Origin of the sequence: Streptomyces sp. E11-3 (assembly GCF_046540415.1) — a bacterium.
In the GTDB taxonomy this organism is placed as follows: Bacteria; Actinomycetota; Actinomycetes; order Streptomycetales; family Streptomycetaceae; genus Streptomyces.
Window position 1 is genome coordinate 56,432 of record NZ_JAZGRL010000002.1, and the last position, 55,158, is coordinate 111,589.

The following is a 55,158-nucleotide window of genomic DNA, read 5'->3' on the forward strand; positions in this document are numbered from 1 at the left end:
CCTCGCTCATGCCTTCATGCTCCCAGCAAGCACTCCAGCTCAGAGGCGGATTCCACGAAGACGAGAGTCCGCACCCATGCTCGTGCCGAGGCTCTGGCCAACAGGTTGCTCCCGATGTGCTCGTGCGTGGATGCTCTGATGACTGTGCGGGCTGCGGTCGTCTTGATGCTGGGCACGCAGATCCCCATGGCCGGACCCCATGATCGACGCGGTGGTCTGCGACGGCGACATCGTGACCGTGCAACGCCAGGAGGACAGCGCCGAACACAGCGGGCCCCGTCGCCGCGCTCCTGGACCACGAGGCCACCGCCAAGGCCGCGTTGGCAAGAGCCGGTGTGGCTCACGCAACCTGTCCGACGAGCCTACGCTGGGGGCGAGGTGTGCCGTGGCCATGCGGACGCGGACGGCGAACCGATAGCCTGGCCCCCGGCAGTCGGGGATGAGCGGGAAGGGAGACCGTGGGTGGTGGGGCGCTCGTGGCAGGAGGCCATCGAACGACTCACGCATCAGCTCGACCAAGCCCAGGCGGCCGACCGGTGCGTGGACGAGGCGAAGAGGTCTGGCGGACCCACGAGGCCAACCAGTGAGGATCTCGAGCCCGCCGCGTACCAGCGTCAGCTCCGCGCGTACGTGCAGACAGCCGAGTACGAGGCTGCGGGCCGCGAACTCCGGGTCGCTGTGGTCCTGAGCAAGGCGCACGATGCCGCCGTGCTGCGCGTGGCCCGCAAATTGCTTGCCCGGCGCGCGGGCGGGAAGCGGGCGCCCCTTCGCTTGCCGCAGCCGCGCATCCTGCCCATCGGCCACGTGCCCCAGTGGTGGGATGAACACCATCAACACCACGTATGCCGGCATCTGGCGGGTGATCCCGTCGCCCGGGCCCGAGCTCCGGCTCGGTAGCCCGGAAGACCCGCTGGTGCAGGAAGTCGCCAAGCAGGCGCGGCTCCTCCAGGCCAGCCGGGTGGGATGCCGCAGACGTGGCAGCCTGTATGAGGCGTACATTCCCGACGGCACGCTCTTCGGAGGTCGGTCGCTTCCCCCGATCCGAGGCTTGAGCCCGGAGGCGAGCCGCCGTGCCAACCTTCTGCTCGGCAGCGGCAGTGGCATCCGTGTCCAGCCCGGCCGGGATGAGGAGTTCGACCAGCTACAGACCGATTACTTCGCCGCCTGGGACCGAGCCCGCGCGTACACGGCCGCCGTTCTCGCCCTGCCGCGGGCCCGCGTGTAGCCCCCTGGACGAACGAAAACGAACTCGCGGCGTCCTTCGAGGACCGAGCGCGCCGAGGACGGGTACGGCACCGTGGATTCAGGTCGGGCCCGGGTGGTGGCGGGCCCGACGTTTTGCGCGCGTTGTCCGGCTCCGCCTCCGAAGGGCCCTCGCCGCACCGCTCGGCAGAAGTAGCGAGCCCAACGTCGAGACCTGCGACGACCGCTGGACCGGTGCGGCGCGTCTAACCAGAGTCGATCACCTCCGGATGGTGCGAGCGACGACACCGGCGATGGCGGCGAGCGCGCTCATGACGGCGGCTCCTACACCCAGAGGTTGCGCGAGGGTCGGATGCACCCGGGCCACGTAGATGGCCGCCATGGTGATCAGCAGCCCCACCAGGAGGGTGAGAAGGAGGAGCACCAGGCGCAGTTCCCGGTGGTCGCGGTCCTGAGGGCGGGGTGCGTCCGTGTCTGTGGTCATCAGCGTGAGTTCCTTTGCGGTTCGGGCGTGCAGCAGCGGTGCCCGGGAGCGGGCCCTGCTTCTGCAGCAGTTCAGGCGATTCCCAACGTGGCTGGCAGGCGACGGCAGGGAGTACGCCCAACCGACGCCGCTTCCCCGCCATTTCAGACGCCGGTAGCAGAACTGACCGGACGAAGGTGGGGGGTCTGTAAATCCGGTCTGTAGCCGGTGCGGGTGCCGCTACCTTCGCGTCATGCCTCCCAGCGACGGCCCCAGCGCGGCCGACCAACAGCTCATCGACCACGCGGCGCGTCACGGCCTCACAGTCACGGCGAAGCAGCTCGCAGGCTGGCGGCGTGCCGGACTGCTGCCGGGCAACATCCCCGGCGGAGGCCTCGGCCGCGGCAGGGGCAGCACTTCCACCCCGCCACCCGAGAGCCTCGACCTGGTGCTCGCTCTCGCCCGCCGCGCCGGCCGGGGCAAACGGCCCACAGACCTGGCGCTGCTCCTGTTCGCCGACGGACACCCGGTACCGGAGGCGACGGTGCGGGCCGCCTTCCGCGCCGCAGTGGACTCCGCCAACCTGCCCGGTGAGGACGACAGCCCGGGCAACGCTCGGGAGCTGGAAGAGCATGTGGACCATGTCATGGACCGCCTTACCGAGGCCGGACAGGCCTTCACCCTCGTTCCGGCCCGGGCGCGGCGTATCGACGAGCGCATCGCCCGCATCCTGGGCGAACTTCCCGCGGAACTGGCTGAGCTGGACAAGAACACCGAGCCGACGCCGATGACTCCGCAAGACGCCTCGCTGGCCGCCGTAACGGCCACCCTCGGCGGCACCATGTCCGTGCAGGAGATCGGGGACTTGCTGCGCGGGATGAACCCGGGCATGGCGGCTCATCCGGTCGCCTCCCTCGTCGAGACCACCCAGCAGGACGTCCCGGAGGCCGCGGACCTGGTGATGGCCGACGACGGCTCGCTCACCTTCCTCCCCGAAGGCGACGCCCGCGACCAGCTGCGGGTCCTGGCCGACACGGCAACGCTGGAAGACCTCACCGTCGGCTGGCGCACGGCCCAGCAGGTGCGTGCGTGGGCCCCTGGCCTCTGCGAGCGGGTCGAGGCAGAGCTGGATGCCGGACAGCCCGGGGAAGCCGTCACCGAGTGGTTGCACGGGAGGGGCCTGCCGTTCGGCGTGGCTGTCCTGGAGACCCTTCGCGATCGCCGATGGCCGCCCTCCAGCGGCGCCCTCTCGGCACTGTTGTTGCTGTTCCAGCGCCAGATGTACGCACGGCTCGATGGGCTGGTGCCTGGCTGCCAGTGGCGCGTCCTGGAGATGCCGGGTGTGCTGCCGCCGCCCGTCCGCGACCTGATCCTGACAGCCGTCGGGCCGGAGACGTCCCCGGCCGACGAGGCCGCCGACTGAGCCGAACCGGCACCGCGCTGACGACGAGGGCCACCAGCAAGGCCGGGCGTGCTCCGGATCCCACGGCAGAGGTCAGGCGTCGAAGAGGGGCGGTCGGCCGACGGTGAGATCTTCGCGTACTCGCAGGAACCGCACGGGCGGCGGTAGCGGCCGCCGTCAACCGCAGTGTCCGTGAGGAACTCCACCACGACCTCGGGGTGTACGGGGTGGAACTCCAGCTCGCCACGGGTGCCCCAGCCTGCGCTGAAGTGGCGTCCGTGCCAAGGATGGCCCGGACCGGGGGGCGCAGCTGGGTTCCCAGATCGCGCCGGACGGCGGTGGGGAGCAGGGTGGTGCGGGCGACCAGCCGGAGTCTCCCGGAAGCGTCGGCCCGGGCCAGCAGCAGCGTGGCCCCAGGCGGGGTCAAGCCAGTCCAGGGCGGTTGCCCGGTCGGCGGTGGCGGGGCACGTGAACGGACCGGTGAGCACGCTGCGGGCGAAGAGAGCCTTGAGACTCGCGCGGCGCTCGCGGTACGGCCGTGCCATGAGTTCGGTGCCGGCGGCTCCCAGAACGTCGAAAACGATCAGACAGGCGGGGCGTTCGGCGGCAGCCCGGACGGCATTCTGGCCGCGTTGGCGTGCGCGACGCTGCAGCTCGCCGAAATGCCGCCTCCCTTCGTCTGGCACGACGAGCTCGCAGTCCAGAACAGGTCTTCGCCAACCTGTGCGGCGGCCTGGGCGATCTCCGGGACCGCGGGTGTCAGGTCCGAACCCTGTCGGGACTGCACCCGGACCCAGTTGGTGCGTGCGAAGACGATGACCCTGAACTCATCCGGTTTCTGTTCGTACTGGAGCGAGACGGGCACCGCGCCGTCGGGCGGCAGCGCTCGCCGGGCTTCGGCAAGCATCGGATCGATCGGAGGTGTCGGGACCACACGGTCACATCCACGCCGCACCGGCTTGGCCCGCGCGCTGAGCAGATCCGACCAGGCGCACGGGCCTGGGATCGGTGTCGGCTTTGGGTGTAGCTCTTCTGAGGACCGCTTGACTCGGGACGGCGTGGGGCGAGGACGGGTTCGTTGATCAAGGAGTTGGAACAGTGAGGAGTCGGTGCCCGTCTGGGTGGAGGAGTTTTGTTGCTCAAGTCTGGAGCCATGCCACGGCGGGGGCGAGAGCGTCCCGTGCCTGCACGATTTCGTCCGGCCGGATGGGAGCGTTGCCGTACTCGCGCCCCAACCGGTCGGCCTCCCGGACGGCGGTGAGCACGAGCATCGCACCGTCGCTCAGTTCAATCGCGGCGTTGCCGGTCGCCAGCCCGGCGGTCGGCTCTCCGAAGGTCCGTACGTTCTTCCCTCCCAGGAAGGCGATGAGCGTGGCCTCCGCGGCGCTCATCGTTTTGCCGTCGATGAGCACCGCGACGCGTGCCTGCGGGACGGCGAGTTGGTAGGGATTAGGCACCGGCGACATTGCTTCCTCGTCGAGGTGGATGATGCCGTCGCGCAGGTTCCACCGGCCCGTGGTCTGCCCGTCCCCATCCACGAAGGAGCCGAGTGGCCCGTCGCCGAGCAGTGGTGCGAGCACGGTCATCATGGGGTACATGTTGCCGCCGGTGTTACCGCGCAGGTCGACGATCCAGCCACCTGGCCGGTGCGCGTCCAGTTCTCGTATGAGCGCGGCGCCCGTGTCGACGTAGCGCCGGTCGGCCTCTTCAACCCCCGTGGCCTCCGGGACGACGACAAGCGGGTGCCCGTCGACCAGCCGCCCGCTGGGCAGGGGTGCCGCGGTCGTCGCTTCCTCGCCGAAGGCTGCGGCCACGTCATCCGGCGTGAGGAAGAGCGTGTGGGGGTCGGCCAGCGCGGCGATCGCCTTGCGGATCTGACCGTAGGTGTCTGGCGGGGATGTCGCGCCCGCGATGGCCTCGTACGCTTCCCGCCGAAGCCCTTCCCAATCCACCTTCCGACGGTTGAGGGCGTTCTCCTGGATCAGGTTGAAAACCCCGGACAAATAGTCGTGTGCGGTCTCTGGCATCGTCTCGTTTCTGGTCGGAGGCTGAGTAGAGGCGTTGGTGCTCGCGAGCGAGGTGATAGCGCCAGTAGGCGTCGAAGTCGCCGTTGCTGGACACCGCGCGGAGTTTGAGGACGGCCTCAGCGCCGTCCAGGCCCCAGCGGGCCCCGGAGATGTCCAGCCGGTCGGCGATGATTATCTGAACCAGCGAGATGCCCGCTCAGGCACCCCGCCGTCAGTAGCGGCCTCGACTCTCCGGTGGTGTCGGCGAAGCAGCCGTGGCACCACCACCGGCCTCGCTGAGAGCGGGGCCCGAGGCAGTCGTCCTTCGATCCCGGGACTGACGAGCGTCAGCGAACGGGCAGGGTCGTCTTGTGCCGGCAGCGGATCTTTAGTCAGGCGTCCCTTCGCGCTCGCTTCCTCGGGCGAGGCTCCGGGCCTGCCCTTCGTGAATGGCGCTCGCCCACTCCCAGCCGGGCTTGGGCGATTCGACCCGTGGGTCGCTGGAAAACCGGGCGTCCCGCAGGTCCTCCACGTACGCGCGATCCAGTTTGATCCTTGCGCGTACCTCATCAGCCCTGGCGACGGACCCGTGTCCGGGGATGAGGACATCGACGTCGTCCGCTACGCCCTCGAGCAGCCCCAGCCCGACGAGGTAGTCCTCCATCGGGTCATCGGTGTCGTCGAACATCGGAACGAAGACATCGGAGAGCATGTCGCCGGCGACGAGAACTCGGCGTTCTTCGATCAACAGCGCCGCATGGCCCGGGGCATGCGCCGCATGCTCAATGATCCGCACCTTGGGGCCGTCCCAAGGAAGCTGCGCGGTTTCAGCAGGCTGGTGCGGGTGTTGACGCCTTCGGTCCGCCCATTGTGGTGCGGGAGGGTGAGGTCAGCGTTGACGGCTGCACGGTCGAGTTCGAGACCGTTCGCAAAGGCGTGGAGGTAGGGCAGCTGGGCCGCGCGGACGCCGACGATCCACGCGGCGAGTTTCTTGTCATTGCCTGCGGCCGGCGTGAGGAGCTGTGTGAACTCACGGATAAATGAGGCTAGTTGGGTCATCTCTGGGCAGGACGCGGTGAGCTCGGCGAGGAGAGTTGTGTCCTTGTCCCGGAGGTGGTCGGGATGGGTGAGTAGGAGGCGGGCCAGCCATCGCGGGGTGGTCACGGGCCGGTCGCCTTCGGCCCGGCCCTGGGTGATGTAGCGGTAGAGGAGGTTGAAGCTGCCCGTGTAGCCCTGCTCCTGGATCTCCCGGAACAGCTGTTTGACGGGGACAGCGGGGTCGGCTGCACGGCGTTCGCGCAGGTGGTCGCGGTAGGGGTCGACCAGCGTGGGCCGGTAACGCGGCGCCCGACGTAGGGCTTCAGGTTCGCGGGTGCGCACGTAGCGCTTGACGGTGTTGAGGGACAGGTTCAGGCGGCGGGCGCATTCGAGCGGGCCGACGCCCTTGCCGAGGAAGTCGTGGATCTGGTGCCAGCGCTCGCGGGTGGTCTGCTCGTGGACACCGGCCGGGCGGGGCGTGTTCGCGGTGGCCCAGCAGGCACTGTGGGAGCGGACCTCGGCCAGGGTCTTCTCGCACAGGTTCTTCCACAGGTGCCAGCGGTCGCTGACCTGCACCGCAGCCGGCAGGGCCCGGCGCACGGCCTCCCCGTATGCGCCGGAGCCATCGCGGCAGACGACCTCGACGCCGGGGTGCTCGCGCAGCCACCGCTCCAGGGCGTCGGCGCCGCGGCCCGGGAGTACGTCGATGCGTTCGCCGGTTTCGGCATCGATCAGGACAGTCGCGTTAGCGGTGGCGGCGCTTGAGCGCGAGGTCATCGACGCCGAGGACGCGCGGCACCTGCACCATGGGCAAGGGAAGGCGGGCCAGAAGCCTGAGCGCTGTCGAGCGGGATATCGCCGCAGCCAGGACACGGGAGAGGCGGGCGCCCGCCCGGCCCGCTAACTCCTTCACCACAGAGCCGAGCTGGCGGGCGAGCCGGCATGTGCGCCGCTGATAGCGTTCGATCAAGCCCGGGACCTGTTCACGGAACGTCTGCCGAGGGCAGCCCAGGGCTGGGCAGACCAGGCGCCGGACCTGCACCGATACCACGACCCGCCTGCCGTCCGCCGGCACATCCGCGATCGTACGTCGGTGGATGCCGTGCACCCGCCCTGTCGGCTGCCCGCACACCGGGCACTGCACCGGATCGTTCCGCGTCCGGGCCCGCACCCGGATGAACTCGCCCTCGTCCGCCACATCCTCAACGATGAGCGATGCAAGTCCCGAAAACACCATTGACACAAGGGTGTTGACATCTTCCATGCATCGTCAACGACGACCGTCACCCCTCGTTACCACCGATTACGGGACAGAGCCGTTCACTACACAGACCCTTCCTGCGCACCTACAACCACCACCGCAGCCACACAGCACTCGGCGGCCAGCCACCCATCACCCGCGTCAACAACCCTGCAGGTCAATACGTCTAGGGTCTGTCGTGTGGATCTTGCTGGACCAGGGAGCGGGTCTGGTGCGTGCGGCTGCGAGGCGGAGGAGGGAGTCCCCGCGGAGCAGCGGCGACTGACGACAACGCCGCAGATACGCGTGTCAGACACCGCGAGCCCAGCGAAGATCCGAACGGCAGACCCTAGTAGTGCTTCGTTAGGTTCTGGCTCGTGTTAGGGGTTTGCCGCAGGTGGTGCAGGTTCCGGTCCAGCAGCGGAGTAGGTTCTGGAGGGCGTCGAGGGTCTGGTAGAGGGTCAGGCCGGTGTGCGGGCTTTTGGGTCGAGCCGCCTCAGGGTGAGGAAGGCCTGGGCGGCGGTGACGAGGGTGACGTGGTGGTGCCAGCCGCGCCAGGTGCGGCCTTCGAAGTGATCGAGACCCAGGCCGTGTTTGAGTTCGCGGTAGTCGTGTTCGATCCGCCAGCGCATTTTGGCGAGCCTCACCAGGTGCGCGATCGGGGTGGTGGCGGGCAGGTTGGAGATCCAGTAATTGGTCGGTTCCTGGCCCGGGTCGGCCCGTTCGACCAGCAGGGTTCGCAGCGGGAGTACTCCGTCCCACCGGTTGCGGCCGCCGCCTTGTTCCTGGGCGGTGCGGGAGGCTTCCTTGCCGGAGGGCCTGACCTCAAGGACGGCAAAGTACGAGGCCATCTCCCCTTTGCTGCCCTTACGCCATGCGACCTCCTCGAACAAAGTGTCCGCAGCAATGAGGTCGGGCCGCGGCCGGGCCGCTGCCCGATAGCGGGGCAGGGTGGGCGGTCCCAGCCCGCCGTAGGCCGCCAGACACGGCTCAGCATCGGCCGGTCGGGCGATCTCCTTGGGCTGGACAGCCATCACATAAGTCCAAGCGCGGGCTTCCAGGGCCAGCCGGAAGCTGACGCTGCGGCCATAGCCGGAATCGGCGACGATCACCGGGACATCCAGCCACCAGGACGCCAGCCGGTCCAACAGGCCCAGAGCCAGACGGGACTTGGGGACGTGGCCGACCTCGTCGGGAATCTGGGCGGACCTGCGCCGAGGATCGTCCGCGGCCCATTCCTCGGGCAGGAACAACTCCCACTCCAGCGGGCAGGACGCCATATCGGTGGCCGCATGCACACTGACCGCGACCTGACAGTTGGCCCGCTTGCCAACCGCCCCGCAGTACTGCCGGGCCACCCCCGCCGACGCCTTCCCGCACTTGGGAAACGACACGTCATCGATGACCCACACCTCAGGCCGCACCACCTCGACGAGCCGTTCGGCGATCCGTCGGCGCACCGGGGACCAGTCCCACGGCGACTGGTTCACGAACTGCTGCAGGGCCTGCATATTGCCGTCTGGCAACCGATCTGCCATCGGCTGGATCGACTTACGCCGACCGTCCAGCATCAGACCACGCAGATAACACTCGCCCCACCGGCGCTGATCCCGCCGCGGCAGCGAACCGAACACCTCGGCAACGAACTCCGCCAACTCACCCCGGAGCCGTTCCACCTCCCCGAGCCTCATACCCCGCAGCATGCCCCCGACCAGCCAAGATCGGCACTCCTAACGAAGCACTACTAGTGAGATGGTCCGGAGACTCTCGAGCAGTAGCGGCAGATGCGGTCGAAGATCTGGTCGGCGGTTTTGGTTCGGTGCAAGGGCCGGGCATCGCTGTTCCAGGTCTCGATCCAGGTTTCGAGTGCGGTCTTGAGTTCGTCGAGGGAGCAGAAGGTGCCACGTGCGAGGCAGCGTTGTTCCAGTTCGGCGAACCACCGCTCGACCGGTCTGGCTGTCGATCTCGTCCAGGAAGTCGCGGAAGTCCACCGCGCGGTGCGTCGCCGACCGCCTGCCGATCACCTTCGATACAGTCCGACCACGTCCCGGATCTTGTCGATCAGCAGCGGATCGGTGGAGATCTTGAAGTCCTCCACCCGCCACGGCTGAAGTCCCAACGCCCGCCAGATGCGGTGCACACTGGTCGGCGAGATCCTCACCCGCTTGGCCAGTCCCGCTTCGACCAGTGGGCCTCCGCCAACTTGAAGTCACAGGTCAAACGGCTGGTGTGGCCGGTGCTCATGCTGGTCATGGGCGGCTGTCCGCGCAGTAGATCGTCCGTCAGCGGTTGATCGCCGGTGTTTCGGTGCTCGAATCGGTGGCGGACGTGCGCTTCCCGACCAGTGACAGGCGTGACTCCGACGCCGTGGTGTTCGGCCACAGAGCCTCCGCAAAAACCCGTTGGCGGAACCACGGCAGCCACTGCTACGTTCCCGGAGGCCGTGCGAGAGAGCGAGGAGGTGGTACCCGTGAACGTATCGACATGGGTGCTCTCCTCCGGGGTCACGGTCGGGCGATAGGTCGTCCGGGAGCGCCGTTCAATGGCACTCCCGAAAGGCACGACCATGCAATTCACTTCTGAACAGCGTCTCGACGACGCTGTCCTCGAGCGCGAATTCACCCTTGGCGAGATCCCCGGCATCCTGTGGACGCCCGGATCCGCATCCGCATCGTCGCCGGCGCCGCTGATCCTGCTCAGCCCCCCTCCTCTCGGGCTGCGCAAGACGTACCCCCGACTGATGGTCCGAGCCCGGCACTCCGCGGCGGACGGCTTCGCCACGGCCACCATCGAGCTCCCCGGAAGCGGCGACCGGCCCCGTTGGCCCGCCGCCGAGCAGGCTCTCGCCGACCTGCGCCGGGCTATGGAGGCCGGCGAGCCGGTCAGTGACGAGATCATCGACGCCCTCATCCTCCCCCTGGTCGACAAGGCGGTCCCGGAATGGCAGGCCGCCCTGGACGCCCTCCTGTCGCTGTCCGAGATCGGCGGCCCGGTCGGGTACTCGGGGGGAGTGATTTCCATTGGGACCCGGCTGGCGGTGGTCGAGCCGCGCATCTCGGCCGCCGTTCTGTTCGCCGGGAGTTTCGTGCCGCGCGTCATGTTCGAGGAGGCCCGCCAGGTCACCATTCCTCTGCACGTCCTGCTGCAGTGGGACGACGAAGGGAACGACCGGCAGGCGGCCCTGGACCTGTTCGACGCCTTCGGCTCCAAGGAGAAGACGCTGCACGCCAATATGGGCGGGCACACCGGCGTCCCGCAGTTCGCGGGGGACGCCGCGGCCCAGTTCTTCACCCGACACCTGAAGTGACGCCGGGCCGTCAGTCCACCAGCAGACGGTAGCCGTGTTGGCCAGGATGCTGCTCATCTAGGGACAGGTCCCGGCCCTCCTCGGCTCTCGGCAGCACGGGCCCCTGCCAGACTCTTGGCAGGGGCCTGTGCTGCCCGAAGCCATGAATCGCTCGACGTCTGCAGAGCTTCGAGTGCTGCCCAAACTGGTGCTGTCGGCTCGTGAACCAAGCCACTCGATCACACCCTTTTCCGGAAAACCCCATCAACAGGCTTATGCTGTGCATGCTGGATCCCGAGCTGCTGGAACGGATCACCGCGCGGCGCGCGGAACTGGACGAACTCGAAGAGCAACTGGCCAAGCAGTTGACGGAGATACGGGTCGAGCGGGATGAACTCGCCGTCGCTGAGCGAGTCCTTGAGCGGGTGAGCGAGCAGCTCGCCCAGGAGCGTGCTGAGACCGCGCCGGTGCCGGGGCATGTGGGTGGGCAGGCGGTGATGATGCTCCCGCACCGCGCGGCGGGTGTGGAGGAGACTGCGCTCCCACCGGACTATCAGCGGATCCTCGCGGCCGTGCGGCAGGCCGCCGGGCCGGTCATGGCCCGGCAGGTCGGCGAGACGGTGGGGGTGGATGTCAGCGTGCGGGCCAAGCTGGAGCCGCTGCGCGGAAGGCTGATCAGGATGGTCGACCGCGGCTGGCTGCGGAAACTGCCCGACGGTCGGTTCACCACCCGCCTGTGACCGGGGGCGCCACCGCGGCGGTGGGGCGGGGCCTAACCGGGGCGTCCCCGGCGGCTGTTGGGCACTGTGTGAAGAGAGCCAAAGAACACACCGAGGACACCTGCCAGCTTGTCTACCAGTGCCGCCTGTCGCTGTCCACGCGCACCGTCAACCACCTCGCCGATCTATTGCGCCGCCATCTGAAGGCGATTCGGTCCCGGTGGCGGATCCTGCCGCCGGGGAAGATCGCGGTGATCGTCCTGGCCGTACTGCGTCACGACCAGCGCTTGGCCGACATGGCCGGCGGCAACGCCGTGTCCGAGTCCACGGTCCGCCGCTGGCGCGACGAGCTGATCGGACTGCTCGCCGCCCGGGCGCCACGCCTGGACCGCGCCCTGATGAAGGTCGCCAAGCAGGGCGGGGAGGTCGTCCTGATCGACGGCACCCTCATCCGCACCCAGCGTCGTAGCGGGAGAGCCGACCGACGGAACTATTCCGGCAAGCACCGCAGCCATGGCCTGCACTTCCTCGCCCTGACCGACGAGAAGGGCCGCCTGATCTGGATATCCGCCGCCCGGCCCGGCCGCACCCACGACATCACCGCCGCCCGCCGCGACCGTATCCTGGCCCACCTGCGTGCTGCTGGCCTCGGCGCCCTGGCCGACCTGGGCTTCCTCGGCCTGGACGACGACGGGGACGATCCGGTGGTCGTCACCGGCTTCAAGGCCACCCGCGCCCGCAGGCTCGCATCCGCCGAGAAGGAGGCCAACCGGGTCCTGGCCGCCGGACGCGTCCCCGTCGAACTCGGCTTTGCCCACCTGAAGAACTGGCATGCCCCCGGAACAGCGTCACCGGGCCGGGATCGGCTGAGTGAGGTTCACCGGATTGCCGTCGGGGTCCTGGATGTGGGCGACGCGCTGTCCCCACGGCATGTCGTTGGGGCCGCTGCGGACCGAGCCGCCCAGCGCCTCCACCCGGCCGAGGGTCTCGTCGACGTCGTCGACACCGATGCTGAGCAGGATCCGCGGCGCTGCCCCAGTCCCCGGGTTCGCCTTGGCCACCAGCCCGAGGTCGGTGTCGCCGATGCGCAAGCCGAGGTAGAAGGCGGGGCCTTCCGCCGGTACCCGGAAGATCTCCTCAGCGCCGAACAATTTCGTATAGAAGCCGAGCAGAACGTCCTGGTCGGCAGTCACGATCACTGGCTGGATTGTGGACATGGCACTCCTGTCGAGAACGGTCGTGTCGCTGGGTAGACCGTTCGAGGACGGTGAACTCATCGGCAAAACCACCCCGCCGGACGATCTACAACGCAGACTGCCGCCCACGACCAGCACGAGCACCCCGAAACGACGTCACGCCACCCCGCTGACCAGCCACTTCAAGATGGCGGAGCTTCAGTGCGTGGCCCCCTCGGGCACCTCTTCCAGGGTGCGCACCACCACCTCCTCCACCTGGGCGTCGGTGATGGTGCGCGGCACCGCGGGACGCGGCTCGTCGGCCAGGCCGTCCAGCCAGCCGGCCAGGAACCTAGCCCGCCACATGTTCACTGTGGAGCGGGCCACCCCCAACTTCCGCGCCACGGCACTGTTGGACTGCCCCGTGGCACACTCCAGGACGATCCGCGCCCGCTTGGCCAAGCCCTGAGCGGTCTTACGGCGGTTCGCCCATCCCTCCAGCACCCTCCGCTCGCCCTCGGACAACACGAGCGGGTCTCACCGCGGTCCAGGCACACACCCATCAGACCGCAGAACTCAAGACCAGGACACTAGAGTGGCGGGGTGCTCCCGCCTGCTGACCGGCCCACCCTGGACCTGCTCGACGTCCACCTGGAAGCCCTGTGGGACGGAGTGGACCTGCTACTCCCCCAGGATCCAGTCGGCCTTGCCGCGGACGGGCCGGGCGAACTCGTCCACTGGGCCCTCGACCGGCTGCGGCGGCTCCCGCGCGACCCCGAGGACGCCTTCAGGCGCGATGTCGGCAGCCTGCTGGTGGAGTTCCGCAGCCGCCGCTGCCCTTGGAACGCGGCGGCACTGCGGCTGCTCGAGGACGTATACACCTTCGCGGCTAGCGGACCCCGCCTCCACGAGGACTGGGCGTACGACGTCCTCGCCATTCTGCACCGGACCGTTCGTGACCCCCGCGGCTGGGTCCGGCTCGACTGGGATCGCCGGAACACCTCGCGCACCGCGGTGCCTGCGTACCCCTTCGCCCCACCGGCTGCATCACGGTTCCTCGACAGCCTGTACCCCGTGGAGCCCCAGGCGGCGGTCGCCGCGCTCGCCATCATGACTGAGGAGTGGCAGTCGGAACCAGCGCCCGTCCGCTCCCGCCCGGACCAGGACGCGGTCCTGGCGGACGCGCGAACCCTGCTCGACCGGTACGGCCCCACCGCGCGCTACTGGACCAACGCGACAGCCGCCGCCTCGAATCCGGCCCCGGACTTTGTTGCGGCGGGCCTCCAGGGCACCCGCTCCCATGGCTTCCTTACCTCCGAGTACCTGAACGGCCTCGACCTCTTCGACGACTTGGGCCTCATCGCGGTCAACGACGACGAGGTCGGAGTCTTCTGGTCGTTCGGGGCGTACTGACGAACGTTCTGCCATGACACACGCCTTGGGATGCCCCGTGAGCGGCAGATGTCCAGGCTTCCTCCACCTGGTCATGGTGACTGAACAACGTGGGGAGTGCTCCATTTGGCCACCTGAGCATGGCAGTTGGCCGCGCACCCGGTGGTGCCGATGCCCTGGCTAGTGCCCCGTACAGGCCAGGGCATGCGCGTACCTGTTCACCGCTGCCTGGCTTCAGGCGGTGGGCAATTCGGTCTGGCTGAAGGAGTCACAGCCTTCCAGTACGTCGGCGGCAGCCGAAGCGTCGCAGCTGGGGCACCTTCACCGGGCACTCCAGCGGGCGGGTCCCTCCCCCGCTGGCAACGCGTCGTGCAACTGGTCTCGACCCGCCTGCTCACTTTGAGGCGACCGCTCTGGCGACGGGACCGCGCCAGGCGCCGCGGGCGACTCCGAGCGCGGCCTGTCAGCGATACCGGCGGGTGTTGAGCCGGGCGGCCTGGCGCGTCAGGTGGTCGCGCTCGGCGAGGTTGGGTGCCTTCTGGGCCGCCTCGGCGTACAGCTGTGCCGCCGTCGCCAGGTCGCCGTCGCGCTCGTGGAGGTACGCCGCCACCGCGGTGTGGCGGGGCAGTGAGGCATCCAGCACCGCGAGCGCCGCCAGACCGGCGCGCGGTCCGTCGGCCTCACCTACGGCCACCGCGCGGTTGAGCCGGACGACCGGGCTGTCGGTGAGGCGGACGAGTTCGTCGTACCACTCGACGATCTGTACCCAGTCGGTCTCCTCGGCGGTGGGCGCGTCAGCGTGGAGTGCCGCGATGGCGGCCTGGGCCTGGAACTCGCCCAGCCGGTCGCGGGCGAGGGCCGCCTGCAGGATCTTGACGCCCTCGGCGATCGAGTCGGTGTCCCACCGGCCGCGGTCCTGCTCGGCGAGCGGCACCAGGCTGCCGTCGGGGTCGGTCCGGGCGGCGCGCCGGGCGTGGTGGAGCAGCATGAGGGCGAGCAGCCCCGCCACCTCGGGGTGGTCGATCGCGGCCGCGAGCTGCCGGGTGAGCCGGATGGCCTCGGCGGCGAGGTCGACGTCACCGGAGTACCCCTCGTTGAAGACCAGGTAGAGGACGCGCAGCACGGTGGCGACGTCGCCGGGCTGGTCGAAGCGCACGCCGGAGACGGTGCGCTTGGCGCGGCTGATGCGCTGCGCCATGGTCGCCTCGGGCACCAGGTACGCCTGGGCGATCTGCCTCGTGGTCAGCCCGCCGACGGCGCGCAGGGTGAGCGCGACGGCCGACGAAGGCGTCAGCGACGGGTGGGCGCACAGGAAGTAGGGCTGGAGGGTGTCGTCCACCGAGGGCGCGGGTCCGGGCGCCGGCTCCTCGTCGACGAGGTCCTCACGCCGGCGGCGGGCGGTGTCCGCGCGGGCCTGGTCGAGGAACCGGCGCCAGGCCACCGTGACCAGCCAGCCCTTCGGGTCACGCGGTGGGTCGGCCGGCCAGACGCGGACCGCCTCGACCAGCGCGTCCTGGACGGCGTCCTCGGCCGCCGCGAAGTCGGCTCCGCGGCGGACGAGGATCCCGAGCACGCTCGGTGTGAGGCTCCGGAGCAGTACCTCGTTCACGCCAGGGTCACTCCGTGATGGTGGGCGGCTCGGTGAGGAAGGGGCGCAGCTCGAGCCACTCGTGGATCGGCTTCCCGCCCGCCCCAGGGGCGGCGGACAGCTCCCCGGCCAGCTCGACGGCGCGCTCGTAGCTGTCGACGTCGATCACCATCCACCCGGCGATGACGTCCTTGGTCTCGGCGAACGGGCCGTCGGTGACCGGCGGGCGCCCCTCACCGTCGTACCGTACGAACGTGCCCTCGGGCGCGAGTGCCTGGCTGTCGACGAACTCGCCGGTCTTCTCCAGCCGGTCCGCGAAGTCGCGCATGTACTGGACATGGGCGGCGATCTCCTCGGGCGTCCACCGGTCCATCGGCACGTCGTTGACCGAAGCCGGAGCGCCGCGGTAGTGCTTGAGCAGCAAGTACTTGGCCATCGTGTCTCTCCCGGTACGGGTGCGGCCCATTCTGGCCGCGTTCACTACGGGGACGGAGCCAGCCACGGATTCTTGACATCGCCGCACGATTTTCTTGGCTCTCGTGGATGAGCCCGGGTGAGCCGTCTCGCGGTGCCCGGGGCCACGTCGCGGCGCCAGGCGAGACGCAGCGAGGCCTTCCAAGATCAGCAGTGACCAAGCAGCCGAATCAAGGCTGTCCTCGCGTGTGTCACTGTACGTGCGGTCCTGGCGCGTCGCGGTGTGCTCGGACCGATGAGTTGTTCAGCGTGGCGGGCTTGTACGTCGTCGACATCACCCGCGATCCCAACACTGGCGGTGGACAGGGTCTGGTGGTGCTGGCGGATCTGGCACTACCCCGAACCGGTGACGGCTGAGAGCGCGTCGGGGCGACCGTCCCGTAGCCCGTGAACGGTCACATCGGCGACGTCAGGACGATGTCAGGCAGAAGGGGTGGCCAGCCGGATCCAGGAGCACCCGCCAACGTCCGTCGCCGGGCTGATGGTCAGGCTTTGCCGCGCCAAGCGCCAGTGCCAGCTTCTCCAGCGCATCAAGGTCGTCGACGCGGAAGTCCAGGTGGAACTGCTGTGGCACGTCCTGACCCGGCCACTGCGGGGCCCGGTATCCGTCGACCCGCTGAAATCCCAGATCACAGCCGGAGCCGTCCGTCAGAGCGACGAACTCATCCGAGCTGAAGAGCTCGCGCATACCCGTCAGCTTCCCGTAGAAGCCCGCCAACGTCTTCGGGTCGGCACAGTCCAGGGTCACCCCGCGCAGTACGGCACCCGGCACCTTCGCTCCCTCGTCTTCGCACGTCTGTGTCCGCACGTCTGTCTCCGCACGTCTGTCTCCGCAGGCGCCGCTGTGCGCGGTCGCCGGTCCACAGTCACACCGTACGCGTCACGCCGACCGCGGAAGTAGCGGTTTTCCCTCGGCCACCACCGTCGAAATTTCGACCCGGCGGACTGATGGAAGGACGTCACGTGGTCGAGTGCGGCATCGACTGCCTCAGATGGGACGGCGCCGCGGCCACCAGGTACGAGTGTTTGCCGTCCGCCACGAGGCGACTCGGCTGTCCTTCCATGGGCCATCAACGACGCATTCCTCGCGCCACTGCTCGGCCCGCGCCTCCAGCACCACACGGCGCTCCGCCACCCACACCAGCACATCCGCCACCCCGAACTTCCCTTTCCTGGCGTGATGTTCAACCTCCCTTCCGGAGCGAAGCTGATGGGTTTGGGAAGTGCTGGGTCTATTGCCAAGTCAGCATCATCGACACCGGCATCGGCTCCCAGCGCCGGGCGCGGGCGACATGGCCCACCCTGATCGGGTGAGCTTTGCCGCCTGAAGGTCCAAAGTTCCAGCAGGTCAGCGGAGAGTGGACGGGACGTCAGGCATCGCAACGGGGCGGAGCACCGTTAGAGACTCTTCCTGGCGAGCCAACATCGCAAAGGAGAACCTGTCGATTTCCAAGCAGAGATCGACATCGTCTGGGTGGTATCCGCTCCGCAGCCCACCGGCGAGGTCTGCCGCGGCACGAGAAGTCCTCGCGCGGCGGAGATACGGGGCCGCCTCGACATCGCCTCCGGCCATACATTGACCAATGTATTCAGCGCAGGCCAGGTCCTCGTCGGCCTGGCCTCCCTCGCCGGTGACGACGAACGTCACCGGACCGGAATCCTGGCTCTGCAGAAACCGCGCGGTCGGGCCGGCCACCACGAAGCTCGCGCACAAGACCAGCGGCGCGTCCGCGACGGCCAGTGCGCCCACGGTTCCTGCCGTCGTCTTCTGCACCAGCGTGCGACCAGCGAAATCGCATGACCTGAGCAAGCCAGGTGAGTTCACCGCGTCGAAGCCCGCTGCTGGAGCGCCGTCCTTCAATGCCAGCCAACCCGAGCGGCTCTCTTTCAAGGCAAGTGCCTCACTCTCCGTTGAGGCTAGGACGATCCTCTCGACGCCACGCGAGAAGGCCCAGGCAGCCACGGTGAAGGCACGCATGACGTCGACGACGACTGCGACACGGGGAACGCTGGTCAACTCTGGGATGCCAACGAAGTGATGGTCCATCGCGCCATTCTGGCGCCCCTGGATCATCCGCAGGGCACGATTGATACGGCTGCCGTCGGCATGACGGTTAGAGAACCAGTCAGGCCTTGTTCAGCCACGCCTGGTGGGCCGAAGGCCATGATCGAAGGGATGAACAGCAGGGTCTGCGGGCCCGCGCCCATGCGGTCAGGACGTCGGGAGAAGCAGGTCATCCACAGACCTGAGAGCGCCGCGGCGAGCCCGCACGCGACCGGGAACCGTCCGGCCGCTCGATGCAGGCCGGGGCGCCGACGGCGGATGGAGGGGACGAACTGGAAGGCGGGCGTTCTCTGGTGTGACGTCCGTGTCTCCGGTCAGTTCGGCGAGGCGGAAGGCACCGGCGAGCGAGGGGACGACGGCGAGGACGAGCAGTCCGGCGAGCGCGAGCCGCTGGGGCGTGGGGGAGGTCACGGGGCCTTCCCAGGGGCGAGGCTTGAGCGACGTACCGGGAAGCGTGTGGCTCACCGCTCCCGGCGGTAGAGCCGCATGGTCAAGGGGCCGAACACGGCCACGAGGACGGCGCAGATCATCAGCACCCAGCCGATCTCGACAGCGGCCGCATCCCCGTGCATCAGGCCGCGTACGGCCGTGACCAGGTGGGTGAGGGGATTGATGTCGACGAACGCCTCCAGCCAGCCGGGCAGCGTGGCGGGGTCGACGAAGACGTTGCTGACGAAGCTCAACGGGAACGTCACCAGGATGCCGAGGAACATCACCGACTCGGGGCTGCGGGCCAGCAGTCCGAGAGTCGTCCAGACCCACGACAGGCTCCAGGCGAACACCAGCACCAGGCCGACTCCGGCCAGCACACCGGGCAGGCCCGCATCGGGGCGGAAGCCCAGCACCGTACCGAGGCCCACGATCATCGTGGCCGTGATCGCGTAGCGGCCCAGGTCGGCCAGCAGCGCCCCGACCAACGGGGCCGGCCGCCAGATCGGCAGCGACCGGAACCGGTCGAACACCCCCTTGGCGATATCGGTGTTGAGCGCGACAGCGGTGGACTGCGTGGTCATCGTGACCGTCATGACCAGGATGCCGGGCAGGACTTCCTGCAGGTACTCGCCGGTGGAACCGGCCAGCGCTCCGCCGAACAGATAGGCGAACAGCACCAGCATCATCACCGGGAACACGGTCACATCGAACAGTTGGTCCGGGAGATGCCTGATGCGGACGACCGCTCGCCAGCTGAAGGCGAGTGCGGCCGCCGGTGCGCCAGGGCGGGCCGGAGGGGTCCGGGCCGACAGTGCCGAGTGGAGCGGATCGGCCACGGCGACGGCGTCGCTGGCGGTGGCGGCGTGGGTGGCCGGTGAGGCCGGGACGGTGCTCATGCGGCGGTCTCCTCCAGGGGTTCGGGGGTGGCGTTGTGGCCGGTGAGGGCCAGGAAGACCTCGTCGAGGCTGATCTGGCCGACACCGAAGTCGCTGACCTCGATACCGGCGTGGGTGAGTTGGCTCAGCGCCGCACCGGCCCTGCCGGGATCGTCCAGGCTGGCCGACAGGGCCGCCGGGTCCGTCTCGCGGTGGACCGGCACGGTCAGCGCCTGGGTCAGGATCCGCGCCGCCTCCGCTCGCCGGGCCGGGTCCCGGAGCCGTACACGTACCGCCCCGGCGCCGACGGATTCCTTGAGTTCGGCGGTCGTGCCCTCGGCGATGACCCGGCCGCGGTCGATGACCGCCAGCCGACTGGCCAGCCGGTCGGCCTCCTCCAGGTACTGGGTGGTGAGCAGGACCGTGGTGCCGCCGGCGGTCAGTTCCCGCACAACGTGCCACACCTGCGCGGGGCTTCGCGGGTCGAGCCCGGTGGTCGGTTCGTCGAGGAACAGCAGCGGGGGCGTCACCACGAGGCTCGCGGCGATGTCCAGGCGGCGGCGCATACCGCCGGAGTAGCCCTTGACCCGCCGGTCCGCTGCGGGTTCGAGCTCGAATGCGGCCAGGAGCTCACGGGCCCGCTCGGCGGCGGCGCGGCGACGGTGGCCGAGGAGCCGCCCCATCAGCACCAGGTTCTCCATCCCGGTGAGGTCCTCGTCGATCGAGGCGTACTGGCCGGTCAGGCTGACGCGAGCGCGTACCGCTTCAGCCTCGGCGACGATGTCGTGGCCAAAGACCCGCGCCTGTCCGGCAGTTGGCCTGATCAGGGTCGCCAGCATCCGGATGGTGGTGGTCTTGCCGGCCCCGTTGGGCCCGAGAAAGCCGAAGACGCTGCCTTCCGGGACTGCCAGGTCGACACCGTCGACGGCGACGGTGTCGCCGAACTGCTTGTGCAGCCCCTCGGCGTGGATCGCGTACCGGGCCATGGCTCGCTCCTTATAGGTATTTACGTTGTAAACTGAGGGGTGTAATGCGCCCTGTGCGGTGGCGTGGTGGGGCTCCGGGCGTCGTGGTGCTCAGAGTGCGGCGGCGCTCAGGGTGCGGCGGCGCTCAGGGCGCGATGGTCACCACGGTCTTGCCTCGCGCATGGCCCTCGCCCTGCCCAGAGAGGGCTGCCGCGATCTCCGTGAACCCGTAGGTGCGCCCGATGACGGGCCGCAGCTCGTCGGACTCGATCAGCTTCGCGAGCGCGGTGAGGTCGTCGGGGTTCGACTTCGCCAGGAACGGCTTCATCGTCGGGCGGCCGCGCGGGGAGGAGAGCGCGACCCGCAGGAGGTAGGGCAGGGGCCCGAGCATGTTGCCGCCCGGCATGCCGCTGGCGGCGACGTAGACCCCGTCGCGGCCGAGCACTCTCCGGTAGGCCGACGGGGCGTGGTTCCCGACGAGGTCGAAGATGACGTCGTAGCGCACGTCGCCCCGCGTGAAGTCCTCTTTGGTGTAGTCGACGACCTCGTCGGCGCCGATCGAGCGCACCAGATCGAGGGCGCCGGTGCCGCACACGCCGGTCACGTGCGCACCGAGCGACTTCGCGATCTGCACCGCGAACGTGCCCACGCCCCCGGAGGCTCCGCAGACCAGTACGCGGTGGCCGACCCGCACGCCGCCGGCGTCGCGGAGTCCCTGGAGCGCCGTGATCCCTGCGAGCGGCACGGCCGCCGCCTCCGGGTACCCCAGGTTGGCCGGTTTGGATGCCAGGGCGGCATCCTCGGCGACTACGGCGTATTCGGCATAGGCGCCGTCGGGCAGCTCGCCGAACACCTCGGCTCCGGGACTCCACCGCGTGACCTTGGAGCCGACAGCCTCGACGGTCCCCGCCACATCCTTGCCCCTGACCCGCCGCTTCGGCCGCGCCAGGCCGAGCCCGAGCCGGAGCACGTAAGGACGGCCGACCAGCTGGAACCAGTCCGCCGGGTTCACCGACGAGGCGCGCACGCGCACCAGGACCTCGTGGGCGCCGGGCTCCGGCCGGGTGACGTCCCGCAGTTCCAGCACCTCACCCGGATCGCCGTAGCCGCGCTGCACGATCGCTCGCATGTCGCCCATCCCACTGTCACCCATCCCGACGTCGCTCATCCCGATGCCACTCATCCCGCATATTTACGCTGTAAATTTACGTCGTAAGTTACGCTTCGGGTCGCAGACCGTCAAGGGGACGGGGTACGAGGACGAGGAGTGTCACCTGTGCCGACGCGGAACGGCCCGTCGACCGGGCCCCGTACGCCGTTGAACCGCGACCGGGTGCTCGACGCCGGTATCGCCCTGGCCGACGCCGAGGGCATCCGCGCCGTGACGATGCGCCGACTCGGGCGGGAGCTCGGCGTAGAGGGCATGGCGCTGTACAACCACGTCGACAACAAGGAGGACCTGCTCGACGGCATGCTCGACCGTGTCGCCACCGAGATCGAGCTGCCGGACAGCGGCGCGGACTGGCGGGACCACGCGCGGCGGCGCGCGATCTCGGCGCACGCCGCGTTCCTTCGCCATCCCTGGTCGGCCGCGCTGTGGACGGCCAGCATCAACCTGGGACCGGCGCGCATGAGCTACCTGGACAGTGCGCTGCGCGGCCTGCGCGAGGCGGGATTCCCGCCGGACCTGCTCGACCGCGCCTTCCACACGATCGAGAACCACATCGTCGGCCACGCGCTGCAGACGCTGGGCTTCTCTCTCGACCAGGGCGAAATGGAGGAGATGGGCGCGGACCTGCTGCGGTCGTTTCCGGTCGAGCGGTACCCCGATCTGGCGGCGCACATCCGCCACCACCTCGACCACCAGGGCGCCGGCGACGCGTTCGAGTTCGGACTCGCCCTGATCCTCGGCGGCCTGGAACAGATGCGCACCCCGGCCTGACAGCAAACCGGACACCGGTGCCACGAGGTGTCGGGAGCAGCGTCATCAGCCGGGCGTCGGCTTCGCGCCAGGGGTGCGTCGTTCGCGAGTGCGTCGGCGAGGCCGGAGGTGGAACTGCCGAGCATGCCCCGAGACTTCGAGGACGCGACGGGCCGGAGAGCCTGCCGACCACGGCGAGCTGACACAGGAGCGCGTGCCGGTCTCGGCCGCGGTGCCCACGGCGGGCCGGGGCGCCCCGGCGAGGACAGCGGCAGAGGCAGAGGCAGCCCGCGTACGGCCAGTTGCGATGTCACTCTGCGTTCGACAGAGGAACTGCGCTCGTGGCGCCCCCGACGTGGGGTGCCGGGTCAGTCTGCGACCGGAGCGTCGGCGAGGCCCACCCTGGCGCCGACGTCATCGTGGTGGGCGGCGCTGAGCACGGCGTCCAGCAGTCCGGGGAACCTGGCGTCCAGGTCGTTGCGGCGCAGTTTGACGAAACAGCGGGTGCCTTCTTGGCGGGTTCGGGTGACGCCGGCATCGCGCAGCACGCGCAGATGGTGACTGAGTGTCGATTTCGCCACGGGGGCACGCAGCTCCCCCCATCCTCGCTCTCGACCGTCGGCAAGTACGCGCGCCAGCCCGACACGGACCGGGTCGCTGAGGGCTGCCATCACCTCGATGAGGGTCATCTCGCCCGGCTCGGGGTGGCGTGCTTGTTTCATGACGTCCATGCTAGCTTATTCGATGTTTCACGAACATCGAACGAAGGAGAGATGTGGTGCCCACTCAGCCGTACGAGGACTTCACCGGCAAGGTCGTCGTGGTCACGGGCGCCGGATCGGGAATCGGCCGCGCCACCGCCCACGCCTTCGCCCGCGCCGGAGCCCACGTGCTCGGCGTCGGTCGGCGCAAGGACGCCCTGGCCGAGACCGCCGCCGAGCATGCCGGGATCGTCGCCCACGCGGCCGACCTGTGCGCTTCGGACGCACCCCAGGAGGTGATCGAGGCCGCGGTATGCCGGTGGGGGCGCCTGGACGTGGTGGTCAACAACGCCGGTGCCACCAAGCTGATGCCGCTGGCCGAGACCACCGCCGACGGCATCGCCGCCCTGTTCGGCCTCAACGTCACCGCACCCAGCCTGCTCGCTCACGCCGCCCTGCCGCACCTGCGCCAGGCCAAGGGCTCGATCGTGAACGTCTCCAGCACCTACGGCCACCGGCCGATGCCCGGCGCCGCGCACTACGCCGCCTCCAAAGCAGCCCTGGAACAACTCACCCGCAGCTGGGCAGTGGAACTGGCCGCCGATGGTATCCGCGTCAACGCTCTGGCCCCTGGCCCCACCGAAAGCCAGGCACTCACCGCTGCCGGACTGCCCGAGGCGACGGTCGAACACATCAAGCAACAGGAGGCCACCCGCATCCCCCTCGGCCGCCGCGGCGAGCCCGACGAGGTCGCCACCTGGATCCTGCGCCTCGCCGATCCGGCCACAACCTGGCTGACCGGACAAGTCCTCACTCTCGACGGCGGCTTGGAACTCACCTGACCAAGCCCGACCACAACAAGACGGGTCTGACACACCTCACAAGCCGTTCGTCGCCGGTACGTCGCACGGGCCTCCGGAGATAGCGCACCGGCAGGGGCATGGCCAGCTCACACAGCTCCACGAGCTGATGCCACTCGGGTCCGTTGCAAGCCAGCCGGGACATCTCCACCCCCAGGACCAGGCCCACGTGGTCCAGGCCGACCTCGGGGTCCAGTCGCCGAGATTCTGGCCTTCCGACCAGGCCGGACGCCGACTGCCCGAGGTCCTCGTCGATCACCAGCACCTGTGACGGCGCCCAGCCCAGATCGACGGCCCGCCGCGTGAGTCCGCCCGGACCGTTCTACGGCGCCGACACCGTCACCGGCTGAGGGCGACCGCGAACAGGGCGAAGGCGAGCACGATCACGCCCACGCGGACGTAGTGGTAGCGGTCCCAGCGACCCGCCTGTTCCTTCCAGTCGGCGGGCCTGCTCTCCGCGGTCCAGGTCGTGGCCCGGTTGTTGATCGGCACCAGCAGCAGCAACGACATCACCACGCTCACCGCCAGCAGCGCGGTGGCCGCCGTGGCCAGCGAGGCGCCCGCGCCTCCCCAGGCCACAGCGGCCCAGACCGCGCCGAGCGCCATCGCGCCGATGTACCAGACCGGCATGACCCGACCGAGCACCCGGCCCCCGTCGCTGCGGGCGGCGATGCAGCTGCCGTCGGGGAGCCGGTTCAGGATCGGGTTGACGAACACCGCCACCGCGAACTCCACGCCCACCATCATTCCGACCACGACGACCGTGACGACTGCCAATGCGTTCTGCATGACCCCTCCCCAGGGCTGGTTCTAGCAGCGCTAGATTCTGATGCAATGCTAGGCATGTCGTTGCTCGATTGTCTAGCGGCGCTAGAATCGGAGCATGTCCACACAGGAACGCAAGGAACGAGAGCGGGCCAACCGCCATCAGCTGATCGTCTCCACGGCCCGGGAACTCGCCGAGGCCCAGGGTTGGGACGCGGTCACCACGCGCAAGCTCGCCGAGCGGATCGAGTACAGCCAGCCCGTCCTCTACAGCCATTTCCGGGGCAAGCGCGAGATCCTCGGGGCGGTCGCGTTGGAGGGCATGGCCGAGCTGACCGCTGCCCTGCGCGCGGCGGTGGCCGAGCAGCCCGCCGGACGGCCGGCTGCGGCCGCACTGGCCCGCGCCTACACCGACTTCGCCACCGGCAGCCCGGCGCTGTACGACGCGATGTTCAGCCTCGACAACGGCCTCCCCTTCGCCTCCGAGGCCACCCCCGCACCCCTGCGCGAGGCCTTCCAGGCCCTGCTGGACCCGCTGGAGGCGCACGCGGGCCCGGACGAGGAGCCCGGCGTCTACGTCGAGACCTTCTGGGCCGCGCTGCACGGCCTGATCACCCTCACCCGCGCCGGCCGGCTTCCCGCCGACCAGATCCCCAGCCGTCTCACACTCCTGGTCAACCGCTTCGTCGGCACCGAGGAGTAGCCCCCCGTGCAGTAGTCCCTGGGGGTTCGCCGTGCGGTGGTGGGGACCGTACCTCCGTACGACCGAAGCTCATCCCTCCGGTCGTGCTGGGTCTACGGCTCGGCCCATGTGACCGGCACCTTCGCCGACACCGGGGTGACGGTCGAACGCCTCTCGCCTCAGGACCAGATGGGCTGAGCGCGACGCGGCCGAGCGCCTCGTCCCCCGTCGACCGGCTCGTAGGGCGCGGAGCCGGGCCGCTTGAACAGCGGCTCAGTCAGCCGTCGTTCACTGGTCGCGGGCCGGCACCACCATCACCTCGGTGCCCGCCGCGCGTATCGCCCGGACCTGCTCCGCCGCCAGGCCGTCGTCCACGATCAGCAGATCGAAGTCGGTCAGCGGCGCCAGCGCGTAGAGCCCGCCGTGTGCGAACTTGGTGTGGTCCGCGACCAGCACCCGCCGCGCCGCGCACTCCATCATCGCCCGCTTGACCTGCACCGTCTCCGGCGAGGTGTGATAGCAGCGGCCGTTGGTGACGGCCGTCGTGGACATGAACAGCACATCGGCGCGAAAGGCACGGACCGCGTCCGCGGTGTGCAGTCCCATGAACGCGTCGTATGCCGGGAAGTACGCGCCGCCGAGCGTGATCAGCGAGATGCCGGGTTCCTTCGCGAGCGTGGTGATGGCCGGCAGTGAGTTGGTGATCACGGTCAGCGGGGTGTGCTCGGTGGCCTGGTGCGCCAGGAGCAGGCAGGTCGTGCTGTCGTCGAGCAGCATGGTCTGGCCGGGCACCAGCAGCGTCGCGGCGGCCCGCGCCAGCAGCTGCTTGGTCTGCGACATGGTGCCCATGCGCTCCGCGACGCTGCCGTGGAACTGCGCCGACGGCAGCCCTGTCGCGCCACCTCGTACCTTGCGCAGCCAGCCCTGTGCCTGCAGGGCGTCCAGATCGCGGTGCGCGGTCATCAGGCTGATGCCGAACTCCTCGGCGAGGTCCGCGGTGCGTACGAAGCCGCGGCCGATGACGGCCTCGCGTACCTGGCGCCGCCGCTCTTCCTGAGCCTCGATCCGGTCCATCGCCGCGCTCCCTCTGGTGTCCGTGACCTGTCGCGCCATGTCCTGTGCGTGGCTCGCGTGTGAATTCGCCGCGTTATGTTCGCACGGATTTAACGTACCGCTCCCGAGGAGTGCGGTGTCCGCGTGCGGCTCCGGTCCGACGCAACACGGCAGGCCGCTGCGCCAATGGGAAGATTCCGGCCGCCATTGACGCCCCTTTCCGGCCAGCTGTTCCATCAGCTCGTCCGTCCCTCCTGCCCCCGCCGCAGAAAGGGGAGAGTCGATGACGACCCCTCCGCCGCGTTCACTGATCACACGCCTGGGCATTCCGCCGACCCTCGCCTGGGGCTACCTCGGGCTGCTCCTCTTCATGATCGGAGACGGGGTCGAGTCCGGCTATCTCTCGCCGTACCTGATCGACCAGGGCATCTCGGAGCCCCGGGTCGCGCTGCTGTTCACCGTCTACGGGGTCGCCGCGGCCATCGCCGCCTGGCTCTCCGGAGTGCTGTCCGACCTGTGGGGCCCGCGCCGTGTCATGTGGGCCGGTCTGGGCATCTGGGGCGTCTTCCAGCTCCTCTTCCTCGTCGCGGCCATCCCCATGACCAGCTATCCGCTGATGATGCTCGGGTACGGTCTGCGCGGCCTGGGCTACCCGCTGTTCGCCTACGGGTTCCTGGTCTGGATCGCCTCGGTGGCGCCGCGCGTCCGGCTCGGCACGGCCATGGGCTGGTTCTGGTTCGCCTTCACCGGCGGTCTGCCCACCCTCGGCTCGCTGGTCGCCAGCGGACTCATCCCGCAGATCGGCCCGTACGCCACGCTGTGGTCCGCGTTGGTGCTGGTGGCCGCGGGCGGGCTGGTCGCCCTGCTGCTGGTCCGTGACGACCGGGGCGGCAAGCGGCCGCGGGGTGAGGGCGAGGGTCCGCTCGCCACGCTCCTCGGCAGCGTCACGGTCCTGTGGCGCAATCCCCGGGTCGGCGCCGGGTCGGCCGTACGGGTCATCAACACGGCCTCGCAGTTCGGCTTCTTCGTGATCATGCCGATCCACTTCACCAAGACGGTCGGCTTCAGCCTCACCGAGTGGCTGCATCTGCTCAGCGCGATGTTCGCGACCAACATCTTCGCCAACCTGCTGTTCGGCGTGGTCGGCGACCGGTTCGGCTGGCGTCGGACCATCGCCTGGTTCGGCGGCGCCGGCTGCACCGTCAGCACCCTGCTGCTCTTCTACGTCCCCGACGCGGCGGGCGCCAACTTCCCGCTCGCGCTGGCCGCCGCCGCGCTTTACGGCGCTACGCTGGCGGGATATGTACCGCTTTCGGCGCTGGTGCCCTCGCTGGAGCCGCGGCACAAGGGACAGGCGCTGGCCGCGCTCAACCTGGGCGCGGGAGCCAGCACCTTCGTCGGCCCCGCGGTCGTCGCGATCTTCGTCGGGCCGCTCGGTGTCGAAGGGGTGGTCTGGATCTTCGCGGGGATGTACGCGGTGAGCACCGTACTCGCGCTCTTCCTGAAGCTGCCGGACGACGCGGGTGCGGCGGACGTGGACAGTGCGACGGAGGTGGACAGTGCGGCGGGCGTGGACAGTGCCACGCCAAGCTCCGCGACCGCCGCCTCCGCCCCGGCGTGAAAGGACCCACTGATGTCCGTACTGACCATTGACGTCGGCACCACGGTGATCAAGTCGGTCGTCTTCGACGACCAGGGCCAGGAGATCGCGGTGTCCCGGCTGGCCACCGAAGTGCTGCGGCCGCACCCCGGCTGGGCGGAGCAGGACATGGACGCCGTGTGGAACGCCGTCGTCCACACCGTCCGTAGCGCCCTGTCCGGGCTGGCCGACCCCGTCTGGCTGGTGTCCTTCACCGCCCAGGGCGACGGCGCCTGGCTCGTCGACGAGCACGGCCGTCCCACCGGACCCGCGATCCTGTGGTCCGACGGCCGGGCCGGGGACCTGCTCACCACCTGGCAGCGCGAGGGCGTCCTCGAAGCGGCCTTCCGCCGCAACGGCTCGCTGACCTGCGCCGGGATGCCCAACGCGCTCTTCAGCTGGCTCGCCGTCCACGACCCCGACCGCCTGGCGCGCTCCACCACCTCGCTCACCGCCGCGGGATGGCTCTTCCTGCGCCTCACCGGCGTCCGCGCGAGCGATGAATCCGACGCTTCCGCCCCGTTCCTCGACCACGCCACCGGGGACTACGACCCGCAGATCCTCGACCTGTTCGGCCTGAGCGCGTACCGCCGGCTGCTGCCGACCGTGCTGGGAGAGTCGGAGCGGATCGCCGAGATCACCGGCGAGGCCGCGGGCCAACTGGGGCTGCCGGCCGGGCTGCCGGTCGTGATGTCCCCGTACGACATCGCCGCCACCGCCCGCGGCGTCGGCGTGGTCAACCCCGGCCAGGCGTGCAGCATCCTCGGCACCACCCTGTGCACGGAGATCGTCCGTACGGACGTGGACACCAGCGGCGAACCGTCCGGCATCAACATCGCCTACCGCGGCCGCGAGCGGGTGCTGCGCGCCTTCCCCACGCTCAACGGCGCCGAGGTGCTCGGCTGGGCGGCGCGCACACTGGGACTGTCCGGGCCGCCGGAACTGGCGCAGCTGGCCTTCGAATCGGAGCCCGGCGCCCACGGGCTGATGTTCCTGCCCTATCTCTCCCCGGCCGGTGAACGCGCGCCGTTCCTCGACCCGCGCGCCCGCGGTTCGTTCTGGGGCCTGTCCCTGCAGCACTCGCGCGCCGACCTGGCCCGCGCCGTGTTCGACGGACTGTCGCTGGTCCTGCGCGACTCGCTGGCCGCGGCCCGTACGGAGGTGAGTGAGCTGCGACTGTGCGGTGGCGGCGCCAACAGCGACGCCTGGTGCGCGCTGATCGCGGATGCGACCGGCGTGCCGACCGCCCGCTCCGGCGATACCGAACTGGGCGCCAAGGGCGCCTTCCTCACCGGCCTGGTCCACTCCGGCGCCGAGAGCAGCATGCACACCGCTGCCGCCAAGTACGTCCGGATGCGCAGTAGTTGGGAACCCGACCCGGAACGCGCGCAGTTCTACGTCGCGCTGTACGAGGACTTCATCAGCTGGCGGACGACCGCCCGCGAGGCCGGCTGGCGAGGCGGCGCGCAATGGCGGGGAAGCCGCGCCGCAGGCCCTGGCGGGCCCATACGTGACGGCGACCGCATCCGCACTGCCCCGGGAGACATCCATGTCTGACACTCCGTTCGCCGACCACTCCCCCGGTTCGCTCGACGGGATCTGGCTGGGTCTCGACCTCGGTACCCAGAGCGCCCGCTGTGTCGCCGTCGACGGCACCGGACAGCTTCTCGCCGCCGCCTCCCGGCCGCTGACCAGCCACCGCGATGGCGTACGCCATGAGCAGGACCCCGAGCAGTGGTGGACCGCGCTGTCCGCCGCCTGCCGCACGGCCCTGGACGGACTCGACGCGCGGCGGATCCGCGGCCTGGCGATCGACGGCACCTCCGGGACGATTCTGCTCGCCGACGCCGCCGGCCGCCCGCTGACGCCCGGCCTGATGTACGACGACGGGCGCGCCGCCGACCAGGCGGCGACCGTCAACGAGGCCGGTTCAGCGGTCTGGCGGGAGTTGGGCTACCGCAGCATGCAGCCGTCCTGGGCGCTGCCGAAGGTGCGCTGGCTCCTGGACCATGACGCCGCGGCGGCCGACGCGGGGGTCCGGCTGCTGCACCAGGTCGACCTGATCACCTGGCGGCTGGCCGGGCAGCAGGTCGCCGCCGACGCCAGCCATGCCCTCAAGACCGGCTACCACCTGGTCGAGGAGCGCTGGCCGCACCAGGTCATGGCCGAACTCGGCCTCCCTGAGGGACTGTTGCCCGATGTCGTACGCCCGGGCAGTGTGCTCGGTACCGTATGCGCCGAGGCCGCGGCTGCCACCGGCATCCCCGAGGGCACCGTCCTGGTCGCCGGTATGACCGACGGCTGTGCCGCCCAGATCGGCGCCGGAGCCCTCGAACCCGGCGCCTGGAACTCGGTGCTCGGCACCACCCTCGTCTTCAAGGGCAGTAGCCCCCATCTGGTCCGGGACCCGGCGGGCGTCGTGTACTGCCACCGCGGGCCGGGCGAGAGCTGGCTGCCGGGCGGCGCCTCCAGCAGCGGCGCGGGAGTCCTCTCCCAGCACTTCCCCGGCGAGAACCTGGACCTGCTCACCGAGCAGGCCGCAGCCCTCGGCCCGGACGCGGTCGCCTACCCCCTGGTCTCCACCGGCGGTGAACGCTTCCCCTTCCGTGCCCCCGAAGCCGAGCCCTTCGTCCTTGGCCATGTCCCCACCCGTGCCGCCGAGTTCCACGCGTATCTGCTCGGCGTCGCCTGCCTGGAACGGCTGTGCTTCGACTATCTCGACCACCTCGGCGCCCCTGTCGACGGGCCACTCACCCTCACCGGTGGCGGTGCCCGCAACCGGTACTGGTGCCGGCTGCGCGCCGAGGTACTCGGGCGCCCGGTACTCCTGCCGGAACAGGCCGAGGGCGCCATCGGCATGGCGGTGCTCGCCGCCACCTCCAGTGGCGCCAGCCTCCCCGAGGCCGCCGACGCCATGGTCCGGATCGGCGCGGAGATCCATCCGTCGCCGGCCCGCACCGCCCGCTACCTCCCCGTCTACCTCCGCTTCATCGACGAACTCACCCGCCGTGGCTGGCTCGACCAGACCGTGGCCGACCACGCCCGCAGGAGGGCAGCGCAGTGACCGACTTCATCCTCGTCCGCCATGGCGAAACCGTCTGGCACGCGGAGAACCGCTACACGGGACGCACCGACGTGCCGCTCACCCAGCACGGTCGCGAGCAGGCCGCCGCGCTCGCCGAGTGGGCCGTCACCGCGGGGCTCACGGCCGTCTGGAGCTCCCCGCTCTCCCGCGCCCGGCTCACCGCCGCGCCCGCCGCCGACGCCTGCGGCCTCGTCCCGCGCATCGACGAGCGTCTCTACGAGGTCGACTTCGGCCAGGGCGAGGGCCTGACCAGAGACGAGATGCGGCAGCGCTTCCCGCAGCAGCTGGCGGACTTTCTCGTCGACCCGGTCGCGAACCATCTGCCCGGTGGCGAGGATCCGCGCAAGGCCGCCGCACGCGCCGCCGACTGCCTGGCCGACATCGCCCGCGAACAGCCGCGCGGCCGAGTCCTCCTGGTAGCCCACTCCACCCTGGTCCGGCTTCTGCTCTGCCATCTGCTGGGCATCCCGCTCGCCGACTACCGCCGGGTCTTCCCGCAGTTGCTCAACGGCGCCCTCACCGAGATCCGGGTCGAGAACGGGCAGACCGCGCTGCTGCGGCTCAACGCCCCCGCGCTGGCCCAGACCCCCTCCTTCCACTGACCGCCCGGCCACTTGCCCGCACCGTCCTTCAGGAGTAACCCGCCCATGAGCACCACCGTCCTGGCCGCCGGCAACCACTTCATCCGCCCGAGCCTGTTCACCGAGGCCGTGCGCACCGCCGCCGGGGACCTGCCGCTGGATGTCCGCGAGCTCCAATTCCCCTGGCCGCACACTCCGTTCGGCCCGGTCGCCGAGGTCATCGAGGCATCCGGCAGCGAAGAGCAGATGATCAAAGCCCTCCAGGGCGTACAGATCTGCATCACCGAGCACGGCCCGCTCACCGAACGCATCCTCGCCAACTGCCCCGACCTGAAGCTGTTCTGCACCAGCCGCGGCGGCCCGGTCAACGCCAACCTCGAAGCCGCCACCCGGCACGGCGTAGCCGTCTGCTACGCCCCCGGACGCAATGCCACCGCCACCGCGGAACACACCCTCACCCTGCTGCTCGCCGCCGCCCGAGGCGTCGGCGACACCCACACCGACCTGCGCAAGGGCACCTGGCGCGGCGACTACTACGACTACGACACCTGCGGAATCGAGATCGACGGCACGACCGTCGGTCTGGTCGGCTACGGGGCCATCGGCAGCCGGGTCGCCACGGTCCTGCGCGCGATGGGCGCCGAGGTCCTGGTGCACGACCCGTACGTACGGCCCGAGGCACTGGCCGGCATCGCGGAACAGGTTTCTCTGGACGAACTGCTCCGCCGCTCGCGCATCGTCTCCCTGCACGCCCGGGTCACCGACGAGACCAAGGGCATGATCGGCCGCGCGCAGATCGCCGCGATGCCGCGCGGGTCGATCCTGGTCAACTGCGCCCGAGGCGCGCTGCTTGACTACGAAGCCGTCTGCGACGCACTGGACTCGGGCCACCTCCGCGGCGCGGCCTTCGACGTCTTTCCCGAGGAGCCGCTGCCCGCCGACTCCCGGCTACTGACCGCCCCTGGCGTCATCCTGACCCCGCATATCGCGGGCGGCAGCCAGCAGGTCGCGCACAAGGCCGCGGCCATCGTGGCCGCGGAGGTCGGCCGTTACCTGCGCGACGAGCCGCTGGCACACTGCGCCAACCCCGAGGTGTTCACCGCGGGTTGAGGCCGCCGCCGTCCCCGCCGTGCGATGCGGTGCGGTGCGCGGGCGGTGCGCGGGCAGTGGAGATGACGACCACTGAAACCCTTCACTCACTAGTACGTATGGTCATGTGCGCGAGGTCGGCCGGGTGTCCGGATCGGTTGGGTCTTGAGCAGGCGCAGCCTTCGCGGTCGCGCGTTGGAAGGAGGCCATGGTGAGAAGCTGCCGTCCCTCCCGGCAGCAGGAGGAGAGACGTCATGCGACCGTTCGCCTTGGATTACGCCCGCCCGACCGCGCACCCGGCCGTCGTGACCGGGTACGCCTACGACCCGGCACGGCAGTTGAACGTCCTGCCTGACGGGCGGCCGGCGATCAGTGACCCGGCGCTGCTGCGGGCGGCCGGTGCGACGACCTCGACGGCCGGTTCCAAGACGCACTTCGACGACTGACGGGCGCTCATCGCCGGGGCGGCCGACAGATTGCCGCAGGGTGCGGTGGACCGGGACGCGTACGTGGTGTGCGTGCTGGAGCAGCTGCACCGGGCCCTGAACAACCGCGACGTGTTCGCCTCGCCCTCGCACCGCTGGTCCAACCCGCGGGCCCGTCTGCTGGACGGGCCCGACTGGGATGCGGTCGAGGAGGACGTGCTGGCCGGGCTGAGCCTGGACGTGCCCGTCGAGGAGCACCTGGCGGAGCTGGTGCGGGGCCTGGACTCCGGGTGGAAGCGGCTCGCCGAACGCCTGGACCGGCTTCCTGGACGCCTTCGTGCACCTCGGGGATGGCACCACCCGGATGAAGGACCTGTCCAGCTCGGTGGTCGCGCTGCTGGTGTCCGAGGCGTGCGGCATCGGCCTGGCCCCGGTGGTGAACCCCGCCCATGAGGCGCTGACCCGGGCCCGGCGCGCGCCCGTCAACCTGCGGTTCGTCGTCCCCGTCCGGACCGTCAGCGCGGCGCCGTCGCCGAAGTGCTTCGGGTTCAAGCGGGGCATCACCTGGCTCAACGCAGTGAAGGACCAGGTCGCGGGCAGGGGGCAGATGGTCGCCCCCGACACCCCGCGCGACTCCTCGCACATCCTGGACGCGCTGCTGAACCTGGACGGCGGGGTCAAGCCGGAGATGGCGGCGACCGACAACGCCTCGTACTCCGACATGGTGTTCGGCCTGTTCAAGATCCTCGACTACAACTTCAGCCCGCGGTTCCGCGACCTGGACGACCAGCGGTTCTGGCGGGCCACGATGCCCGGCGTCGAAACGGGCACGTACGGCGCGGTGGAGGACCTGGCGCGCAACCGCGTGAACCTGAACAAGGTGATCACGCACTGGCCGGACATGCTGAAGGTCGCCGGTTCCCTGGTCACCAACCAGGTCCGTGCCTACGACCTGCTGCGCATGTTCGGACGCGAGGGGCGCCCGACTCCGCTGGGTGCGGCGTTCGCGGAGTACGGGCGGATCGCCAAGACCGAGCACCTGCTGCGCTGGTCGACCCGGACCAGCTCGGCTCGCTCGGCCCGGTCCTCAACGCCATTGTGCTCTGGACGACCCGTTACATCGACGCCGCCGTCGCCCAGCTCCAGACCGAGGGCCACGAGATCCGCGAGGAGGACATCACCCGGCTCTCCCCCGCTCAAGCACCGCAACCTGAACCTGCTCGGCCGCTACAGCTTCACCGCTCGACCTCGGCCGCCGGCGCCCTGCGCCCGCTGCGCAACCCGGACGCGCCCGAGCTGGACGAGGACGACGAAGGTGTGGACTGAACGCTCACATCGGGTGACGCGGGCATATCGGGTGGCCGGGTGCTCGGAAATCGCAAGTGCCGGTAGGGGAGCTGATGTCAGGCTGCCTGGTATGTCCGACTAAGCCTTGATTGATGCGGCCGACCTGGCGGCCTGCTCGATCTTCGCGCGGTAGGCGGCACGGGCTTCCTCGTCGATCTGCTTCTCGTGTTCGGCGCGCAGCCCGGTCCGGCCGTCGAGGCCCTCGCGCAGGATATCGGCGTGCCCGGCATGCCGGATGGACTCGCCGAGGACATGGACCATGACGGCGAACAGGTTCGTGTTGGGATAAGGCTCCGGCCACCACGGCACGTGGCCGGGGGCGTCGAGGGGAAGCTCGTTGATCGTCGTGTCCGCGTGTTCCCACGTGCGCCGGTAGAACCCGATGATGTGATCGCGGGTCTCGTCCTGGGCCGCCCACTGATCGCTGCCGTCGGAGTCCTGCCACCGGGACAGCGGTTCCGGGGAAGGGCGGTCGAAGACCTCGCCGAAGTACCTGGCCTCGACGGTGGCCACGTGTTTGACCAGGCCGAGGAGGTTGGTCCCGGTCGCTGTCAAAGGTCGGCGGGCGTCGTATTCGGACAAGCCGTCGAGTTTCCAGAGCAGCACCTCGCGGTCCCGCCGCAGTCTCCCGTGCAGGTTGTCCTTCGCGAATTCATCGATCATGCGGCATGAACCTTCCATGGGTTGTTCGTGGTCTCAAGATCCCGTACTTGGTCCGCAACGGCTGGCAGAGCCAAGGCTTAGGACTCCTTACACAATGAGCTACCGGGAATGACTGTCTGTCAGAGAGACGTGGGGGTGGGGGTGGGGTTGCGTGACGGTTTGCGGCCGACCCGACCTGCGACCGTTACTGCGCAGGAGAACTACACGCATGCTGTTCGGTGCCGTTCTCTGATCCCGTTGAGCAGTTCGGGACGGGGACCGGGGATGTGGGCGGCTGCCAGGTGAGAATCCAGCCGGCGGTAAGCGCCGCCGCGGCGCCTGCCAGGGCGATTGCGCCGCCTGTTCCGATGCCTGCGGCCACCGAGCCGAAGCAGGCCGGCCCGACGCCCTGCAGCGTCATGCTGCCGGAGCCGAGCAGGCCGAAGGCCTGGCCCTGGCCATCCTGCGGCAGGGCGTCCAGGAACGGCCGTTGCAGGCCGAGACCGTAGGCGAATCCGAAGCCGCAGAGCAGCAGCAGACAGGACGAGACGCCCACTCCGGGCTCGGCAGCGAAGCCGACCAGCGGCAGTCCCATCAGCGCGATCAACGGGACTACCAGTCGCTCCCGGGTGGCTGGCCGTAGCAGTCGCCCCACCAGCAGGTCACCGACAAGCATGCCGACCGGCAGACAGCCCATCAGCACCGCGTACCAGCCGGGCGCGAAGTGGCGTCCTCCCGCGTAGGCGACGATCAGGCCTTCCGCGCCCGCTACGAACGCGGGCGGTAGCCACTGGGCCAGCATCAGTCGTCGCACCGTACGTTCGCGCAGCAGCAGGCCGGCACCGTGCAGGCTTGCCCGGACGGCCCCGCCATCGCCCCGAGCGCTGCCGGGTGTGCCGCCGAACTGTCCCGGTTGCAGTCGGGGTAGCCGGATGCGGATGGCGAGCGCGCAGCCGAGGTAGAGGGCGGCGCTGACCGCGAGTGCCCGGTGCGGGCCGAGTACCGCGACGGCCGCACCTCCCAGCGCCAGACCGAACAATTGCGCGCCGGAGGCAGCGATGTTGTTCAGTGAACGGCCCAGTACATAGGCGTCGCCCTCCAGCCACTGCGCGACCAGCCGACTCGACGCGCCGTGAAACACCGGTGTGACGAGGGCGACCAGCGCCACGACACCGAGGCTTGCCGCGATCGGCATCTGCACCAGGGCGAGCAGCAGGGCGGCGGCGCATTCCAGGGCGTAGCCGCCGGCGATGAGCGCGCGGGGCGGCAGTCGGTCGGCCAGTGAGCCGAGCAGCAGCGAGCCGAACAACTGCGGGAGAAAGCCGATGCCGAAGGCCAGTGCGCTCAACAGCGCGGAGCCGGTGGTCGCGAAGACCAGCACCGAGAACGTGGTGATCCGCAGCGAGTCCGCGGTGATCGCGACAGTGCGGGTCGAGAAGAGCAGCCGGAATCGCGGCTCGGCCAGCACCTTCCGGTAGGTGGCACGGTGGTTGCCCTGCGCGGGTTCGGCGGGTGGGGTCATGACGCCCAGCCTCGCCGTGCGCCGACGCCACCCACTAATGATTCGTCGCTGGACGAATCGGATCAGACGTCCCGAGGTAGCCTGGCAGGGTGCTGCGCTTCGAAGTCTCCGTCGAGGACCTGCTGCGCAGCCGCTTCGCACTGTCGCCCGCGATGGACCTCGTCCTACTGCTTCGCTCGCTCGCCGGCCGAAACCGGCCGCTGCCGCGAGCCTGGGCCACCCGGCTCCTGCCGAGGTTTGAACGGCTTCGCCGCGAGACCGAACTGAACGCCGCCCTCGTCCTGCACACCCCGCAAGGCGGACCGAACTTCGTCGCCCCGCCCCCGCGCGGCCTCAACCAGACCTGGGCAGACGACCTGGCCATGATCCGGGCCACACCGCTGGAAGCGGCCCGCCACGAGTTCGCCGCCACCGCGACCGGCCCGTCCGCCCGTGATCCCCGCGTACGCGCAGTGCTGGACTCGCCGGACGCCGTCTCCAGGATCGCCGAGGCGATGGACCAGGCGTGGCACGAGCTGCTCGCCGCGGACTGGCCGCAACTGCGCGCGATCTGTGAGCGTGATGTCGTGCACCGGGTGGGTGTGATCGGCGAACACGGCTGGGCCACGACCATCGAGAGCCTGCACCCGGGCATCGCCTGGCGCGCCGGCGGTATCGAGATCGGCTTCTTCCGAGGCGGAACGGTCCGCCTCGCCGGCGACGGGCTCCTGCTGATCCCTTCGGTCTTCGCTGGGCATGTCGCCGCCCACCTGGAAGACCCCTGGCCCAGGACCTTGGTCTATCGTGCCCGCGGCACCGCCGCCCTGTGGGGCGAACAGGAGACCGTCCCCCAACCGGACGCGCTGACCGCTCTGGTCGGCCAGGCCCGAGCCCGGCTGCTGTTGGCGCTGGACGCCCCGGCCAGTACCAGCCATCTCGCCCGAAGCCTCGCCATGGCACCCGGCGCGGTAGGAGACCACCTCGCCATCCTGCGAGGCGCGGGGCTGCTCGTCCGCGCCCGGTCCGGACGGTCGGTGCTCTACCGGCGCACCCCGCTCGGCGAGGCACTGGTCGCCGGTTCGGGCTGAGGGCTCAGATCAGCACTGCTTTCTGAGGCGCCGCCAGCAGATGATTGCGCAGCCGAGGGTGAGGAAGGCCTGGTGGATGTCGGTGCGGATTTCCCAGCGGATACGCAGTCGGCAGAACCAGCGCAGAAGTGCGAAGGTCGCTTCGACGACCCAGCGGTTCTTGCCCAGGCCGCTTCCTCGGGTTGCTCGCGGAAGTGCGGCTCCCAGGTGGAGTCCTCGGCGGAGGAGTCGAACACCTTGGGGTCGCCCAGTCCGGGGCGCTTGGCGGCGAAAGTCTCCCACGGCTGCCAGGAGCCGCTGGAGGAGGTGGTGTCCAGGGCGGGGGCGGTATCGGTGGAGCTCAGGGTGGAGTTCGCGGTCATCGAGCCGTTGGTCACCATCACCAGGTCGTCCGGGCCGATGGCCGTCTGGCCGGACTTCCCGCCGCGCTCCCAGAGTCCGCTGAGGGCTCTTCCCGGCGCCAGCGGGAAGCGGATACTGCGTGGTGTGACGACTTACAACAGCATCGGTGCGACCTACGCTTACACCCGCCGACCCGACCCCCGAATCGCCGCCAGGATCCATCAAGCCCTCGGTGATGCCGCCACCGTGATCAACGTGGGGGCTGGCACCGGCTCCTACGAACCGTTACACACGGTGCTGGCCGTTGAACCCAGCTCAGTGATGATCGCTCAGCGTCCGGCCGGATCGGCGCGGGCTCTGGAAGCATCCGCGGAGTCGATCCCTCTCGCTGACGACTCTGCCGATGCGGCGATGGCACTCCTGACCGTGCACCACTGGAGCGACCTGGAAGCCGGCGTCAGGGAACTCCTCCGAATCGCCCGGCAACGGATCGTCGTCTTCACCTTCGACCACGACATCAACCGCAGGTTCTGGCTGCTGGACGAGTATCTGCCCGAGGCAGCCGCGGTCGACGACACACGAGCGGTCGCGGTCGACCGTCTGGCCACGCTGTTGGGAGGCGCCCGCATCGAGACCGTCCCCATCCCGCACGACTGCACTGACGGATTCCTCGCCGCCTTCTGGCGCCGACCCGAGGCATATCTCGATCCGCAGGTCCGGGCCGGTATCTCGATGTTCGCCCAGACCCGCGACGAAGTCGTCCAGCCGGGCTTGGCCCGGCTGTCAGACGACCTGTCCTCCGGCAGGTGGCACCAGCGCCATGCCGACCTGCTCGACCGCCAAGCCCTCGATGCCGGCTACCGGCTTCTCGTAGCCGACCTGTAGAACCAGGCGAGCCGTCTGACTGCACACCCAAGCCTGCGAGAAGGGCCGGTCACGGCGGTGCGCCAGAACTGATGAATTCGACGATATCGTCCCGCATCTGACCATCGCCCAGGGGCAAGACGATGATGTGCTGGAAGCGGTCGAGACCCACCTTCGCGGCCGGGTTCCTGCCACTACCCGCGTGTCGTCGGTCGACCTCAGGTCCACGACGCAACACGCTGGCAGCAGAAGGAATCGTTCCCGCTCTGGTAACCCTGCTTCCTGGAGGCAGCCGCGTTGCCTGGGTGCCGTTCTTCGCGTGCCCGGCCGACTTTCGTGAGTCGTGTAAGAGGTATGCATCGCAGCCGGATACGGCCCCTTAGTCGCAGCTTGGACACCAGGGAGCAGGTAACTCGCCGCTAGCTTTCAGCCCTTCGCGGCGACGGTCTTCTTCCGCTGGCGGGGCACGCGTCTTGGTCTTGTTGAGGTGTCCGTACACCGTGGAACGGGGCACGTCGAACATGACGGCGAGCTGCTGGACGGTCTTCTCCCGGGCGTCGTAGAGCTGCTGGGCGAGCTCAGCCTGGTCGGCTGTACGCTTCGGCCGGTACCCGTAGACCCGGCCGCAGGCCCGCGCGGAGGCGAGCCCGTCGTTCCTGTGCGCCACGATCAGCTCGCACTGGAGCTCACCAAGCACACTGGGCATCCCGAACGTCGCCCTGTGGCGAGGTCGATGCACTGCTCGACGACGTGCAACCTGATGCCAGGTTCGCGCAGGTCGGCTCCGAAGGGCGCCAGGCGCAGCACCGAGCGGGAGAGCCGGTCGAGCCCGGCGACCTTCAGTGTGTCGCCCCATCACGGTGCCGAGTGTCGGCAGACGGTCGTTATTCGACGTTGGTTCCGCCCGGCTCCTCCCGCCAGTTGGCGAGGTGGTTCCGGGTGCCCAGGGTGTCGGGGTGGTCGGGGCCCAAGACCTTCTCCTGGTCGGCCAGTAGCTCGGCGAAGGCGTCTGCGGCTCCGGCCGCATCACCCGACTTCCCCCTCCAATCGGCGAGATTGCCCCTGCAGGCCCGCGACGACGAAACGCTGACTCTGGTGCGCTTCCGCTCCGCCTTCACCCTTTGACCGCCCACGGCGCTGTCGAACGCCGCGGAGACCGCACGGCACTTGGAAAGGTGTGCCCGTCGCGTCCAACCCGAGCCGATCCACAGTCATGTTGATGAACGCAACTCCCCTCCCACCCGTACCTAGAGGCTGAACGCGTCCCCGGCATCGGTCGGTGACCGAACCTCGAGTCCGCCCAGGAGGCGACGAGTTGCGACACAAGCGAATACCCAAGCGGCAGGCCGTTCTGGCGGGGGCTGCTGCGATAGGCATAGCCGCAGCAGCCGTACTGCTCCCGAACGCGAACGCTTCGCAGTCCGGAAACCAGTCCGCTCCACGGCCCGCGGCCGCGAAGATCAGCGCAGCATCGGCCACCAGGCTTGCCGAGCGGCTGGCCGCGCAGCTCGGCGATGCCTACGGCGGGGCGTACTACGACAAGGGCAAACAGCAGCTGGTCGTCAACGTCGTGGGCAACGACAACGACGTGAACGTGCAGGTGAGGCGGGCCGGGGCGGTGGTGCGCAGCGTGCGCAACAGTGCGGGTGAACTGAGGGCCGCCACACAGACGCTGGCCCGTCGGGGCAGCATGACGGGAACCGCGTGGGCCACCGACCCCCGGACCAATCAGGTCCTGGTCACGGCTGACCGTACGGTCACTGGCGAACGGTGGGACAAGCTTGAGGCGGCCGTCACCTCGCTCGGCACGGGCATGGCCCGCATCGAGAAGTCCGCGGGAGAGTTCAAGCTCTTCGCCGCAGGCGGCGATGCCATCTTCAGCGGCGGTGCGCGCTGCTCGCTTGGTTTCAATGTGACGGTCAGCGACGGGCGGCCGGGCTTCCTTACCGCAGGGCACTGCGGCGGCGCCGGGCAGCAGTGGTCGGAGGACCCGAACGGCCAGCCCATCGGTACCGCCCAGGCCTCGACCTTCCCGGGGGACGGCGACTTCGCGCTTGTCACCTACGACGACCCGGCCGTTGCTGCCCCGAGCGCGGTCGACACGGGCAACGGTCAGGCCACACAGATCGTGCGGGCCGCCGATGCGACGATCGGGCTCGAAGTCTCCCGCATGGGCAGCACCACCGGGCTGCGAGATGGCGTGGTCACCGGGCTCAACGCCACCGTGAACTACCCGGAGGGCACCGTCACCGGGCTCATCCAGACCAATGTCTGTGCCGAACCGGGAGACAGCGGGGGCTCGCTGTTCACCCGCGACGGGAGCGCGATCGGCCTCACCTCGGGTGGCAGCGGCGACTGCAACACGGGCGGTGAGACGTTCTTCCAGCCCGTGACCACCGCACTGGCCGCGGTCGGCGCCGAGATCGGCGCGGATGGCGGCCAAGGGCTGCAGCAGTCCCGCCGAGAACTGCCGGACCGTGTGCCGCAGGGCGCCAGCAGCCGTTGAGTTCATTGTCGCCTGGCCTTGGCCCTTCGTGGTCCCTTCGCGCCTGCCGGGTACGGGGGCCACGGTCAGCCGGCGGACGGCATGGACGACATCCCTGGCGGCATGTTGTACGGCGTGACCACCTGGATCACCGAGGGCAGATGCGGTCCTTCGTCGGGCAGCGCCTTGTGCGCCCGCATGATCGTCTGGCAGGCGCGGCGCATGTCCTGGCGCAGGTCGTGGTGGAGCACGGCGGACAGGCGTCGTTGGCGCAGGAGTCGGGTGTTGTCGTGGTCCAGGTCGTGGGCGATGAACACGGCGCATTCGCGTCCGAGGGCGTCGAAGGCGTCGAGGGTCGCGGCGTTGCCGCCGCCCATCGAGTAGACGGCGTTGATGTCCTCGTCGCTCTTGAGTGCTTCCAGGACGAGGGCGCGCTGGGTGGCGTCCAGGCCGTCGCTGTCGGTGACCTCCACGAGGGATCGCTGGGGGTGTGCGATCCGCATGGCGCTGCGGAAGCCCATCTCGCGTTCCTCCTCACCGCGGAACGAACCGCGGCTGATGGTGGCGAGCACATGGCCGGGCCGGTCGCCGAGCCACTGTCCCATGAGGTAGGCGGCGGTGGCTCCGGCCGCGCGGTTGTCGATGCCGACGTACGCCAGCCGTGCGCTGCTGGGCAGGTCGGTCACCAGGGTGACCACGGGGATGCCGGCCGCTACGAGGCGGCCGACGGCCGCGTCGATCTCCGGGACGTCCGGGGCCTTGAGGATCACTCCCTGCGAACCCCGCTTGGCGATCTTGTCCATGGTCGCGATCAGCTCCGAGGCGGGGCCGGTCTCGCGGAAGTGAAAGCGTGAGCGTACGACCGCGGGGTGCAGGGACGGCAGTTCGGCCTCCAGCGCGCCGCGTACGGCCGTCGAGAACCGCTCGGGCGTCTGCATCACGATGTCGACCATGAAGGTGCGCCCGCCGATGCGGACCTGGGTCCGCTGGCGGTCCAGGTCCTTGATCGCCTGGTGCACCTCCATGATCGTGCTTTCCCGTACGCCGCCGCGGTTGTTGAGGACCCGGTCGACGGTGGCCTCACTCAGACCGGCCTGACGGGCGATCTCCCTGATCGGATAGGGGTGTCGCATCACTGTTCCCGACTGATGATGGTCTTTTGATGGGTCTCTGCGGATTGAATGATGGGCTGGGAGTCCCAAGACTGGCAGAAACGCAAGCACGGCGAAAGGACCCGAGATGTCGCCGACCGATGCGGGATCACGGACGTGGCTGGCCGAGGACTCCTGCGATCTCGACGCGTTCCGGTCGCTGGTCGAGCAGCGCACGGACCCTCGCGACTACCCCACGGCCGAGACGGTCGAGCAGAACGTCCTGCTCTACGAGAGCGATCGGATCCGTGGCCTCGCGGTCACTCCGCGGGCGTGCCGGGCCGTGCAGGAGGAGTTCGTACGGGCGCTGCTCGACGGACCCGGCATCGTGGTGCTCAGGCGGGCGTTCGCCGACGTGGCCGTCGTGGACCGGGCCACCGAGGTGTTCCAGGGCCTCATCGAGAAGGAGCGGGCGACGGGCGGAGGGCGTGGTGACCACTTCGCGCAGCCCGGCGCCAACGACCGGGTCTGGAACGCGTTGGACAAGGCGGCCCTGCGAGCGCCGGAGGTGTTCGCGGACTACTACGGCAACGACATGCTGGCGCTGATCTCCGAGGCCTGGCTCGGCCCGGCCTATCAGTTGACCTCGCAGATCAACGTGGTCAACCCCGGTGGTGCCGCGCAGCGTGCGCATCGCGACTACCACCTGGGCTTTCTCTCGCAGGAGCGGGCGGCCGCCTACCCGGCGCACGTCCACCGGCTGTCACCCGCGCTGACGCTGCAGGGCGCGGTGGCGCACTGCGACATGCCCGTCGAGTCGGGGCCGACGCTGTATCTGCCGCACTCGCACAAGTACGTGCCCGGCTATCTGGCCTGGCGGCGCCCGGAGTTCGTCGCGTACTTCGACGAGCACCACGTCCAGCTGCCGCTGGAGAAGGGCGACGCCGTGTTCTTCAACCCGGCCCTCTTCCACGCCGCCGGGCACAACCGGTCCGCCGCGATCAGGCGCATGGCCAATCTGCTGCAGATCTCCTCCGCCTTCGGCCGGGCGATGGAGTCCGTCGACCGGGAGGGGATGGTCAACGCGCTCTTCCCCGTACTGCTGCGCCGCAAGCGCGACGGCGCCTCCGAAGCGTGGCTGCGCCGCGTGGTCGCGGCCACGGCCGAGGGTTACCCGTTCCCCACCAATCTGGACCTCGATCCGCCGGTCGGCGGTCTCGCTCCGCCCTCCCAGGCGGACACCGTCTGGCAGGCCGTGGCCGAGGGCTGGGCCCCGGACCGGCTGCGCCAGGAACTGCAGGCCGGCGCCAAGCGCCGCCAGAGCTGAAGGAGAGACGGCCATCATGGGACTGCTTGACGACAAGGTCGTCCTCGTCAACGGCGGCAGCCAGGGCGTCGGCGCGGGGATCGTGCGGGCCGCCGCACGTGAGGGCGCGACCGTGGTGTTCACGGGGCGCAGGGCCGAGATCGGCGAGAAGCTCGCCGGGGACACCGGCGCCCTGTTCGTACGCGCGGACCTCGCGGATCCGGAGGAGGCGCGCGGCAGCGTCGAGCAGGCTGTGGCCGCGCACGGACGTGTCGACTGTCTGGTCAACGCCGCCGGGCTCACCTCGCGTGGGTCGCTCCTTGACACCACACCGGAGCTGTTCGACGCGCACATGGCGATCAATCTGCGGGCGCCGTTCTTCGCCATGCAGGCAGCCGTCGCGGACATGACGGCCCGCGAGGCGCCGGGCACGGTCGTCAACATCATCTCCAACTGCGCACACGGGGGCCCGCCCCATCTGGCGGCGTACTCCGCGGCGAAGGCGGGTCTCGCGGGCCTGACCCGCAACGCGGCCCACGCCCACCGCTGGGACCGCATCCGGATCAACGGCCTCAACATCGGCTGGACCGACACCGAGGGCGAGGACGCCACCCAGCGCGCCTTCCACGGTGCGGGCGACGACTGGCGGGAGAAGGCGGCCGCGGCGCAGCCGATGGGCAAGCTCGGCCAGGTCGACGAGATCGCCGACTTCGTCGTCTTCCTGCTCTGCGACCGCAGCGGCGTGGTGACCGGATCGGTCATCGACTGGGACCAGACCGTTTTCGGCGTGCAGGACTGAACCGCCCTGCTGCACCGCCCTCTGGACTGAAGGAGCAACATTCTCATGCGTATAGGCATCTTGGGGCTGGGCCGGATCGGCTCGTTCCACGCGGAAACCCTCGCCGGACTCGATGGGGTGGAGTCCCTGGTCGTCACCGATCCGGTCGCCGCCGCCACCGCGTCCGCGGCGCGGCGGTTCGGGGCCACCGCCGTGGACTCCCCCGAGGCCGTGCTCGCCGCGGGTGTCGACGGCGTCGTCATCGCCGCGGCCACCGACGTACACCCCGAGTTGATCCTCGCCGCGGTCAAGGCGGGCATTCCGGCCTTCTGCGAGAAGCCCGTCGCGCGTGGCGTCGCGGAGAGCCTCGACGTACTGCACGCGGTCGAGGCGGGCGGCGTCGAGGTCCACATCGGCTACAACCGGCGTTTCGACGCGGGCTGCGTCGCCGCCCGACAGGCCGTGGTGAGCGGGGAACTCGGCGCTCTGCACACCGTGCGGTCCACCACCTTGGACCCGGCGCCCCCGCCAGAGGCGTATGTGGCGGTCTCCGGCGGTATCTTCCGCGACTGCGGCGTGCACGACTTCGACATCGTGCGCTGGGTCACCGGCCGCGAGGTCACCGAGGTGTACGCGACCGGTGGCAACCGGGGCGCGGACTACATCGCGGCGGCCGGCGACGTCGACACCGCGTCCGCGCTCCTCACGCTCGACGACGGCACGATCGCGGTCATTTCCAACTCCCGGCACAACGCCCGTGGTTACGACGTACGCCTAGAGCTGCACGGCATGCGGGACAGCATCGCCGTCGGTCTTGAGGACAGGCTTCCGCTGCGCTCCGTCGAGCCGGGTGTGGTGTTCCCCAGCGGCACGCCGCACGACTTCTTCATGGACCGCTTCGCCGCCGCCTACCGCGCCGAACTCACCGCGTTCACCGAGGTCGTGGCGGGCACGCGCCCCTCGCCGTGCACGGTGGCCGACGCCATCGAGGCGAGCTGGATCGCCGAGGCGTGCGCCTTGTCTCTGCACGAGCACCGTCCCGTACGCATCGAAGAGGTGCGCACGGCATGACGGAGAGGGCGGTGCCTGTATGGCACCGCCCTCTCCCGCGTGTGCGCCCTAGTGCTGTGACCGGGATGGTCCACCGTGATCGGAAGGCGGCTCGCGGGACGAGCGCACGCGCAACGGCTGGTATTACTGGGGCATGCAGGAAGAGACGGCACGCTCCGCGATCGACACGTTCATCTCCGCGTTTAACGCCTCGGACGACAGCTATGTGACTGCCCTGCTCTCCCAGGCCCTGACCTCAGACGTGGTCTTCTGGGGGCCGTTGGGTCGCAGCGAAGGAATCGCGGCGGTCGAGCGGTTCGTGCTGGACATCCGGCGCCACCCGGCGGGGACCGGCACGATGGTGCGCTGCTCAGCGGTGGACATGCCTGACGAGTGGGCCCGGTACCAGTGGGTCTTCACCACGCCGGATGGAGGCCCCCGCCTGGCGGGAACGGACGTCGTCCATCTGCGGCGGAGCCTCATCGACCAGGTCATCGTCTTTGCGGGGGAGATCGAGCCGTCCGCCTCCTGAGTCGTCCTTCTGTCGCTGTCCTTCTCGTGAACTTGTCCCTTTCGGCACTCCGGGGCTGCGGTTCGCGGTCGGTCAGGCTGCGGCGTTGAGGCGGCGTCCGCCCCAGCGGATGCCCTTCTCGCTGCGGATGCGGGCGCGTTCCTTGCGTTGGGCGGCAAGTACGTCGGGGTGGCGGGCGTTGGTGTTGCGCCAGCGCAGGCAGCGGTGCAGTGCCTGGGTTTGCGGGGGGTGGCTGCGGTGGTGGGAGTTGGCCAGGGTGAACTGCCGCAGCGGGCCGAAGTGGGCCTCGATCGGATTGGCCCAGGATGCGTAGGTCGGGGTGAAGCACAGCTCGACCTTGTTCTTCTTCGCCCAGCGGCGGATGTCGGCGCCGGTGTGGGCGGAGAGGTTGTCCAGGATGATGTAGATCGGGGCGCTGTCGGGTCGGGCGGCACGGATCGACTTCAGCGCGGCCAGGGTGTTGGCGGTGGCCTTGCGGCGGCGGTTGACGCCGCACAGGCGGTCGTCGCCCACGGAGTAGCAGCCGTGGAAGTCGGTGACGCCGTGGGTGCGGCGGTAGGTCGCCGGCAGCCGGTTTGGCTTGCCCTGCTTCGCCCAGCAGGAGCCTGCGGTGGGCCGGATCCTCAACGGTCCGAACTCGTCGAAGGCGAGGACCCGGTCCGGGAAGCGGTCCAGAACCTGCTCGATCCGGTCGAGCTTGGCGTCGCGATGAGGGTCGGGTGATTCCTTCCATGTCTTGGTGCGCTGGAAGGTGGTGCCGCGGCGCCGCAGCAGGCACCGTAAGGCTTCACAGCCGATGCGGATGACACGCCCGTGCACTTCCCACAAGTAGGCGGCGAGTTTGCGGATCGACCAGCGGGTGAAGGGCTGGCCGAGCCTGGTGGGGCGGGTGGTGGCCGTCCGGATGACGAAGTCCTCGTCGTCAGGGGTGAGCAGGCGGGGACGGTCTCCCGCCCACTGAGGGGCCAGGCAGGCCAGGCCGATCTCGTTGAAGCGGTGGATCACGTCGCGCACGGTGTCCTCATCGGCCTGGACCAGCTGGGCGATCACCGGCACCCGGTTTCCGCCCGCCGAAGCGAGCAGCATCATCGCCCGCCGGTAACGCACCGAACTCGTGCTGCCCCGGCGCACGATCTGCTTCAGCTTCTGCCCCTCCTTGTCGGTCAAGCTGCGTACACGGACAGGCTCAGCCACCGCGCCTCCAGCGGTCGAATGGACGTCACCGCACATCCAACCGTCACGACCACCAACCCGGCGAACCTACGCGGTCACAGCACTAGCGATAGAGCGCTGGCCGTTCCCTCAGCTCGACCTCGACGCGCCGCCCCTCCCGCTGGGCGAGCACACCGGCCTCGCACACCGCCGCGGCCGCGTATCCGTCCCACGCGCTGGGCCCGGTGACCTCACCGCGCCGGGTGGCATCCACCCACGCCTGGACCTGCCGGTCGTACGCGTCCTCGAAGCGCTCCACATAGTCCGGCGTGATGGGGCCGCCCCATCGGCCGTCGGCGCTGACCCTGGGGCCGTGCTCATCGCCGATGCGTACGGTGCCCCGCTCGCCGACCGCCTCGGCCTGCACCTGGTAGCCGTATCCGCAGTGGCCGAAGATCTCGACGTCGACGAGGGCGCCCGACGCGGTCTCGAAGAGGACGAACTGGGGGTCGCTCATCCCCTCGGGTGCGTGCGACGACGGGGTCGGCTTGAGCACGGTGACCGCCGTGATCTCCTGATCGAGGAGCCAGCGGGTCGCATCCATCTCGTGGACCACCGAATCGTTGATGAGCATCTCCTCGGTGAACCACGGCGGCATCGAGAGGTTGCGGTGCCGGTGGTGCAGCATCAGGGTGCGGCCCAACTCCCTGCTGTCGAGGAGGCGTTTGAGCCCCGCGTACTCGGGGTCGTAGCGCCGCATGAAGCCCACCTGGATACGCCGGTGGCCGAGCTTCTGTTCCGCCGCCAGGACGCGGGTGGCGGAGGCCGCGTCGGGGGTGAGCGGCTTCTCGCACAGGACCGGCAGGTCACCGGCCGAGTGCTTCGAGCAGGGCCGCCTCGTGGGCGGGCCCCGGGGAGGCGATCAGTACGGCGTCCACGTCCCCGGCGGCCATGGCGGCCGACGCCTCGGTGTACGCCGTGCATCCCTCCCTCCCGTCGGCGAGGGACTCGGCCCGGCCCGCGTCGACGTCGACGACAGCGGTGACTCGGGCCCCGCTGATGACGTGCTCAAGCCTGCGTACATGGTCCGCGCCCATCTTGCCGGTGCCGACGACGGCGACGCCGAGTACTCGCTGGGGTGGCATGTGTCTCCCTCTGGGTGGTGGTCAGTCGGTGGACAGCGCGCCACTGACTTGGAGTTCATCCTCTTCGGGGAGTTCCTCGACGTCGACGCCGTTGACTTGGGCGAGTTCGTGTTTGAGCGCGGCGAGTTCGGCGCCGCCGGCCATGTGGTTGGTGAGTTCTTCGAGGCTGACCTGGTCGCGGGAGGCGGACAGTTCCAGGGTGCCCAGGCGTAGGACGCTGAAGTGGTCGCCGACCATGTAGGCGTGGTGCGGGTTGTGGGTGATGAAGATGACGCCCAGGCCGCGGTCGCGGGCGGCGGCGATGTATTTGAGGACCACGCCGGATTGTTTGACGCCGAGGGCGGCGGTGGGCTCGTCGAGGATGAGGACGCGGGCGCCGAAGTGGACGGCGCGGGCGATGGCCACGCACTGGCGTTGGCCGCCGGAGAGGGTGCCGATGGGCTGTTCCAGGTCGTCCAGGATGATGCCCATGTGGCGCAGCTCTTCGTCCGCGGTCTGCTTCATCCGCTCGATGTCCAGGCGGCGCAGCGGCCAGGGGCCGCGGGTGAGTTCGGAGCCGAGGAAGAAGTTGCGCCAGACCGGCATCAGCGGGACGGTCGCCAGGTCCTGGTAGACGGTGGCGATGCCCTGGTCGAGGGCCTCCCGCGGGGTGGAGAAGCGGACCGGGGCGCCGTCGACGAGGAAGTCGCCCTCGGTGTGCCGGTGCAACCCCGATATGATCTTGATGAGGGTTGACTTGCCCGCGCCGTTGTCGCCCAGCACGCAGGTGACTTTGCCTGGGTGGACGGTGAGGTCGACGCCGTGCAGGGCGCGGATGTTGCCATACGACTTCCCCGCGTTGCGCAGTTCGACGAGGGTCGCGTCCGTTGGGGTGCTTGTCGTGGGGGTGCTTGTCATTCCGATCACCTCCGGGTCGCCTGGCGGCGGACCCACACATTGATGAGGGTGGCGCCGAGGAGCATCACGCCGAGGAAGGCCTTGAACCAGTCCGGGTTCCAGCCGGCGTAGACGATGCCCTGGTTCACCATGCCGAACATGAAGGCGCCGAAGACCGGGCCGATCGCGGAGCCGTAGCCGCCGGTCAGCAGACAGCCGCCGATCACCGCCGCGGCGATGAAGATCAGCTCCTGGCCCACGCCCTCACCGGACTGCACGGTGTTGAAGGAGAACAGCTGATGCATCCCCACGAACCAGGCACCGAAGCCGACCAGCATGAACAACGAGATCTTCGTGAAGGTCACCGGCACCCCCACCGCCCGCGCGGACTCCTTGTTGCCGCCGACCGCGAAGATCCAGTTGCCGTACTTGGTACGCAGCAGCACCCACGTCGCCAGCGCCGCGAACACCAGCCACCACACCACCGTGATCTTCACCTGCACGCCGCCGACCTCGAAGGACGAGGCGAAGAGCGCCTTGGCCTGGCTGAAGCCGTCCATGGCGCTGATGTCATCGGTGGCGACATTGCCGGTGATCAGCTTGGTGACCGCCAGGTTCACGCCCTGCAGGATCAGAAAGGTGCCCAGGGTGACCAGGAAGCTCGGCAGACCGGTACGGACCAGCAGCCAGCCGTTGAGGAAGCCGATCGCCAGTGAGACGAGCAGGGCCACGATCACGCCGACCCAGACGTTCATCGTCAGCTGGTAGCTGACCATGCTCGCGGTCAGCGCCGAAGCGACGACCGCGACACCGGCCGACAGATCGAACTCGCCGCCGATCATCAACAGGGCCACCGGCAACGCCATGATCCCGATGGTCGACGACTGGTACAGGATGTTCGCCATCGAACCGCCGTCACGCACCGGCGGCGCCGCGACGAGGAAGAACACGAGGACGGCGACGGCGCCGAGGAAGACACCGACCTCCGGCCGGGCCAACAGACGCAACACCAGGGAGCGTTCGGTGGTGCGGCCGTCGTTCTGACTGGCCGGCGGGGCCGGCGACGAGGAGCTCGTCGCCGGTGCCGTTGTCTGAGTCATGCTGCTCACCGGGTGCCCTTCGCGGCGAACTTGGCGACGGTGTCGACGTTGGACTTGTCGACGAAGGCCGGACCGGTCAGCACCGGCGCCTCACCGCCGCCGCTGTAGTTGCCGTTGGTCTTGTACAGCCACAGCGAGTCGACCGCCAAATAGCCCTGCAGGTAGGGCTGCTGGTCCACCGCGAACTCGATGTCGCCGCCCTTGACGGCGCCGATCAGGTCCTTGTTCAGGTCGAACGTGGCCACCTTGGCCTTGCTCCCCGTGTCAGCGATCGACTTCACCGCGGTCAGCGCGAACGGGGCACCGAGCGTGACCACCTGGTCGATGGACGAGTCCTGCTTGAGCTTGGCGACGATCGTCGACTGCACCGACGGCATGTTGGCGCCGTTGACGTAGAGGACTTCCGTCTTGCCGTTGAAACCGTCCTTCACGCCCTTACAGCGGGCCTCCAGGGCCACATGCCCCTGCTCCTGGACCACGCAGATGTCGTGCTTGGCGCCGGTCTCGTTGAGCTTCTTGCCGAAGGCCTTGCCCGCGACGTACTCGTCCTGCCCGAAGTACTCCAGGAGGCCCTGCTTCTTCCACTCATCGATGCCGCCGTTGAAGCCGACCACCGGGATACCGGCCTTCTTCGCCTGGGCCACGACGCCCTTCATGGCGTCCGGCTTGGCCAGGGTGACCGCGATGCCGTCGACCTTCTGGTCGATCGCGTTCTGCACCAGGTTGGCCTGGTTGGGTCCGCTGGGGTCGTTGGAGTAGATCAGCTTGACGTTGTCCTTGGCGGCGGCGGCCTCTGCGCCCTTTCGTATGGTGTCCCAGAACGTGTCGCCGGGGGCCGCGTGCGTGATCATCGCGACGGTCATGCGAGGAGTGCTGGCCTTGCCTGCCGGGGCGTTCTCCGCGGCTTCCTCAGCCGCCTTCCCGCCGGAGCTACTTGAGCAGCCTGCGGCCAACAGCACTGCTGCCGCCGCTGCGGCGGCAGCGGCTGGGACGAATCTGCGAGTACGAGGGTGGAGCGAGCGGTCCATCTTTCCTGCACCTCACTGTGTGACAGGGGGGAAGGGGAGAGGCGACCGACCGAGCAGGCGCTGCGGGTCACACCGAGCAGACGCTGCGGGTCACGTGCCGTTAACACGGCTGTTGCCTATGCCGAGATAGAACCCCGCTGCACGCCGGGGGTCAACGTTTGTAAAGACATCATTTATCCCTCAAGCCAAGATGTCCTTACATTTGCTTGACGTCGGTTACGCGTGCCCTCTACACCTGAAGGAGCCGGGGCGCTCCCCGGCCTTCCCCTCACCTTCCCGTCGCCTTCCCATCGCGGTGGGAAGACGTCTGCCCGTACTCAGGAGAGTCGCCAATGAACGATCGTTTCGATCTGATCACCATGGGCCGGACGGGAGTGGACATCTATCCGCTGCAGACCGGTGTGCCGCTGGAAAGGGTCGAAAGCTTCGGGAAGTTCCTCGGCGGTTCCGCCACCAATGTCGCCGTCGCCGCTGCCCGACTCGGCCGGTCCGTGGCCCTCATCAGCCGGACCGGTCAGGACCCCTTCGGCACCTATGTACATCAGGCGCTCAAGGAGTTCGGCGTCGACGACCGCTGGGTGACGCCGGTGGCCGCCTACCCGACTCCCGTCACCTTCTGCGAGATCTTCCCGCCGGACGACTTCCCGTTGTACTTCTACCGGCAGCCCAAGGCACCCGACCTGGAAATCGAGACCGACGAGCTGGATCTGGACGCCATCCGGGACGCCCGCGTCTTCTGGATCACCGGCACCGGACTCAGCGAGGAGCCGAGCCGCGCGGCGACGCTCGCCGCCCTCGAAGCGCGGGCCAAGCGGGGCATCACCGTCTTCGACCTCGACTGGCGTCCCACGTTTTGGAAAAGCGCAGCCTGGAGCGACCCCGCTCGGGCGCACGCTTACTACGCCGAGGCGCTGCGCCACACGACGGTCGCCGTCGGCAACCTCGACGAGTGCGAGGTCGCCACGGGCGTACGCGAGCCACGCGCCTGCGCCCAGGCCCTGCTCGACATGGGCGTGCAGCTGGCCGTGGTCAAGCAGGGCCCCAAGGGGGTACTCGCCGTCCACCGCGACGGCACCGTCGCCGAGGTCCCGCCGACCCCGGTCGAGGTCGTCAACGGCCTGGGGGCCGGCGACGCCTTCGGCGGCGCGCTCTGCCACGGGCTCCTCGCCGACTGGGACCTCAAGCGGATCATGCAGTACGCGAACGCGGCCGGAGCCCTCGTCGCCACCCGCCTCGCCTGCTCGTCCGCGATGCCCACCCCGGACGAGCTGCGCGACTTCCTCGCCCGCAACTGATCTCCACACGCTCACCGAAAGAAGTCATCCCTTGAACATCGGCATCTCCGACCTCGCCGGCATCCGGGCCCGCCACCCCGAAGCCATCGCCGAGGCCGCAGCCCGCCGCACGCGCCGCCCCCTGGTCGGGGACAGCGGCCGGCTGATGATCGTGGCCGCCGACCACCCCGCCCGCGGCGCACTGGCCGCCGGTGGACAGCCGCACGCCATGGCCCGGCGCGCCGACCTGCTGGAGCGGCTGTGCACGGCACTGGCGCGCCCGGGGGTCGACGGAGTGCTCGGCACCGCCGACATCCTGGAGGACCTGCTCCTGCTCGGCGCCCTCGAAGGCAAGGTGGCCATGGGCTCCATGAACCGCGGCGGCCTCGCGGGCGCCTCCTTCGAACTGGACGACCGCTTCACCGGGCACCGGCCCGAGGACCTGGCCAGACTCCGTTTCGACGCCGGCAAACTGCTGCTGCGCATCGACTACGACGACATCGGATCGCTCGACACGCTTGAGGCCACCGCACAGGCCGTCCACACGATGGCCGACCGTCAACTGCCGCTCTTCATCGAGCCGTTCATCACACGACGCGTCGGCCAGAGCGTCCACAACGATCTGAGCGTCGAGGCGGTCACCCGCTCGATCGCCATCGCCTCGGGCCTGGGCGGCACCTCCGCGTACACCTGGCTCAAGCTGCCCGTGACCGACGATCCCGACGACATGGCACAGGCCGTGGAGGCATCCACACTGCCCGCCGTGCTCCTCGGCGGGGCCATCGGTCCCTCCGCCGCGGAACAGGAGGCCGCCTACGAGAAGTGGCGCAAGGCCCTCCAACTCCCCACTGTGCACGGCCTGGTGGTCGGCCGCTCCCTGCTCTACCCCGCCACCGGCAGCGTGGAGACCGCGGTCGACACGGCCGTGGGCCTGCTGTGAACCACACCCCGAGGAGGCTCACACCGTGACCCGTACGCCCGAGCCACAGCGCCAGGAACACGAGTGCCACCTGCCTGCGGGCAAGGCCGCGAACGGCCTCTACACCGTTGACGTATCGCCCGAGACCGCGGGCTGGGAGTTCTCCAGCCTGCGCGTCGTCGAGTTGCCGCCCGGCGGTTGGCACGACTTCGACACCGGGGACAGCGAGTGGATCGTCCTGCCGCTCTCCGGGTCCTGCACGGTCGCCGTCGAAGGCCAGACCTTCCGGCTGACGGGACGGGAGAGCGTCTTCACCGGCGTCACCGACTTCGTCTACGCACCGCGCGACGCCCACGCCTCCCTGGCCACGCGCGACGGCGGGCGCTTCGCCCTCACGGGAGCACGCTGTACGCGGCGGCTGCCCGCCCGATACCAGCCTGCCTCGGCCGTCCCCGTCGAACTGCGCGGCAGCGGCCGGTACAGCAGGCAGGTCAACAACTTCGCCGCCGCGGCCCGCCCCGGAGGCGGCTCCGGTGAGCAGGGTTTCGCGTGCGACAAGCTGATCGCCGTGGAAGTACTCACTCCGGGCGGCAACTGGTCCTCCTTCCCACCGCACAAGCACGACGAGGACCGCGTGGGCGAGAGCCGGCTGGAGGAGGTCTACTACTTCGAGATCGCCGACCGCGACGGTGCCCCGGGCCTCGGCTACCAGCGGGTCTCCCCCTCCGGCAACGGCCGCAACACGGATCTCCTGGCCGAGGTCCGCGACGGCGACGTCGTCCTCGTGCCCGACGGCTGGCACGGCCCCTCGGTCGCCGCGCCCGGACACGACATGTACTTCCTCAACGTCATGGCCGGGCCCGGCGCCGAGCGCGTCTGGCTGATCTGCGACCACCCCGAACACGCCGACGTCCGCGACAGCTGGGTCGGCCGCCCCATAGACAACCGTCTCCCCCTCTACACCGCGCCCGGCAGCCGTCACGACGCCGACTGAGTCCGGCTGTACGAACTGCGTCCGGCCACCGGCCATACGAAAGGAATGGAAGGCCGGGGCCCGAACACGACCTCTATGCCGTGAAGAAATCGCTGAGGGCGCGGGCGACCTGGTCGGGGGCGTTCTCCGTGGGGATGTGCCCCGCATCTGGGATACGTACGAGTGTGGTTTGAGGGATCTCCGAGGTGAACCGCTCGGCGTACTCCAGTTTCTGGAAGCCGTCGTCCTCGCCCCAGATCAGCAACTTGGGCTTCGTGGACCGCTGCAGCGCGGGAACGAGGTCAAGGGTGTAGCGGCTGTCGGCCGCGCCCGCCAGGGTCATCCAGGAGCGGCGAACCCGCTGAGTGGTCCACGGATCCAGGTAGTCAGCGATCCGCTCCTTGGTGGCGGCACCGGCCAGCGCCGTTGTCACGGCCTGTCGGCGGGCGGCGAGAAATGCGTCGGCGGTGGTTGCCGCGACGACCTCCGGGTCCCGGAACCGGGCCACGCCAGGCACGGGCCAGGAGTCGTAGGTGACCGA

The 55,158-nt window shown here is 69.5% G+C and carries 53 protein-coding genes and 7 pseudogenes (2 of these 60 only partly in view); 27 read left to right on the forward strand and 33 right to left on the reverse strand.

Features of this window, described 5'->3' with window-relative positions:
- A protein-coding gene (locus U9R90_RS18995) for a hypothetical protein (protein ID WP_411057842.1) crosses the window boundary here: on the reverse strand, positions 1–10 show its beginning. The gene continues 281 nt to the left of window position 1, outside the view; the window shows 10 of its 291 coding nt (coding positions 1–10); it begins with the start codon at positions 8–10; the stop codon falls past the left edge of the window.
- 810 nt (positions 11–820) lie between these two features.
- Here U9R90_RS18995 and U9R90_RS19000 point away from each other — a divergent pair.
- On the forward strand, positions 821–1,225 hold the full coding sequence (locus tag U9R90_RS19000; RefSeq protein WP_411057843.1) for a hypothetical protein: 405 nt from the start codon (positions 821–823) through the stop codon (positions 1,223–1,225).
- A 237-nt stretch (positions 1,226–1,462) separates the two neighbouring features.
- Here U9R90_RS19000 and U9R90_RS19005 read toward each other — a convergent pair whose 3' ends face one another.
- Entirely contained in the window at positions 1,463–1,687 is a 225-nt protein-coding gene (locus U9R90_RS19005) for a hypothetical protein (protein WP_411057844.1), read from the reverse strand.
- A 232-nt stretch (positions 1,688–1,919) separates the two neighbouring features.
- Between U9R90_RS19005 and U9R90_RS19010 the strand changes: the two genes are divergently transcribed.
- Positions 1,920–3,089 carry a hypothetical protein gene (locus U9R90_RS19010; protein WP_411057845.1) on the forward strand — a complete coding sequence of 390 codons (1,170 nt, stop codon included), beginning with the start codon at positions 1,920–1,922 and terminating at the stop codon, positions 3,087–3,089.
- A 533-nt stretch (positions 3,090–3,622) separates the two neighbouring features.
- Here U9R90_RS19010 and U9R90_RS19015 read toward each other — a convergent pair.
- The 6 genes and pseudogenes from U9R90_RS19015 to U9R90_RS19040 all read right to left on the reverse strand — a co-directional run.
- A pseudogene (locus U9R90_RS19015) lies at positions 3,623–3,754 on the reverse strand (ATP-dependent DNA ligase); the annotation flags it as partial.
- Between the two features lie 453 nt (positions 3,755–4,207).
- A complete protein-coding gene (locus tag U9R90_RS19020) occupies positions 4,208–5,095 on the reverse strand; it encodes a S41 family peptidase (protein ID WP_411057846.1) in 888 nt (295 codons plus the stop codon).
- 367 nt (positions 5,096–5,462) lie between these two features.
- On the reverse strand, positions 5,463–5,870 hold the full coding sequence (locus U9R90_RS19025; RefSeq protein WP_411057847.1) for a hypothetical protein: 408 nt from the start codon (positions 5,868–5,870) through the stop codon (positions 5,463–5,465).
- Positions 5,819–7,346: pseudogene (locus tag U9R90_RS19030) on the reverse strand (ISL3 family transposase). The gene U9R90_RS19025 and the pseudogene U9R90_RS19030 overlap by 52 nt, the downstream one beginning before the upstream one ends.
- A 467-nt stretch (positions 7,347–7,813) precedes the next feature.
- Positions 7,814–9,043, reverse strand: a complete 1,230-nt coding sequence (locus tag U9R90_RS19035; protein WP_411057848.1) for an IS701 family transposase — start codon at positions 9,041–9,043, stop codon at positions 7,814–7,816.
- 338 nt (positions 9,044–9,381) lie between these two features.
- Positions 9,382–9,542: pseudogene (locus tag U9R90_RS19040) on the reverse strand (IS630 family transposase); the annotation flags it as partial.
- 376 nt (positions 9,543–9,918) lie between these two features.
- Between U9R90_RS19040 and U9R90_RS19045 the strand changes: the two are divergent.
- The 3 genes and pseudogenes from U9R90_RS19045 to U9R90_RS19055 all read left to right on the forward strand — a co-directional run.
- Positions 9,919–10,659 carry an alpha/beta hydrolase gene (locus U9R90_RS19045; protein WP_411057849.1) on the forward strand — a complete coding sequence of 247 codons (741 nt, stop codon included), beginning with the start codon at positions 9,919–9,921 and terminating at the stop codon, positions 10,657–10,659.
- A gap of 263 nt (positions 10,660–10,922) precedes the next feature.
- On the forward strand, positions 10,923–11,378 hold the full coding sequence (locus U9R90_RS19050; protein WP_411057850.1) for a hypothetical protein: 456 nt from the start codon (positions 10,923–10,925) through the stop codon (positions 11,376–11,378).
- A 377-nt stretch (positions 11,379–11,755) separates the two neighbouring features.
- Positions 11,756–12,133, forward strand: a pseudogene (locus tag U9R90_RS19055) (transposase family protein); the annotation flags it as partial.
- 72 nt (positions 12,134–12,205) lie between these two features.
- Here the strand turns inward: U9R90_RS19055 and U9R90_RS19060 are convergent.
- Positions 12,206–12,574, reverse strand: coding sequence for a VOC family protein (locus U9R90_RS19060; RefSeq protein WP_411059734.1), 369 nt, complete (start codon positions 12,572–12,574; stop codon positions 12,206–12,208).
- 177 nt (positions 12,575–12,751) lie between these two features.
- Positions 12,752–13,060 (reverse strand): helix-turn-helix domain-containing protein, encoded by a 309-nt coding sequence (locus U9R90_RS19065; RefSeq protein WP_411057851.1) that lies wholly within the window; start codon positions 13,058–13,060, stop codon positions 12,752–12,754.
- A 75-nt stretch (positions 13,061–13,135) separates the two neighbouring features.
- On the opposite strand from U9R90_RS19065, the gene U9R90_RS19070 reads away from it, so the two are divergent.
- On the forward strand, positions 13,136–13,945 hold the full coding sequence (locus tag U9R90_RS19070) for a hypothetical protein (protein ID WP_411057852.1): 810 nt from the start codon (positions 13,136–13,138) through the stop codon (positions 13,943–13,945).
- Positions 13,946–14,387: 442 nt separating this feature from the next.
- Here the strand turns inward: U9R90_RS19070 and U9R90_RS19075 are convergent, their stop codons facing one another.
- The 8 genes and pseudogenes from U9R90_RS19075 to U9R90_RS19110 form a co-directional block, all read right to left on the reverse strand.
- Positions 14,388–15,533 carry an RNA polymerase sigma factor gene (locus tag U9R90_RS19075; protein ID WP_411057853.1) on the reverse strand — a complete coding sequence of 382 codons (1,146 nt, stop codon included), beginning with the start codon at positions 15,531–15,533 and terminating at the stop codon, positions 14,388–14,390.
- A 7-nt stretch (positions 15,534–15,540) separates the two neighbouring features.
- Positions 15,541–15,948 (reverse strand): YciI family protein, encoded by a 408-nt coding sequence (locus tag U9R90_RS19080; protein WP_411057854.1) that lies wholly within the window; start codon positions 15,946–15,948, stop codon positions 15,541–15,543.
- Between the two features lie 447 nt (positions 15,949–16,395).
- Positions 16,396–16,743: a VOC family protein gene (locus U9R90_RS19085; RefSeq protein WP_411059735.1), complete on the reverse strand. Its 348-nt coding sequence runs from the start codon at positions 16,741–16,743 to the stop codon at positions 16,396–16,398.
- Between the two features lie 591 nt (positions 16,744–17,334).
- Entirely contained in the window at positions 17,335–18,033 is a 699-nt protein-coding gene (locus tag U9R90_RS19090; protein ID WP_411057855.1) for a 2-phosphosulfolactate phosphatase, read from the reverse strand.
- A gap of 23 nt (positions 18,034–18,056) precedes the next feature.
- Positions 18,057–18,320 (reverse strand): annotated as a pseudogene (locus tag U9R90_RS19095) (hypothetical protein); the annotation flags it as partial.
- A gap of 192 nt (positions 18,321–18,512) precedes the next feature.
- Positions 18,513–19,379 (reverse strand): ABC transporter permease, encoded by an 867-nt coding sequence (locus U9R90_RS19100; RefSeq protein ID WP_411057856.1) that lies wholly within the window; start codon positions 19,377–19,379, stop codon positions 18,513–18,515.
- Positions 19,376–20,344 carry an ATP-binding cassette domain-containing protein gene (locus U9R90_RS19105; RefSeq protein WP_411057857.1) on the reverse strand — a complete coding sequence of 323 codons (969 nt, stop codon included), beginning with the start codon at positions 20,342–20,344 and terminating at the stop codon, positions 19,376–19,378. The genes U9R90_RS19100 and U9R90_RS19105 overlap by 4 nt, the downstream gene beginning before the upstream one ends.
- Before the next feature lie 124 nt (positions 20,345–20,468).
- Positions 20,469–21,491 carry an NAD(P)-dependent alcohol dehydrogenase gene (locus U9R90_RS19110; protein ID WP_411057858.1) on the reverse strand — a complete coding sequence of 341 codons (1,023 nt, stop codon included), beginning with the start codon at positions 21,489–21,491 and terminating at the stop codon, positions 20,469–20,471.
- 108 nt (positions 21,492–21,599) lie between these two features.
- Between U9R90_RS19110 and U9R90_RS19115 the strand changes: the two genes are divergently transcribed.
- Positions 21,600–22,265, forward strand: a complete 666-nt coding sequence (locus tag U9R90_RS19115) for a TetR/AcrR family transcriptional regulator C-terminal domain-containing protein (protein WP_411057859.1) — start codon at positions 21,600–21,602, stop codon at positions 22,263–22,265.
- Between the two features lie 347 nt (positions 22,266–22,612).
- Here the strand turns inward: U9R90_RS19115 and U9R90_RS19120 are convergent, their stop codons facing one another.
- Entirely contained in the window at positions 22,613–22,966 is a 354-nt protein-coding gene (locus tag U9R90_RS19120) for an ArsR/SmtB family transcription factor (RefSeq protein WP_411057860.1), read from the reverse strand.
- A gap of 56 nt (positions 22,967–23,022) precedes the next feature.
- On the opposite strand from U9R90_RS19120, the gene U9R90_RS19125 reads away from it, so the two are divergent.
- Positions 23,023–23,787 carry an SDR family NAD(P)-dependent oxidoreductase gene (locus U9R90_RS19125; protein WP_411057861.1) on the forward strand — a complete coding sequence of 255 codons (765 nt, stop codon included), beginning with the start codon at positions 23,023–23,025 and terminating at the stop codon, positions 23,785–23,787.
- Between the two features lie 357 nt (positions 23,788–24,144).
- On the opposite strand, the gene U9R90_RS19130 is transcribed toward U9R90_RS19125, so the two are convergent.
- Positions 24,145–24,594 carry an anthrone oxygenase family protein gene (locus U9R90_RS19130; RefSeq protein WP_411057863.1) on the reverse strand — a complete coding sequence of 150 codons (450 nt, stop codon included), beginning with the start codon at positions 24,592–24,594 and terminating at the stop codon, positions 24,145–24,147.
- Between the two features lie 94 nt (positions 24,595–24,688).
- Between U9R90_RS19130 and U9R90_RS19135 the strand changes: the two genes are divergently transcribed.
- Positions 24,689–25,273: a TetR/AcrR family transcriptional regulator gene (locus U9R90_RS19135; protein WP_411057864.1), complete on the forward strand. Its 585-nt coding sequence runs from the start codon at positions 24,689–24,691 to the stop codon at positions 25,271–25,273.
- Between the two features lie 267 nt (positions 25,274–25,540).
- On the opposite strand, the gene U9R90_RS19140 is transcribed toward U9R90_RS19135, so the two are convergent.
- Positions 25,541–26,326 carry a DeoR/GlpR family DNA-binding transcription regulator gene (locus U9R90_RS19140; RefSeq protein WP_411059736.1) on the reverse strand — a complete coding sequence of 262 codons (786 nt, stop codon included), beginning with the start codon at positions 26,324–26,326 and terminating at the stop codon, positions 25,541–25,543.
- Between the two features lie 262 nt (positions 26,327–26,588).
- Here U9R90_RS19140 and U9R90_RS19145 point away from each other — a divergent pair, with 262 nt between their 5' ends.
- The 7 genes and pseudogenes from U9R90_RS19145 to U9R90_RS19175 form a co-directional block, all read left to right on the forward strand.
- Positions 26,589–27,926 (forward strand): MFS transporter, encoded by a 1,338-nt coding sequence (locus U9R90_RS19145; RefSeq protein ID WP_411057865.1) that lies wholly within the window; start codon positions 26,589–26,591, stop codon positions 27,924–27,926.
- A gap of 12 nt (positions 27,927–27,938) precedes the next feature.
- Entirely contained in the window at positions 27,939–29,501 is a 1,563-nt protein-coding gene (locus tag U9R90_RS19150) for an FGGY-family carbohydrate kinase (RefSeq protein ID WP_411057866.1), read from the forward strand.
- Entirely contained in the window at positions 29,494–31,008 is a 1,515-nt protein-coding gene (locus U9R90_RS19155) for an FGGY-family carbohydrate kinase (RefSeq protein ID WP_411057867.1), read from the forward strand. The genes U9R90_RS19150 and U9R90_RS19155 overlap by 8 nt, the downstream gene beginning before the upstream one ends.
- Positions 31,005–31,631 (forward strand): histidine phosphatase family protein, encoded by a 627-nt coding sequence (locus tag U9R90_RS19160; RefSeq protein ID WP_411057868.1) that lies wholly within the window; start codon positions 31,005–31,007, stop codon positions 31,629–31,631. The genes U9R90_RS19155 and U9R90_RS19160 overlap by 4 nt, the downstream gene beginning before the upstream one ends.
- Positions 31,632–31,676: 45 nt before the next feature.
- On the forward strand, positions 31,677–32,720 hold the full coding sequence (locus tag U9R90_RS19165; RefSeq protein ID WP_411057869.1) for a 2-hydroxyacid dehydrogenase: 1,044 nt from the start codon (positions 31,677–31,679) through the stop codon (positions 32,718–32,720).
- Positions 32,721–32,953: 233 nt separating this feature from the next.
- Positions 32,954–33,145 (forward strand): putative ATP-grasp-modified RiPP, encoded by a 192-nt coding sequence (tgmA, locus tag U9R90_RS19170; RefSeq protein ID WP_411057870.1) that lies wholly within the window; start codon positions 32,954–32,956, stop codon positions 33,143–33,145.
- A gap of 30 nt (positions 33,146–33,175) precedes the next feature.
- A pseudogene (locus tag U9R90_RS19175) lies at positions 33,176–34,450 on the forward strand (Tn3 family transposase); the annotation flags it as partial.
- A 99-nt stretch (positions 34,451–34,549) separates the two neighbouring features.
- Here the strand turns inward: U9R90_RS19175 and U9R90_RS19180 are convergent.
- Together U9R90_RS19180 and U9R90_RS19185 are read right to left on the reverse strand one after the other, a co-directional pair.
- Positions 34,550–35,134 (reverse strand): DinB family protein, encoded by a 585-nt coding sequence (locus U9R90_RS19180; RefSeq protein ID WP_411057871.1) that lies wholly within the window; start codon positions 35,132–35,134, stop codon positions 34,550–34,552.
- A 184-nt stretch (positions 35,135–35,318) separates the two neighbouring features.
- Positions 35,319–36,635, reverse strand: a complete 1,317-nt coding sequence (locus tag U9R90_RS19185) for an MFS transporter (protein WP_411057872.1) — start codon at positions 36,633–36,635, stop codon at positions 35,319–35,321.
- Positions 36,636–36,724: 89 nt separating this feature from the next.
- Between U9R90_RS19185 and U9R90_RS19190 the strand changes: the two genes are divergently transcribed.
- Positions 36,725–37,702, forward strand: coding sequence for an ArsR/SmtB family transcription factor (locus U9R90_RS19190; protein WP_411057873.1), 978 nt, complete (start codon positions 36,725–36,727; stop codon positions 37,700–37,702).
- Here U9R90_RS19190 and U9R90_RS19195 read toward each other — a convergent pair.
- Positions 37,654–38,178: an oleate hydratase gene (locus U9R90_RS19195; protein WP_411059737.1), complete on the reverse strand. Its 525-nt coding sequence runs from the start codon at positions 38,176–38,178 to the stop codon at positions 37,654–37,656. The two genes, U9R90_RS19190 and U9R90_RS19195, sit on opposite strands and share 49 nt — an antisense overlap.
- Between U9R90_RS19195 and U9R90_RS19200 the strand changes: the two genes are divergently transcribed.
- The gene (locus tag U9R90_RS19200; protein WP_411059738.1) at positions 38,102–38,929 is read left to right on the forward strand and encodes a class I SAM-dependent methyltransferase; all 828 of its coding nucleotides are present in this window, start codon (positions 38,102–38,104) and stop codon (positions 38,927–38,929) included. The genes U9R90_RS19195 and U9R90_RS19200 overlap by 77 nt on opposite strands.
- Before the next feature lie 103 nt (positions 38,930–39,032).
- Complete coding sequence (locus tag U9R90_RS19205; RefSeq protein ID WP_411059739.1) at positions 39,033–39,248, forward strand: hypothetical protein; 216 nt, start codon at positions 39,033–39,035, stop codon at positions 39,246–39,248.
- Positions 39,249–39,287: 39 nt separating this feature from the next.
- On the opposite strand, the gene U9R90_RS19210 is transcribed toward U9R90_RS19205, so the two are convergent.
- Both U9R90_RS19210 and U9R90_RS19215 read right to left on the reverse strand, forming a co-directional pair.
- Complete coding sequence (locus tag U9R90_RS19210) at positions 39,288–39,614, reverse strand: hypothetical protein (RefSeq protein ID WP_411057874.1); 327 nt, start codon at positions 39,612–39,614, stop codon at positions 39,288–39,290.
- Between the two features lie 178 nt (positions 39,615–39,792).
- Positions 39,793–40,041 carry a tetratricopeptide repeat protein gene (locus tag U9R90_RS19215; RefSeq protein WP_411057875.1) on the reverse strand — a complete coding sequence of 83 codons (249 nt, stop codon included), beginning with the start codon at positions 40,039–40,041 and terminating at the stop codon, positions 39,793–39,795.
- A 182-nt stretch (positions 40,042–40,223) separates the two neighbouring features.
- On the opposite strand from U9R90_RS19215, the gene U9R90_RS19220 reads away from it, so the two are divergent.
- A complete protein-coding gene (locus U9R90_RS19220; RefSeq protein WP_411057876.1) occupies positions 40,224–41,414 on the forward strand; it encodes a S1 family peptidase in 1,191 nt (396 codons plus the stop codon).
- A gap of 65 nt (positions 41,415–41,479) precedes the next feature.
- Here U9R90_RS19220 and U9R90_RS19225 read toward each other — a convergent pair whose 3' ends face one another.
- Positions 41,480–42,526 carry a LacI family DNA-binding transcriptional regulator gene (locus U9R90_RS19225; RefSeq protein ID WP_411057877.1) on the reverse strand — a complete coding sequence of 349 codons (1,047 nt, stop codon included), beginning with the start codon at positions 42,524–42,526 and terminating at the stop codon, positions 41,480–41,482.
- A gap of 106 nt (positions 42,527–42,632) precedes the next feature.
- Here U9R90_RS19225 and U9R90_RS19230 point away from each other — a divergent pair, with 106 nt between their 5' ends.
- From U9R90_RS19230 to U9R90_RS19245, 4 genes are all read left to right on the forward strand, one after another.
- On the forward strand, positions 42,633–43,811 hold the full coding sequence (locus U9R90_RS19230; protein WP_411057878.1) for a phytanoyl-CoA dioxygenase family protein: 1,179 nt from the start codon (positions 42,633–42,635) through the stop codon (positions 43,809–43,811).
- A 16-nt stretch (positions 43,812–43,827) separates the two neighbouring features.
- The gene (locus U9R90_RS19235; protein ID WP_411057879.1) at positions 43,828–44,589 is read left to right on the forward strand and encodes an SDR family oxidoreductase; all 762 of its coding nucleotides are present in this window, start codon (positions 43,828–43,830) and stop codon (positions 44,587–44,589) included.
- A gap of 45 nt (positions 44,590–44,634) precedes the next feature.
- Positions 44,635–45,639, forward strand: a complete 1,005-nt coding sequence (locus tag U9R90_RS19240; RefSeq protein ID WP_411057880.1) for a Gfo/Idh/MocA family oxidoreductase — start codon at positions 44,635–44,637, stop codon at positions 45,637–45,639.
- Positions 45,640–45,772: 133 nt separating this feature from the next.
- Positions 45,773–46,150: a hypothetical protein gene (locus tag U9R90_RS19245; RefSeq protein WP_030216423.1), complete on the forward strand. Its 378-nt coding sequence runs from the start codon at positions 45,773–45,775 to the stop codon at positions 46,148–46,150.
- Between the two features lie 72 nt (positions 46,151–46,222).
- Here the strand turns inward: U9R90_RS19245 and U9R90_RS19250 are convergent, their stop codons facing one another.
- From U9R90_RS19250 to U9R90_RS19270, 5 genes and pseudogenes are all read right to left on the reverse strand, one after another.
- Entirely contained in the window at positions 46,223–47,344 is a 1,122-nt protein-coding gene (locus U9R90_RS19250) for an IS630 family transposase (RefSeq protein ID WP_411057881.1), read from the reverse strand.
- A gap of 82 nt (positions 47,345–47,426) precedes the next feature.
- Positions 47,427–48,447, reverse strand: a pseudogene (locus U9R90_RS19255) (Gfo/Idh/MocA family protein).
- Positions 48,448–48,468: 21 nt separating this feature from the next.
- The gene (locus tag U9R90_RS19260) at positions 48,469–49,344 is read right to left on the reverse strand and encodes an ATP-binding cassette domain-containing protein (RefSeq protein WP_411057882.1); all 876 of its coding nucleotides are present in this window, start codon (positions 49,342–49,344) and stop codon (positions 48,469–48,471) included.
- Positions 49,345–49,349: 5 nt separating this feature from the next.
- Positions 49,350–50,423 (reverse strand): ABC transporter permease, encoded by a 1,074-nt coding sequence (locus U9R90_RS19265; protein ID WP_411057883.1) that lies wholly within the window; start codon positions 50,421–50,423, stop codon positions 49,350–49,352.
- Positions 50,424–50,428: 5 nt separating this feature from the next.
- Positions 50,429–51,451 (reverse strand): sugar ABC transporter substrate-binding protein, encoded by a 1,023-nt coding sequence (locus tag U9R90_RS19270; protein WP_411057884.1) that lies wholly within the window; start codon positions 51,449–51,451, stop codon positions 50,429–50,431.
- 332 nt (positions 51,452–51,783) lie between these two features.
- On the opposite strand from U9R90_RS19270, the gene iolC reads away from it, so the two are divergent.
- The 3 genes from iolC to iolB are packed head-to-tail and all read left to right on the forward strand — an operon-like array spanning position 51,784 to position 54,638.
- Entirely contained in the window at positions 51,784–52,746 is a 963-nt protein-coding gene (iolC, locus tag U9R90_RS19275; protein WP_411057885.1) for a 5-dehydro-2-deoxygluconokinase, read from the forward strand.
- Between the two features lie 31 nt (positions 52,747–52,777).
- Complete coding sequence (locus U9R90_RS19280; RefSeq protein ID WP_411057886.1) at positions 52,778–53,665, forward strand: deoxyribose-phosphate aldolase; 888 nt, start codon at positions 52,778–52,780, stop codon at positions 53,663–53,665.
- Between the two features lie 25 nt (positions 53,666–53,690).
- A complete protein-coding gene (gene iolB, locus U9R90_RS19285; protein ID WP_411057887.1) occupies positions 53,691–54,638 on the forward strand; it encodes a 5-deoxy-glucuronate isomerase in 948 nt (315 codons plus the stop codon).
- Positions 54,639–54,711: 73 nt separating this feature from the next.
- Here iolB and U9R90_RS19290 read toward each other — a convergent pair whose 3' ends face one another.
- Positions 54,712–55,158: the 3' portion of an alpha/beta fold hydrolase gene (locus U9R90_RS19290; protein ID WP_411057888.1), read on the reverse strand. The gene runs 393 nt beyond the window's last position; 447 of the gene's 840 nt are visible here — the last part of the coding sequence; its start codon lies beyond the right edge, outside the window; the stop codon is at positions 54,712–54,714.

Bases quoted from the DNA above. Each gene is read 5' to 3' on its own strand.
- U9R90_RS19000 (WP_411057843.1), top strand. From the start codon at position 821: ATGAACACCATCAACACCACGTATGCCGGCATCTGGCGGGTGATCCCG.
- U9R90_RS19005 (WP_411057844.1), bottom strand. From the start codon at position 1,687: ATGACCACAGACACGGACGCACCCCGCCCTCAGGACCGCGACCACCGG.
- U9R90_RS19010 (WP_411057845.1), top strand. From the start codon at position 1,920: ATGCCTCCCAGCGACGGCCCCAGCGCGGCCGACCAACAGCTCATCGAC.
- U9R90_RS19020 (WP_411057846.1), bottom strand. From the start codon at position 5,095: ATGCCAGAGACCGCACACGACTATTTGTCCGGGGTTTTCAACCTGATC.
- U9R90_RS19035 (WP_411057848.1), bottom strand. From the start codon at position 9,043: ATGAGGCTCGGGGAGGTGGAACGGCTCCGGGGTGAGTTGGCGGAGTTC.
- U9R90_RS19045 (WP_411057849.1), top strand. From the start codon at position 9,919: ATGCAATTCACTTCTGAACAGCGTCTCGACGACGCTGTCCTCGAGCGC.
- U9R90_RS19050 (WP_411057850.1), top strand. From the start codon at position 10,923: ATGCTGGATCCCGAGCTGCTGGAACGGATCACCGCGCGGCGCGCGGAA.
- U9R90_RS19060 (WP_411059734.1), bottom strand. From the start codon at position 12,574: ATGTCCACAATCCAGCCAGTGATCGTGACTGCCGACCAGGACGTTCTG.
- U9R90_RS19080 (WP_411057854.1), bottom strand. From the start codon at position 15,948: ATGGCCAAGTACTTGCTGCTCAAGCACTACCGCGGCGCTCCGGCTTCG.
- U9R90_RS19090 (WP_411057855.1), bottom strand. From the start codon at position 18,033: ATGGACCATCACTTCGTTGGCATCCCAGAGTTGACCAGCGTTCCCCGT.
- U9R90_RS19100 (WP_411057856.1), bottom strand. From the start codon at position 19,379: ATGAGCACCGTCCCGGCCTCACCGGCCACCCACGCCGCCACCGCCAGC.
- U9R90_RS19105 (WP_411057857.1), bottom strand. From the start codon at position 20,344: ATGGCCCGGTACGCGATCCACGCCGAGGGGCTGCACAAGCAGTTCGGC.
- U9R90_RS19110 (WP_411057858.1), bottom strand. From the start codon at position 21,491: ATGAGCGACGTCGGGATGGGTGACAGTGGGATGGGCGACATGCGAGCG.
- U9R90_RS19120 (WP_411057860.1), bottom strand. From the start codon at position 22,966: ATGAAACAAGCACGCCACCCCGAGCCGGGCGAGATGACCCTCATCGAG.
- U9R90_RS19130 (WP_411057863.1), bottom strand. From the start codon at position 24,594: ATGCAGAACGCATTGGCAGTCGTCACGGTCGTCGTGGTCGGAATGATG.
- U9R90_RS19135 (WP_411057864.1), top strand. From the start codon at position 24,689: ATGTCCACACAGGAACGCAAGGAACGAGAGCGGGCCAACCGCCATCAG.
- U9R90_RS19140 (WP_411059736.1), bottom strand. From the start codon at position 26,326: ATGGACCGGATCGAGGCTCAGGAAGAGCGGCGGCGCCAGGTACGCGAG.
- U9R90_RS19145 (WP_411057865.1), top strand. From the start codon at position 26,589: ATGACGACCCCTCCGCCGCGTTCACTGATCACACGCCTGGGCATTCCG.
- U9R90_RS19150 (WP_411057866.1), top strand. From the start codon at position 27,939: ATGTCCGTACTGACCATTGACGTCGGCACCACGGTGATCAAGTCGGTC.
- U9R90_RS19155 (WP_411057867.1), top strand. From the start codon at position 29,494: ATGTCTGACACTCCGTTCGCCGACCACTCCCCCGGTTCGCTCGACGGG.
- U9R90_RS19165 (WP_411057869.1), top strand. From the start codon at position 31,677: ATGAGCACCACCGTCCTGGCCGCCGGCAACCACTTCATCCGCCCGAGC.
- tgmA (WP_411057870.1), top strand. From the start codon at position 32,954: ATGCGACCGTTCGCCTTGGATTACGCCCGCCCGACCGCGCACCCGGCC.
- U9R90_RS19180 (WP_411057871.1), bottom strand. From the start codon at position 35,134: ATGATCGATGAATTCGCGAAGGACAACCTGCACGGGAGACTGCGGCGG.
- U9R90_RS19185 (WP_411057872.1), bottom strand. From the start codon at position 36,635: ATGACCCCACCCGCCGAACCCGCGCAGGGCAACCACCGTGCCACCTAC.
- U9R90_RS19200 (WP_411059738.1), top strand. From the start codon at position 38,102: ATGGCCGTCTGGCCGGACTTCCCGCCGCGCTCCCAGAGTCCGCTGAGG.
- U9R90_RS19210 (WP_411057874.1), bottom strand. From the start codon at position 39,614: ATGCCCAGTGTGCTTGGTGAGCTCCAGTGCGAGCTGATCGTGGCGCAC.
- U9R90_RS19225 (WP_411057877.1), bottom strand. From the start codon at position 42,526: ATGCGACACCCCTATCCGATCAGGGAGATCGCCCGTCAGGCCGGTCTG.
- U9R90_RS19230 (WP_411057878.1), top strand. From the start codon at position 42,633: ATGTCGCCGACCGATGCGGGATCACGGACGTGGCTGGCCGAGGACTCC.
- U9R90_RS19235 (WP_411057879.1), top strand. From the start codon at position 43,828: ATGGGACTGCTTGACGACAAGGTCGTCCTCGTCAACGGCGGCAGCCAG.
- U9R90_RS19240 (WP_411057880.1), top strand. From the start codon at position 44,635: ATGCGTATAGGCATCTTGGGGCTGGGCCGGATCGGCTCGTTCCACGCG.
- U9R90_RS19245 (WP_030216423.1), top strand. From the start codon at position 45,773: ATGCAGGAAGAGACGGCACGCTCCGCGATCGACACGTTCATCTCCGCG.
- U9R90_RS19260 (WP_411057882.1), bottom strand. From the start codon at position 49,344: ATGACAAGCACCCCCACGACAAGCACCCCAACGGACGCGACCCTCGTC.
- U9R90_RS19265 (WP_411057883.1), bottom strand. From the start codon at position 50,423: ATGACTCAGACAACGGCACCGGCGACGAGCTCCTCGTCGCCGGCCCCG.
- U9R90_RS19270 (WP_411057884.1), bottom strand. From the start codon at position 51,451: ATGGACCGCTCGCTCCACCCTCGTACTCGCAGATTCGTCCCAGCCGCT.
- iolC (WP_411057885.1), top strand. From the start codon at position 51,784: ATGAACGATCGTTTCGATCTGATCACCATGGGCCGGACGGGAGTGGAC.